Source organism: Pantoea sp. UBA6567 (genome assembly GCF_002434165.1).
Lineage (GTDB): Bacteria > Pseudomonadota > Gammaproteobacteria > Enterobacterales > Enterobacteriaceae > Pantoea > Pantoea eucrina.
The window spans coordinates 715,845-772,718 of record NZ_DJJN01000006.1 but is presented as its reverse complement, the minus strand read 5'-3'; the positions used below and the strand labels follow the sequence as shown (position 1 = coordinate 772,718).

Genomic DNA, 56,874 nt, shown 5'->3' with positions numbered 1-56,874 from the left:
TTCCAGCGACGCTTTCGCCAGACCCATAACGTTGTAGTTTGGAATAGCACGCTCTGCGCCCAGATAAGAGAGGGTCAGCAGGGCTGCATTCGGGTTCAGCATCGCGCGGCACTCTTTGGCCATCGCCACGAAGCTGTAAGCGCTGATGTCGTGCGCGATTTTAAAACCTTCGCGGGTCACGGCATTGACGTAGTCACCATCCAGCTGATCGCCCGGGGCAAAGCCGATAGAGTGCACGAAACCGTCAAATTTTGGCCAGGTTTTTGCCAGCTCAGTGAACAGGGCAGTGATGCTCTCATCTTCTGCCACATCGCAAGGCAGAACAATGTCTGAACCCAATTCTTTAGCGAACTCTTCCACACGACCTTTCAGTTTGTCGTTCTGGTAGGTGAAAGCCAGTTCTGCGCCCTGCTTATGCATCGCCTGCGCAATACCGTAGGCGATGGAGAGTTTACTGGCAACGCCAGTAATCAGAATGCGCTTACCGGAAAGAAAACCCATAGCTGTAATCCTTATGGTCATTGTTGTTGGCGGTCGTGATGATTAAAAAGTATACGACCGACGTTAATCGACGTGCGGATTCTAGCACGTCTGTGTCAAATACGGTAAACCGCACCGCGTTTTCCGCGAGACGGGCGGCATTCAGAGCGCGCGCCGCCAGGCTTCAGCGGTCAGCGCTTCACCAAAGTGGCTGGCGATGAGCCTTTTGGTCAGCTCATGCAGCGGCGAGGCTAAAACATCTGCGGTGCCGCCGCGCTCAACCACTTCACCCTGATGCATCACCAGCACCTGATCGCTGATATGTTTCATCATGCCAAGATGCTGCGTGACGTAGATATAGGCGATGCCATGTTTCTCCTGCAGCTCCAGCATCAGGTTAACCAGCTGAGAGCGCATGGTCATATCCAGCGAGGCGAGCGCCTCATCGGCCACGATCACCTTGGGCTGCAGAATCAGCGCCCGCGCCAGCGCCAGGCGCTGCTTCTGGCCCGGCGCCAGCATATGCGGATAGTATCCTGCATGGTCGCGCAGCAGCCCGACCTGACGCAGCGTGCTGATAATACGCTGCTCGCGCGCCTCATCATCCAGCTCCGTGTTCAGACGCAGCGGCAGGTCGAGGATCTGACTGACGCGCTGGCGCGGATTCAGCGAGGTCGACGGGTCCTGAAAAATCATCCGGATGCGCTGGCTGCGATAGCCGTAGTCGCCATAGCTCAGCGGATGATCGTCAATCAGCATTTCACCGGCACTGGGAGCCACCATGCCGCTCAGCATCTTGGCCAGCGTGGATTTGCCGGAGCCGTTCTCGCCAATGATTGCCAGCGTCTGCTTTTCACGCAGCGTAAAACTGACATTTTTTACCGCCTCGACGTGCTGGCGACGAAACAGCCCGGTGCGATAGCGATAGGTTTTGCTCAGGTTGCGTACTTCCAGCAGGGTTTCCATTACTGACGCTCCCGGTTAAGCGGAAAGTGACAGGCAAACAGATGCGATTTACTGCCGGTCAGGCGCGGCGTTTCAACGCATTTGCGCTGCGCGTAGGGGCAGCGCGGGCCGAGCCGGCAGCCAATCGGCAGATGCTCCAGCGACGGAATCGCGCCGGAGAGCGTGTTCAGACGGCTTTTGTGCGGTAGCGCGCTGCCAAAATCGGGCATCGCGCGGATCAGCGCCTGCGTGTAGGGGTGGTGCGGCGTGCTCATCAGCTCTTCGCTCTGCGCGGTCTCCACCGTCTGTCCGCAATACATCACGTTAATGCGGTCAGCCCATTTGCTCATGGTGCGCAGATCGTGGCTGATCAGCAGAATCGTGGTGTTGTTATTCTGGTTCAGGCGGCTCAGCAGGCGAAATATCTGCGCCTGGGTGGTAGGCTCCATGGCGTTAGTCGGCTCATCGGCAATCAGCAGGCGCGGCTGATTTGCCAGCGCAATCGCTATCATCACTTTCTGACACTCACCCTCGGTAAGTTCGTAGGGAAAGCTGCGCATAATATCTTTGTGATCGCGAATACCTACCCGGTGCAGTAATTCAATAGCGCGTGCTTTGCGCCAGAACCACAGGCGCTGATACCAGCGGCCCTTATGCGTCCAGCGTGGGATCGCCTGCATCAGCTGGCGGCCGACGCTCTCCGAGGGATCGAGACAGGATTGCGGCTCCTGAAAAATCATCGAGACATTGTGCCCCATGATTTTACGCCGTTCGCGCGGCGAAAGACGCTGCAGATCGATGTCGTCAAACACCATACGATCGGCGGTAACGCGCCAGTTATCTTTCGTTACGCCGCAGATCGCTTTAGCCACCAGGCTTTTTCCGGAGCCTGATTCCCCCACCAGCCCGCGGATCTCTCCCTCGCTCAGCGTCAGGTTAATGCGGTCCACCGCCTTGACCGGCCCTTCGGGCGTCATAAACTCAATCGTCAGATTGCGGATATCCAGTAGCGGCATTATTCAGCTCCCGCCTCAACCGCGCGACGGATACCGTCGCCCAGCAGGTTAACAATCAGGACGCTTATCATTAGCGCCGCACCCGGCAGCATCACCGTCCAGGGCGCAACATAGATCAGCTCCAGCGCATCTCCCAGCATCGCTCCCCATTCCGGCGAAGGAAGCTGTGCGCCCAGGTCCAGGAAGCCCAGCGCGGCGATATCCAGGATTGCCATCGACAGTGAGCGGGTAAACTCACCAATCAGCAGCGGCAGGATATTGGGCAGCACCGCGTTCCAGAGAATGCTGAGATTGCGGGCGCCGTCCAGACGCAGCGCCACAACATACTCTTTCTCCAGCTCATCGTGCACGGCGGTGTAGATCTCCCGTACCAGCCGCGGGATCAGCGCCAGCAGCACCGCCAGCATGGCGTGCGCCAGCTGCGGCCCGAGAAAAGCAACCACGATAATCGCCAGCAGCAGTGACGGAATTGACAGCAGCGTATCCAGAACGTGGTTCATCACGGCGGAACGCACGCCGCGCGTCATGCCCGCCAGAATACCCAGCAGCAGCGCGGCCAGCGCGGCCAGCAGCGTCACCACCAGCGCGGAACCCACCGTCGGCGCCACGCCGCTCAGCAGACGGCTCAGCACATCACGGCCCAGGTCGTCAGTGCCGAGGAAAAATGAGACGTCGCCGTAGCGTGACCAGGAGGGCGGCAGCAGCTGATAGCCCAGAAACTGCTGATCGATGCCATACGGCGCGATCAGCCGGCCAAACAGGCAGAGCAGCAGCAGCGTGCCAAAGCCATACAGGCCGATCATCGCGCCCGTATCGCGGTAGAAGTGATGCCAGCTGAGGCGCAGCGTGCTTGGCAGCCGCTTCTCGGCGTAAACGTTATCGATGGGCATACCACTCCTTGTGCTTTAGCGGGTTCAGGGCGGCGCCAAGAATATCAGAGAGAACGCTGACGATAATCACCAGCCCGCCCGCCACCATTACGCCGGCGGAAATGGCCGCATAATCCTGCTGGCGGATGGCGTTAATCAGCCAGCGTCCCAGACCCGGCCAGTTGAAAACGACTTCGGTGATCATCGCCAGCGTCAGCATGGTCGAAAATTGCAGTCCCAGCCGCGGGATCACCGGTGGCAGGGCGTTATGCAGCACGTGACGGCGGATTACGGTGAAGCGCGACAGGCCGCGGGTAGCCGCCGCTTTAACATAATTTTTATCCATCACTTCACTGGTACTGATGCGCAGCAGCCGGATCACTTCGGTGGTGGGTGCCACGGCGAGCACGATCACCGGCAGCACCATATGTGACAGCGCGCTCAGCAGCATCTCATGACGCCAGCGCGACGGACTCAGCCAGGCGTCGATCAGCGCAAACCCGGTGACATTCTGCACCGGATAAAGCAGGTCGAATCGACCCGATACCGGCAGCCAGCCGAGCGTTAGTGAAAAAAACAGGGTAAACAGCAGCGCCAGCCAGAATACCGGCATGGAAAAGCCCAGCAGCGCCAGCGCGCTGATCGCTCTGTCCGGCCATTTTTTACGCATCACGCCGGCACAGATACCGAGCGGGATCCCGGCCAGCAGCGCGAGCACAAACGCAAGAACGCACAGCTCCAGCGTGGCGGGGAAAACTTCACGCAGCTGCAGATCAACCGGCAGCCCGTTAATGCTGGAGACGCCAAAATCAAACTGCAGCAAACCCTGGGTCCAGAACCACCACGCATCGAGAAGCGACGCGCCTTCGAGCGGCGCGTTTGGGGTGAAATAGCTCAGGCTGAAGCTCACCAGCGACAGCAGAAACAGGGTGATCACCAGCAGCAGCAAACGGCGCAGTAAATAGATAATCATCGGTTACTCTCCGCTCTGCTCATCACGATGTACGCCGGCGAAAGAGGCGTTGCCAAACGGACTCAGTACCAGCCCCTGAATATCGTGCCGGTACGCCTGCACGCGCAGTGAAGAGGCGAGCGGCAATACCGGCAGCTCCTGAGCAAGCAGCTGCTGTGCACGGTCATAGCTTTCAATCCGCGCGGAGAGCTGCTGAGAGAGCAGGGCGCGCTGCAGAGACTCATCGAACGCCGGGGAACACCAGTGAGCATAGTTGGTCTGGGAACGGATCGCCGCACAGCTGAGCAGCGGACGGAAGAAGCTATCAGGATCGTTGCTGTCGGTGGCCCAGCCGCTCAGGGTTAAATCGTGGTTCATCGCCATCAGCTGCGCTTCCTGAAAGCGGCCCTCAACCGGGGTGATAATAACGTTAACGCCGACCTGCGCCAGATCCGCCTGCAGCAGCTCGGCGGTTTTAAGCGGGCTGGGGTTCCAGGACATGGAGGTGGTTGGCACCACCAGACGCAGCGTCAGGTTTTCGATGCCGAGGGCTTTCAGCGCCGCGCGCGATTTGTCCGGATTATATTCCGTTACGCGGGCGTCGCTGTCATAGGCCCACGAGGCGCGCGGCAGGATAGACGCTGCAGTTTCCGCCGTGCCGTAATAAATGGACTCCATCAGGCGCTCATTATTGATTGCCAGCGCCAGCGCGTGCCGCACTTCAGGCCGGTCCAGCGGCGCTTTACGGGTGTTAAACGCCAGATAAGCGATATTCATGCCGGGGCGCAGCGTCATGCGCAAACGCGGATCGTCGCGCAGGATCGAGAGCTGGCTCGCCGCCGGATAAGCCAGTACGTCACACTCGCCGGTCAGCAGTTTTGACAGACGGCCGGTGCCGCCAACGCCCAGGTCAATCACCACCTGCTGCAGGCGCGGTACGCCCTTCCAGTACCAGGGATTACGCGCCAGGCGCAGATACTGCCCGGTACGATACTCGCTCAGCTGATAGGGACCGGTGCCCACCGGTTCGCGATCCAGCTTCTCCTGCTGCCCTTTGGCATCCAGCTGCGCGGCATACTCCTGTGACAGTACCGGCGCGTAGTGGGTAGCGATATGCCATAAAAAAGAGGCGTCAGGCGCGTTCAGGCGGATCTCCACGGTATAGCGATCCAGCTTTTTGACGCTCTGGACGGAGTCGGAAAACTGCAGGCTGTCAAAATAGGGATAGCTGCCGCCGTTAACATTATGCCACGGATGATGCCGGTCAAACATCCGCGCAAAACTGAATACCACATCATCGGCGTTCAGCGTGCGGCGGGGCGTAAAGCTGGCGGTATGCTGGAAAGAGACATTCCGCCGCAGATGAAACCGGTAGGTTGCGCCGTTATCGCGCACTTCCCAGCTCTGCGCCAGATCGGGTATTAAACGATAAGTGTAAGGGTCAACGTCCAGCAGTCTGTCGTAGAGCTGCGCGGCCAGGGTATCAACCACCAGGCCGCTGCTGACCATCTGCGGGTTAAAAGTGTTAACGCTGCCGTTTACACAATAGACAAAGCCGGTCTGACGGATCGATTCCGCAGGCGCAGCAGACGCGCTCAAAGCGCTGAAACTCAGCAGCAGCGAGAAGAGAATTTTTAGCATAGAACTCAACGATTCTGAGGCAATAGCCAGAGTGTATCGCAAACCGGTAAGAGTTCCCAAACTCCCCCGCACGCCAGCAGCAATAACAGCCATATCGTCCAGAAAGCAGGCGCAGTAACTGTGTGGGAATGAGAAAAATTCTCAATAAAGCTTTACAGATGATAATAGGAATGATTATTATTCACTTGCGCTTCACCGGTGGCTCTGCCGGAGAAGAGCACGACATTGCTCACATTGCTTCCAGTATTATGTTGCCCGCCCTGTGCGGGCTTTTTTTTTTCTTCCTGACTGGCGCGGCAGCGGCGTTGGCTGCGTTCAGCAGAACCGGTCACATACTGATGTATGCTCCCGGTCGCGGCTTCACTTGCCGCCTTGCTGCCACACCAGTCAGTTTGAAAAAAGGCTGTCTGGTCTGCGGCAGCTGCACTGGCCGCGTTCAGCAGAACCGGTTACATACTGATGTATGCTCCCGGTCTCCGCTTCACTTGCCGCCTTGCTGCCACCTTACTACTCACTCTCATCCCGTACCTGAATATCATGCTTTTTCATCATTGCCCGCAGCTGATGATAGGTCACACCCAGCAGCCCGGCCGCGCGCCGCTGGTTAAACTTTGCCTGTTGCAGGCTCACTTCCAGCAGCGCGCGCTCCTGCTGATACTGCCACTGGCGCAAATCGAGCGGCAGCGCAGGCAGGACTGCAGATTCGGCAGGGCGCTGCGGCTCTGCTGAATCTGTGGCACGTGAAGCAAACGGATTGATGATGATCGTGTCCAGCGGCTCTTCGGTGCTGCGGTGACGATACACGGAACGCTCCACGACATTCTTCAGTTCGCGCACATTGCCGGGCCAGTGGTAATCCAGCAGCTCCCGCTGCGCACGTTCGCTGAAGCCGGGAAACAGCGGCAGACGCAGCTCGCGACACATCTGAATAGCAAAATGCTCCGCCATAAGCAGAATATCGCTGCGTCGCTGGCGCAGCGGCGGCAGCTGCACCACATCAAAGGCGAGACGATCCAGCAGGTCCGCCCGGAATTTTCCGGCAGCAGCGAGCGCAGGCAGATCTTCATTGGTGGCGCAGACCAGGCGTACATTAACCTGCAGCGCGTGATTACCGCCAACGCGCTCCAGCTGGCCATATTCGATTACGCGCAGTAGCTTCTCCTGAACCAGCATCGGTGCGGTCGCCAGCTCATCAAGAAACAGCGTGCCGCCGTCGGCGCGCTCAAAGCGGCCAAGATGACGCTTCTGCGCGCCGGTAAAAGCGCCCGCCTCATGCCCGAAAAGCTCAGAGTCGAGCAGGCTCTCATTAAGCGCTGCACAATTAAGCGAGATAAAAGGACCCTGCCAGCGTTCAGACAGATAGTGCAGCCGGCTGGCGATCAGCTCTTTACCGGTGCCGCGCTCACCAATGACCAGCACCGGTTTTTCCAGCGGTGCCAGCTGAGACACCTGCTCCAGCATCTCAAGAAAATTATTCGACTCGCCCAGCAGGTTATCGTTGCCATTAACCATGATGAATTTCACCAACAGTTGTGTAATTTACTCATCCTGGCCTTTCGCAGCAGGAATGTAAACCCAGCGCACTCAATAAAATCAGCTACTTAAAAGTTGGCACACATCTTGTAAGCACTACAGGCGTCCCGACCATATACATGACAATATTGAGGAACATCATTATGGGTATTTTTTCTCGTTTCGCTGACATCGTAAACGCTAACATTAACTCGCTGCTTGAGCGCGCAGAAGATCCGCAGAAACTGGTACGCCTGATGATTCAGGAAATGGAAGACACGCTGGTTGAGGTACGTTCAACTTCAGCGCGCGCGCTGGCTGAGAAAAAGCAGCTGCTGCGCCGTATTGAACAGGCTGAGGTCCAGCAGTCGGAGTGGCAGGAAAAAGCGGAGCTGGCTATCAGCAAAGAGAAAGAGGATCTGGCACGCTCTGCGCTGATTGAAAAACAGAAACTCACCGATCTGATTAGCCTGCTGCAGCAGGAATCAACGCAGGTGGATGAGACGCTGGAGCGAATGAAAGGCGAGATCGGCGAGCTGGAAAACAAGCTCGGCGAAACCCGCGCCCGCCAGCAGGCGCTGACGCTGCGCCATCAGGCGGCTTCCTCATCACGCGATGTTCGTCGTCAGCTCGACAGCGGCAAAATTGATGATGCGATGGCGCGCTTTGAGTCCTTTGAACGTCGTATCGACCATATGGAAGCTGAAGCGGAAAGCCAGCGCTTTGGTAAATCAAAAACGCTGGATCAGCAGTTTGCTGAGCTGAAAGCTGATGATGAAATCAGCCAGCAGCTTGCCGCACTGAAAGCCAGAATGAACCGCGGTGAGTGATCGCGTCCGGGCCCGTTTTCGGGCCCGGCTGAAACGGTGTAGATGATTAAGGAGAGTCAATGAGCGCACTTTTTCTTGCCATACCCCTGACGATTTTTGTGCTGTTTGTCGCACCCATCTGGTTATGGCTGCATTACAGCAACCGGCGCAGCGCAGGTGAACTGTCGAATAATGATATGCAGCGGCTGCAGCAGCTGACGCAGGAGGCGCAACGTATGCGCGAACGCGTTCAGGCGCTGGAAGCGATTCTTGATGCGGAGCATCCAAACTGGAGGCAGCCATGACAGGCGATCGCAAACTCTGGCGCATTCCGCAGCAGGGCAAAGTACGCGGCGTGTGTGCCGGTGTAGCGGAATATCTCGACATACCGGTGCGTCTGCTGCGCGTCATCGTCGTGCTGTCACTGTTCTTTGGCCTGTTTATGATCACCGTGACCGCCTATTTTATTCTCGGCTATGTGCTGGATGAGAAACCGGCCACGCTGCCGGATCAGAAGCAGCCAACGGCCCGTGAACTGCTGGATGAGCTGGCGCTGACCCTGAGCCAGGATGAGCGCAGCGTTCGCGATGTAGAGCGTTACGTGACCTCTGAAACCTTCAGCGTGCGCAGCCGTTTTCGTCAGCTCTGATCCCCGGACCCTCGCGGGTCCGCATCTCAACTCATAAGGGGCTTTATGCACACTCAGCGAATGACTGCTCTGCGCCGTCGCGCAACGCCTGCGTTGAAGTCGGCCGGAAAATTCATCATTATCAGTGCGGTAACATATGGTCCCGGCGGGCTCGCCGGCTGGGCTGTTAAATCGGTGGCGCGCCGTCCGCTGCGCCTGTTGCTGGCGGCCGCCCTGGAACCGCTGCTGAGCAGGGCGTTTCGCCGTCTGTCAGCGCGATTCATCAGGGAGAACGATGAAAAAACTGCAAAATGAACTTGTCGCGTTGATGAACCGCGGCGTGGATCGTCATCTGCGCCTGGCGGTCACCGGACTGAGCCGCAGCGGCAAGACCGCGTTTATTACCTCGCTGGTCAATCAGCTGCTGAACGTCCATCACGGCGCGCGCCTGCCGCTGTTTTCAGTGGTACGCGAAGAGCGTTTACTTGGCGTCAAGCGCGTGCCGCAGCGCGAGCTCGGTACGCCGCGCTTTACCTATGATGAAGGGCTGGCTCAGCTCTACGGCGCGCCACCCGCATGGCCCACCCCAACGCGCGGCGTCAGCGAAATGTGCCTCGCGCTGCGCTACCGGCCTGATAACTCACTGCTGCGTCACTTCAAAGATACCGCCACGCTCTATCTTGAGATCGTTGACTATCCCGGTGAATGGCTGCTCGATCTGCCCATGCTGGCGCAGGATTATGTCAGCTGGTCGCGGCAGATGCGCGGACTGCTGCAGGGCGACAGAGAGAAATGGTCAGCCCGCTGGCGTGAGCTCTGCCATAACCTCGATCCGCTGGCACCCGCTAATGAAAACCAGCTGGCAGAGATTGCCGCCGCCTGGACAGATTATCTGCACCACTGCAAAAGCCAGGGGCTGCACTTTATTCAGCCGGGCCGCTTTGTGCTGCCGGGCGAGATGGCGGGCGCACCGGCGCTGCAGTTTTTCCCGTGGCCCGATGCGGATGAGCAGGCTGTGAGCAAACTGGCACAGGCGCCGGCCGGCAGTAATTTTGCCGTACTGCAGCAGCGGTATAACTACTACTGTTCGCACGTGGTGAAAGGCTTCTATAAAAATTATTTTCTGCGTTTTGACCGGCAAATTGTGCTGGTGGACTGTCTGCAGCCGCTGAACAGCGGGCCGCAGGCGTTTAATGATATGCGTCTGGCGCTGACTCAGCTCATGCAGAGTTTTCATTACGGTCAGCGGACCCTGTTCCGGCGCCTCTTCTCCCCGGTGATAGACAAGCTGCTGTTTGCCGCGACGAAAGCCGATCACATCACCGCCGATCAGCACGCCAATATGGTGTCGCTGCTGCAGCAGCTGGTACAGGATGCCTGGCAGAACGCCGCATTTGAAGGTATCAGCATGGATTGCCTCGGACTGGCCGCTATACAGGCTACCGAAAGCGGCCTGGTGGATCACCGGGGCGAGAAGCTGCCGGCACTGCGCGGTGAGCGGCTGACAGATGGTGAGCCGCTCACCGTTTATCCGGGTGAGGTGCCGCCCCGTTTGCCGGGGAACAGCTTCTGGCAGCAGCAGGGGTTTCAGTTTGAGCAATTCCGGCCGCAATCGCTGGATATAGATCGGCCTCTGCCGCATATCCGCATGGATGCCGCGCTGGAATTTTTACTGGGAGATAAATTGCGATGAGTGATGAGACGCCGTTAAAAGCGCGAATCGATTTTGCCCGTCCGCTCAGCAGCGATGCGCAGCCACCGCTGCGTGCTGCGCAGACTTTTGACGTAAAAACCGCCGATTTTGTCGCAGCGACCGGGGCAGATCCGCTGCCTGAAGGCGCCGGTGAAAAGATGGTGGAGGCGGCGCTGCGACCTAAACGCAGCCTGTGGCGTAAAATAGCCGCTGCGGGCGTGGCGGTGTTCACCGTGAGCGTGCTGGCTCAGGGCGTACAGTTTATGCACGATGCGTGGCAGGCGCGCGACTGGTTTGCCCTGGGCAGCGGGGCGGCAGGCGGGCTGATTGTGCTGGCTGGCGCCGGCGCACTGATTGCGGAGTGGCGGCGTCTGTGGCGGCTGCGCCAGCGCGCAGAATCGCGCGATGTGGCGCGTGACCTGCTGCAGAGTCACGGCATCGGCAAAGCACGCGCCTTTTGTGAAAATCTCGCGCAGCAGGCGCGGCTCGATCAGGCGCATCCGGCGCTGCAGCGCTGGTATGCCGCGCTGCATGAGACGCATAACGATCGCGAGATTGTCACGCTCTACGCACAGCTGGTGCAGCCGGTACTCGATCGCCAGGCGCGCAGTGAAATCAGCCGCCACGCCGCGGAATCGACCCTGATGATTGCCGTCAGCCCGCTGGCGCTGGTGGATATGGCGTTTATCGCCTGGCGTAATCTGCGGCTGGTGAATCGTATCGCCGCGATTTACGGCATCGAACTGGGTTATTTCAGCCGTATCCGTCTGTTTCGTCTGGTGCTGCTCAATATGGCCTTTGCCGGCGCGTCCGAACTGGTGCGCGAAGTGGGGATGGACTGGATGTCGCAGGATATCGCGGCGCGTCTTTCAGCCCGTGCCGCACAGGGTATCGGTGCCGGGTTGCTGACCGCGCGGCTGGGCATAAAAGCGATGGAGCTGTGCCGTCCGCTGCCGTGGCTGGAAGAGGATAAACCCCGCCTTGGCGACTTCCGCCGCGACCTGGTGAGCCAGCTTAAAACCTCGCTGGCAAAAGGCAGCTCCGCCTCAGAGCAGAGTGCTAAATAATCAACGTTCCTGTCACTTTCATTCTGCTCCCATGCTAAAAGGCAACGTAAACGTTGCCTTTTTCGTTTCTTCCCGGCATAAGCAGCTCTGTCTGACCCGGCGAAAAGGGGAATCTGTGCTGCACTGTCAACTTTTCATGACACAGCCCTTCTGGGGTGCTGCAAGTTAGCGTATTATCTCTGAAATCAAAACCTGACTAAGGCTTACTGCCATGCGTTTGGAAGTTTTTTGTCATGACCGAATCGGTCTGGCGCGTGAACTGCTCGACCTGCTGGTCGCCCGCAATATCGATTTACGCGGCATCGAAATTGCCCCGCAGGGCCGCATCTATCTCAGCTTTTCTGCGCTGGAGTTTGACGCTTTCAGCAATTTGATGGCAGAGATCCGGCGCACGCCCGGCGTCACCGACGTGCGTACCGTGGCATATCTGCCCTCTGAGCGCGAACATCGCGCGCTCAGCGCGCTGCTGGTGGCGATGCCGGAGCCGGTCTTCTCTATCGATCTTAAAGGCAAAATTGAGCTGGCCAATCCGGCGGCGCAGCATCTGTTTGCGCTGGATGAGCAGAAAATCCGCAATCACAGCGTGGCGTCACTGATTGGCGGCGTTAATTTTCAGCGCTGGCTGGAGAGCGAACGGGTAGAGGCGCAGACCCAGCATGTGGTGATTCAGGGGCGTGACTTTCTGCTGGAAGCGCGACCCATCTACCTTGCAGACAGCGATGAGCAGGGCGATAACCCGGTGGGCGCAATGATCACGCTGAAGTCCACGGCGCGTATGGGACGTCAGCTGCAGAATCTCAGCGTCACGGATGAGTCCGAGTTTGACCATATCGTGGCGGTGACGCCTAAAATGCGTCAGGTCATTGAGCAGGCGCGTAAACTGGCGATGCACGATGCGCCGCTGCTGATTGTGGGCGATACCGGCACCGGCAAAGATATGCTGGCGCGCGCCTGCCACCTGCGCAGCGCACGCGGTAAAAAACCGTTTCTCGCGCTCAACTGCGGTTCGATTCCGGACGACGTGGCGGAGAGCGAGCTGTTTGGCCACGCGGCCGGCGCCTATCCCAACGCGCTGGAGGGGAAAAAGGGCTTTTTTGAGCAGGCCAGCGGCGGCTCGGTGCTGCTGGACGAAATCGGTGAGATGTCGCCGCGTATGCAGACCAAGCTGCTGCGTTTTCTCAACGATGGGACCTTTCGCCGCGTAGGCGAAGATCATGAAGTGCATGTTGATGTCCGGGTGATCTGCGCCACGCAAAAGAACCTGATTGAGATGGTACAGCGCGGGGAGTTCCGCGAGGATCTCTTTTACCGGCTCAACGTGCTGACGCTGAATCTGCCGCCGCTGCGCGAGCGTCCGCTTGATATTCTGCCGCTGACAGAGATGTTTGTGGCGCGTTTTGCCGATGAGCAGGGGCTGCCGCGCCCGCGCCTGTCACCGCAGCTGCTGCCGTTCCTGACGCGCTACAGCTGGCCGGGCAATGTCCGGCAGCTGAAAAACACGCTCTATCGGGCCATGACGCAGCTGGAAGGTTATGAGCTGCGTCCGCAGGATATCGTGCTGCCGGAGCAGGCGCTGGATGTGTCGCTGGGTGAAGAGGCGCTGGAGGGATCGCTGGATGAGATCACCGGCCGCTTTGAGCGTTCGGTACTGACCCGGCTCTATCTCTCCTATCCCAGCACGCGTAAGCTGGCCAAACGTCTGGGCGTATCGCACACGGCGATTGCCAATAAACTGCGTGAATATGGATTAGGGCAGAAGCGCGGAGAGAGCGAGTAGCTGCGCTGGCCTGTTCTGAACAGTAAAAACCGTCCCATAAGGACGGTTTTTTTATGAGCAACTTACTTCAGCGCGGCCAGCGCTGCATCGTAATCGGGCTCTTCGGTGATCTCATTGACCAGCTGGCTGTAAAGCACCTTGTCATTCTCATCAAGCACCACTACCGCACGGGCGGTCAGGCCTTTTAGCGGGCCGTCAGAGATAGCGACGCCATAATTCTCTTTGAACTCAGAGCCGCGCATAGCGGAAAGCGTGACCACATTGGCGACGTTCTCCGCGCCGCAGAAGCGTGACTGGGCAAACGGCAGGTCAGCTGAAATGCAGAGCACCACGGTGTTGCTGGTATCACCGGAGCGCTCGTTAAACTTGCGAACCGAGGCGGCGCAGACGCCGGTATCGATACTCGGGAAGATGTTCAGCACTTTGCGCTTTCCTGCATAGTCTGCCAGCGAAACATCAGCCAGATCTTTAGTGACCAGCGTAAAAGGCTGCGCCTGCTCGCCTGCCTGCGGGAAGTGGCCGGCAACCGGAACAGGATTACCCTGAAAGTGAACGTTCTGTGACATACAATCTCCTTTTTAAATGAAAAGTCAGCGCAGCGCGCGACTTTACGAAAACCGTTAAAGTTTATGCCATAATTTTTAGGGGTTTACGATTACCTTTCTTACAATAATCGCTCAGCTTCACATCAGGCGCACAATTTTAAGGTGTAAAAATGAGAACAGTGAAGAGTTATCCTGAAGCCTGGCCACTGCATTCGCCGTTCGTTATCTCGCGCGGCAGCCGGACGGAAGCGCAGGTTGTGGTGGTGGAAATTGAAGAGAATGGTATTAAAGGCACCGGAGAAGCGACCCCGTATGCCCGTTATGGTGAGAGCGAGGCCTCAGTGCTGGCGCAGATTGCCGCTCAGCTGCCCGCGCTGCAGCAGGGCTTAACCCGAAGCGCGCTGCAGCAGGCGATGCCGGCGGGTGCGGCGCGCAATGCCATTGATTGTGCGCTCTGGGATCTGGAACGCCAGCAGCATGGGCAGACGCTGGCCGCGCTGTGCGATCGCCCTCTGGCCGGGCAGGTAGCCACGGCGCGCACCATCAGTATCGATACGCCGGAAGCGATGGCCAGCAGCGCGCTGGCGCTGTGGCAGCATGGTGCAAAGCTGCTCAAAGTGAAAATGGATAATCATCTGATCAGTGAGCGGCTGGTAGCGATCCGCAGCGCGGTGCCGGAAGCGACCCTGATTATCGACGCAAATGAATCCTGGGAAGCGGAAGGGCTGGCGGCACGCTGTCAGCTGCTGGCGGATCTCAATATTGCGATGCTGGAGCAGCCGCTGCCCGCCGGGCAGGATGCTGCGCTGGCAAATTTTGTCCATCCGCTGCCGATCTGCGCAGATGAGAGTTGCCATACGCGCGACAGCCTGGCGGAACTGGCGGGGCGCTACGAGATGATCAATATCAAGCTGGATAAAACCGGCGGCCTGACAGAGGCGCTGGCGCTGGCCGCTACCGCGCGTGAGCAGGGATTTACGCTGATGCTGGGCTGTATGCTCTGTACCTCGCGCGCTATCCGGGCCGCGCTGCCGCTGGTTTCACAGGCCGCCTTCACCGATCTGGATGGCCCGACCTGGCTGGCAGCAGATGTCGATCCCGCGCTCTCATTCAGCTATGGCACACTTAATGCGGCGCCTGCCAGCGCAGCAGATTAATCATCGCCTCAAGATAGCGTTCGGTCGCCTCATCAACGGAAATCGGCGGCATTTCCGCCGTAATGCAGAGTAGCCCCAGATCGGCGCACCAGCTGCCAAAAGAACCCGGCGTGGCGTATCCCACGCTGCTTACCACCGGCAATGCGGTCTGCTCACCCAGCCAGCGCGCCAGCGCGCTGTGATGGGGATCGTCGATACAGGCCAGCGGTTCATGCCATGAGACCACCCAGCGCGGCTGCAGCTGATGGATCAGCTGGCACAGCGCGCTGGTTTCGGGTTCGGAGGCGGGCTTCTCACCAGTAGAGAGCACCACATCGCGTGCGTCAGCGGCGCTGTTCCAGCGGTAGTGCGTATCGCCCCGCTGCCAGTTAGCGGCGGGAAAGTTACGGTTGAGATCGACGCCGCGCGCGTTGGCGCGCAGCCCGAGCTGACAGCCGTCCGGATTCACGGCCAGAATGACATGATGGCGGCGCAGGGAGGCTGGCAGCGTCCGCAGCGCGGCGGAAAGCGTGGCGATTGCGGCGTTCTCATCGCCGTGAGTGCCGGCGATGATCAGTCCGCTCTCTTCATCAGCTGACTGCGCCGGAAACCAGAGCAGCGGGGCGCCGAGCGCCGAGCGACCATACTGCTGCCAGACCGCATCAAGCTGACCGCGCTGCGGTCGCGGGTGATGAAATGACATATCAGGCTCTCCTGTGAGCGGCTCTGCAAACGAGCGGGGCGCGCGCCTGTCCGGCACTACATTAACGGTAAACAGCAAACCGGGAAATAGCTACATACCAATCAGCAATTTGCGTTACAGTTGCCGGAGTTGCTGGCGACATTACGCACTTCAGGTCGCCCTTTTTTCTGTTAAGGAGTGATGATGAAGCCTCTGTTTTTCCCCACGGCGCTGGCGCTGATCGTCAGCAGCACGTTTTTTCCGGCTACTGCTGCTGAGATACCGGCGGGCGCGCAGCTCGCCAGCCAGCAGACAATTGTTCGCCACATCAAAGATGAACCCGCCTCGCTTGATCCCATGAAAGCCGTGGGATTGCCGGAAATTCAGGTCATGCGCGACCTGTTTGAAGGCCTCACCAGTCAGGATGCAAAAGGCCAGATTGTGCCCGGCGTCGCTGAGAGCTGGAGCAGTAATGACAATAAAATCTGGCTGTTTACGCTGCGCAAAGATGCGCGCTGGTCAGATGGCAGCCCGGTCACTGCGCAGGATTTTGTCTACAGCTGGCAGCGTCTGGTCGATCCGAAAAACAGTTCGCCTTTTGCCTGGTTTGCGGCGCTGAGCGGTATTGAAAATGCGGAAGCGATTACCAAAGGCAGCATGAGTCCGGAGAAACTGGGCGTAACGGCCACCGATGCCACCCATCTGAAAGTGACGCTGTCACGACCGGTGCCGTGGCTGCCAGCCATGATGGCTAATGCCGCGCTGTTTCCCGTGCCGCAAAAAGTTATCCAGGCTGAAGGTGACGCGTGGACCGCGCCGGGCAAGCTGGTGGGAAATGGCGCCTATCAGTTACAAACGCGGGTCGTAAACGAAAAGATTGTTCTGGTGCGCAATAAACATTACTGGGACGACAAACATTCAGTGCTGACGCAGGTGACCTTTCTGCCCATCAATGAGGAGTCCAGCGCCACCAAGCGCTATCGCGCCGGGGATATCGATATCACCGAATCATTCCCGAAAAATATGTTTGCGCTATTGAAAAAGAGTCTGCCGGGTGAGGTCTATACCCCTGACCAGCTCGGGACCTACTACTACGCCTTTAATACGCAGAAAGGACCGACGGCTGATGTGCGCGTGCGTAAAGCGCTTTCGTGGAGTATCGATCGCCGCATTATTGCGGAGAAGGTGCTGGGGACCGGCGAGAAGCCGGCGTGGCATTTCACTCCCGATGTGACGGCCGGTTTTACGTCACAGCAGAGCTATCTGCAGCAGCATAGCCAGCAGGAGCTGAATGCGCAGGCGAAAGCGCTGCTCGCGGCAGCGGGCTACGGTCCAGCTAAGCCGCTGCATCTGACGCTGCTCTATAACACCTCAGAAAGCCATCAGAAAATTGCTATCGCCGTCGCCTCGATGTGGAAAAAGACTCTGGGCGCAGAGGTTACGCTGCAAAACCAGGAGTGGAAAACCTATATCGACAGCCGCAACAGCGGAAATTTTGATGTGATCCGCGCCTCGTGGGTCGGTGATTATAACGAACCCTCTACCTTTCTCAGTCTGCTGACGGCCAGCCACAGCGGGAATATTGCGCGTTTCAACAGCGCGGAGTATGACGCGCTACTGGCGAAAGCGAGTACCGAAACCAGCGTGCAGGCGCGCAATGCAGATTACAACAAAGCGGAGCAGATCATTGCCGACCAGGCACCCATCGCACCGCTATATCAATATACAAACGGCCGCCTGATAAAACCGTGGGTAAAAGGCTATCCCATCACCAACCCGGAAGATGTGGCTTACAGCCGCGAGTTGTGGATTGAAAAGCACTGAGTACCTTGCGTCACGTTTGCATACACCGGCGCGATTGCAACTGAAAGGCGCGGCGCTAGACTGTAGCCTGTTGATTGAGAGCGTGGAGTGGGGACGTGAACGTTATTGAAGGGAAAGCATTACAGGTATCAGATGCCATTATTGCCTGTCAGTTTGATGGCAAAGGTGGCGTTATCGCGATTAAAGATGACGATATCATCCACTGCGAGCGCCACTGCTGGCTGCATCTGAATTACGCGCAGCGCCAGAGCGCGGAGTGGCTGCAGAATACGCCGCTGATCCCCGATGCCGTGCGCGATGCGCTGGCAGGCGACAGTATGCGGCCGCGCGTCACGCGGCTTGGCGACGGCTTTATGATTGTGCTGCGCAGCGTGAACCACAACGCCGACTCGCGTCCCGATCAGCTGGTGGCGATGCGCGTATTCATCAATGACAAACTGATCGTCTCTACGCGCCGCCGCAAAGTCAACGCGATAGATGAAGTGCTCAATGAGCTGCAGCATGGTAATGGCCCGGCAGACGGCGGCAGCTGGCTGGTGGATGTCTGCGACGCGCTGACCGATCACGCCAGCGAATTCATTGAAGATATGCATGACAAGATTATTGAGCTGGAAGATGCGCTGATGGATCAGCAGGTGCCGGCCAGAGGCGAGCTGGCGCTGCTGCGCAAGCAGCTGATCGTCATGCGCCGCTATATGGCACCGCAGCGTGATGTCTATGCGCGACTGGCCAGCGAGAAACTCCCGTGGATGAGTGACGACGACCGGCGACGCATGCAGGACGTGGCGGACCGTCTGGGCCGCGGCCTGGACGATCTCAACGCCGGCGTGGCGCGCACCGGCATCCTCGCTGACGAGGTCGCCTCGCTGCTGGCGGAGTCGATGAACCGCCGGACGTATACCATGTCACTGATGGCGATGATTTTTCTGCCTGCGACCTTTCTTACCGGACTGTTTGGCGTCAACCTCGGTGGCATTCCGGGCGGTAACTGGCAGCACGGTTTTCTGCTGTTTTGTCTGATCCTGCTGCTGATGGTCGGGGGCGTGGCGGTATGGCTGAAAAAACGCAAATGGCTGTAGCAAAAGCGGGAAAAGCTGATCGATATCAACTCACCCTGCGGAAAATCGCGGCACACTCTCTTTCGCAGGTGAATGCAACGTCAGGCGATGGGCGTTGTACTCCATATTGTCTTACTTCCTGTTTGCGAATTACTGCATAGCACAGTTAATTCCTCTGACACCGGCCCCAGGGCCGGTTTTTTTTATGCTGGCTTGTTCAGCAAAGCTTTCCTACGCTTAAAGTACGTTCCGCAACAGGAGAAAGCGATGCAAGCTATCCACGCCAGTGAACCGATCCCAACCGACCCGGTGCCGATTCCGGAGCCTGTTCCGCAGCCGCAGCCCATTCCGGAGCCGGAGCCGCCGCACGATCCCGATGTGCCACCCATCAGCGATCCGCCGCCGCATCAATAAAAAAAGGCGCGTTCCCGCCGGGATACGCGCCTTTGTAGTTCTCAGCAGAACTACTTTATCTCTAATACATCCAGCCGCAGCTCCGCGGTGGCTGCTGCATCCTCATCCGGCTGCCAGCCCGCGGGCTGCATCGGCAGCGTTTCGCGATCGAAGCCAATATCACCACCATCAACCACTTCATCGCCATGGCGGATGCCTTTGAAATCGAACAGGCTGATATCCGCCATATGTGAAGGCACAATGTTCTGCATGGCGCTGAACATGGTTTCAATGCGGCCCGGAAAACGTTTATCCCAGTCGCGCAGCATATCGGCCACCACCTGACGCTGCAGGTTGGGCTGCGAACCGCACAGGTTGCAGGGGATAATCGGGTACTGGCGCGCTTCAGCAAAGCGGATAATATCTTTTTCACGGCAGTAGGCGAGAGGGCGGATAACAATATGCTTGCCGTCATCACTCATCAGCTTGGGCGGCATGCCTTTCATTTTGCCGCCGTAGAACATATTAAGAAACAGCGTCTGCAGGATATCGTCGCGATGATGGCCGAGCGCAATTTTAGTACAGCCCAGTTCGCTGGCGGTGCGATAGAGAATACCGCGACGCAGACGCGAGCAGAGTGAGCAGGTGGTTTTGCCTTCCGGGATCTTCTCTTTAACAATAGAGTAAGTATCTTCGGTGACAATTTTATACTCCACGCCCAGCGTCTCAAGATAAGCGGGCAGAATATGCGCCGGGAAGCCGGGCTGCTTCTGATCGAGATTGACCGCCACCAGCGAAAAATTCACCGGCGCGCTCTGCTGCAGGCTGCGCAGGATCTCCAGCATGGTATAGCTGTCTTTACCGCCTGAGAGACAGACCATGATGCGGTCGCCTTCTTCAATCATGTTGAAGTCAGCAATCGCTTCGCCGACGTTGCGGCGCAGGCGCTTCTGCAGTTTATTGAAGTTGTATTGCTCTTTTTTTGTTACGTCTTGATTTTCTGACATTATTTTCACGCTTGAGAGTGCCGGCGAACAGAACAGGCGGCTGAAACCCGCATTGGCGGTCATAAACCTGTAGTTATGGATGCGTATGGTACGGATTGCGCGCGCGAATACCAGCCTCGCGTGAACGCTTTTAATCTGTTGCCGCATCCGTGGCTAATAATTTTGCTCTGTCTGCGCCTCTATACCATCTCCAGTGACTGCACCCCTTTAATATCCATGACCTTCTCATAAAGGCTGTGGCGCGGTGCCCGGCGGGAGAGTGTGACCTCTACGCTGAGTTCACACAGGCCGCTCTCTTCGTCACGGTTGACCACCGCGATATGCCCGTAGCGGATCCCTTCACGCTGCAGCACCAGTAACACCAGCGGGACGCTTTTGGCTTTCAGATGCACGATCAGCGTATGATGGCGGCCAATCAGCCAGTGGCTGAGGCGGCGAAAAACCTCCAGCACGACCAGCGCCAGCAGCGTGCCATAAATGCCAATTTCATACATGCCGCTACCGATAACCAGACCGATGGCGGCGGTAACCCAGAGGCCCGCTGCGGTAGTCAGGCCTTTCACGATCTGCTTCTGAATAATGATGGTACCGGCCCCGAGAAAGCCCATACCGCTGACGACCTGCGCCGCGATGCGGCTGGGATCAAGACCCACATGGTCGCTGCTGAGCATATCGGCAAAGCCATATTTCGAGACCAGCATAAACAGGGCGCTGCCGATCCCCACCAGAATATGGGTACGCAGACCCGCCTCTTTTGCCCGCATCTGACGCTCAAGTCCGATAAGCCCGCCGAGAACGCCGGCCAGCGCGATGCGTAACAGCATATCGGTTAACATAATTTCCCCTGAGCAATTGAAATAACGGATTATTTTAGAAGATAACCGGCAAAAATCTTCTCTTCAGGATAATTCTGCTTGCAATGAAAGGTCTGAAATTTTGTAAAAAGCTATGTCCGCACTCGATTCGCAGCAGAGGCTGTCATATGCTGTGAGCACTTTTCGTCCCCTGTCCCCGGAGTCCGACTAATGAAAGCTGCCTCTTTACTGCTGGCTGGTGCAGCACTGCTGCTCTCCGCCTGCAGCAGTACCCCTGATAACGAACCGCCGCAGCAGGCGACCGCGGCTCACGTCCAGCCGCACGTCGTGATGTCCGCGATGGCAGAAAGCAGCTGCAGCGGTGCCGGGGGCACGCTGGCATTTTCCCGCCAGCTGGATGGTTCACGTATCGGCATGTGTCAGCTGTCAAACGGCCGCCGCTGCGATGAACAGGCGCTGATGGGTGGCACGTGCGCCCGCTGATGCGGGCGCACCATTTCAGGGCTTAACCCGGTTCGGGCACGCTTCGCCTTTATCGAGCTGCTGCAGATTACCCAGCGTGGTTTCTGAGATGGCGGTCAGGGCTTCTGCGGTCAGAAACGCCTGATGTCCGGTAAACAGCACGTTGTGGCAGGCAGAGAGGCGGCGGAAAATGTCGTCCTGAATAACGTCGTTCGATTTGTCCTCAAAAAACAGATCGCGTTCATTTTCATAGACGTCCATTCCCAGCGACCCGATCTTCTGCTGTTTTAGCGCTTCAATAGCCGCCTGCGAATCGATCAGGCCGCCGCGGCTGGTATTGATGATCATCACGCCATCTTTCATTTCGCTGAACGCCTGCGCGTTAAGCATATGATGATTTTCCGGCGTCATCGGGCAGTGCAGCGTAATCACATCCGAGCGGGCAAACAGCGTTTTCAGATCGACATATTCTGCACCCAGCTCAAGCGCAGCGTCGCTCGGGTAGGGATCACAGGCCAGCAGCTTCATGCCAAATCCTTTCAGGATCCGCAGCGTAGCCACACCGATTTTCCCCGTACCGACCACGCCTGCGGTTTTATTGTGCATGTTGAAGCCGGTCAGGCCATCAAGCGAAAAGTTTGCGTCACGGGTGCGCTGATAAGCGCGATGAATGCGGCGATTCAGCGCCAACATCATACCCACCGTGTGTTCCGCCACCGCTTCCGGGGAGTAGGCGGGCACGCGTACGACCTCCATGCCCAGCTCAGCAGCCGCCTGCAGATCGACGTTATTGAATCCGGCACAGCGCAGGGCAATATACTTAATGCCCAATGCCGCCAGCTCTTCCAGTACCGCTCTGCCGCACTCGTCATTTACGAAAATACAGACCGCGTCACAGCCGGCGGCATTTTTTGCCGTATCCTCGCTGAGCAGGAAATCAAAGAACACCAGCTCAAATCCAAAACGGGCATTGACCTGTTCAAAATATTTCTGGTCATAGTGCTTGGTGCTGTAAACCGCAACTTTCATTGTTTCGCTCCTGAAAAATGCCATGTCGGTATCATTAAAGGATAACGGTTTCTGCGCGACTTTGCTTTTCTTCACGCAGCAGGCCAGGCTAACACCTTCATTTGCGAATGATTACGTGCCATCATTTCGGCAGGAAAATATAAACAACAGGATAGTTACCCGCCATGACGCGTGGCCTTCGCCGACTACTTGCCGCCTTGCTGGCGCTGATTCTGCTGCTGCTGGGCCTGCTGCTGACGCTGACGCAGTGGCTGCCACGGCTGGCCGGTATCTGGCTGCCGGATGAGACGCGCATCGAAATTGAGGGCAGGCCGGGCTGGCAGCAGGGCGCAGTGACGTTGCCGCAGCTGCGTTACCTGACGGGCAGCTGTACGCTGGCTAAGGTTGAGCAGGTGGCGCTGGGCCGCTCACAGCAGCGCTGGCAGCTTAGCGCACAGCGCGTCACGCTTAACAGCGCCTGCTGGCAGTCGCTGCCGCCGCAGCCAGCTTCTGCCGTACCGCGTACGCTGGCCGACTGGCAGCAGCGCCTGCCGGGGGCCGATGTGCATATCGGCAGGCTGGCCGTCCTGCCGTGGCAGCACTATGCCGGTGAACTCGATCTCACGCTTGCACCGGAACAGCAGCAGCTGCGCTATCGCGGCGATAATCTCAGCCTGAACGCACGCCTGCAGGGCCAGACGCTGACGGTCGACTCTCTTAAGTTACAACATCCTTTTCTGACACAACCGCTGGCGTTACATGGCAGCGTAGCGCTGCCCACATTTGCGGATGGCTTGCCAGTAACCGGCGCGCTGCAGAGTGAGCTAAGCGTGGCTCAGTGGCCGCAGCCGCTGACGCTGGATCTGCAGTGGCAGCAGCAGCAGGGTAAGCTGATCGTTCAGGAGCAGGGCGATGAGACACCGCTGCTTGAGCTGCCGTGGCAGAGCGACCGCGATACGTTTCAGATCGCCGACGGGCGCTGGCGCTGGCCTCTGGCCAGTCAGATGCTGTCAGGCGGCGTGGGGCTGACCCTGACCGGATGGCAGCAGGGGATGGACAACCTGCGCGTGCAGGGGCGGCTGAATCTGCTGACGCAGGGGCGCGGCGGTAAAGGCAATGTGGTACTGAGCGTCGGGCCGGGACCGCTGCGCGTAACGGATAACGCGCTGCCGCTGCGCATTACCGGCGAGAGTAAATTTGCCGGGCTGCAGCTCTATGGCAGCCTGCCCGGCGAGCTGCGCGGTGCACTCAGCGCGCCGACGCTGACGTTCCAGCCAGGCGCACTGCTGCGCCTGCGCGGCCAGCTGCTGGATCTCCCTGAAGTGGATGAAGCGCGCTGGCCCCTGGCGGGTGTTTCACTTTCAGCGCAGGGCATTAATGGCCGGCTGCAGGCGATTCTGACGGCGCATAAGCGCGACTATGGTCACTTTACGCTGCATCTGGATGGCCGCGCTGCCGCGTTCTGGCCAGACAGCGGCAGCTGGCGCTGGCGCTACTGGGGCGACGGCAAACTGCAGCCGTTTAACGCAGAGTGGGATGTTACAGGCACCGGCAGCTGGCTGGATCAGCGTATTACGCTGGATACGCTCAATACCGGCCTGAATCAGCTGGCGTGGGGGCCGGTGCAGATTGACCGGCCGCGTATCCGGCTCACTGCGCCGCTGCGCTGGCAGCGGGATAGCACGCAGCCCGGTTTTGCAGGCAGTTTTCGTCTTGATGCGGGGCAAACGCACTTCAGCTACGGCGGCTGGCTGCCGCCTGCAGAGCTGACATTTGATGTAAAAGGCCGCGATCCGGCACGGTTTTTATGGCGCGGTGAACTGCGCGCTGAAGATATCGGCCCGCTGCGCGTGCACGGGCGCTGGGATGGTGAGCGGCTACGCGGGGAGGCCTGGTGGCCGGCACAGTCGCTGCGCGTGTTCCAGCCGCTGCTCAGCAGCGACTTAAAAATGCGTATCCGCAGCGGTGAGCTGCGGGCGCAGGTCGCGTTTTCAGCCGGAGCCAGTCAGGCATTTCAGGCTGGCGGCTTCTTTGCGGTTCAGCAGGGTAGCCTGCAGCTGCCGGACAGTGACATCAACGGCATCGACTTTGCGCTGCCGTTTCGCTATCGCGCTCAGCAGTGGCAGCTGGGACGGCGCGGACCGGTTTCGCTGCGTATCCGCGAGGTTAACAATCAGTTTGCGCTGCAGAATATCACGGCCGATCTGCAGGGTTACTATCCCTGGCAGGAGAGACAGCCGCTTACCCTGAGTAACGTGACGCTCGATTTACTGGGCGGGCACGTCAGTATGCCGGCGCTGCGCATGCCGCAGCGCGAAGCGGCCAGGATTTCGCTGCGCCAGATCGATCTCAGCCGGCTGGTGACGGCACTCAAGCCCAAACAGTTTGCTATGTCGGGTAAGGTTAACGGTGAGCTGCCGCTCTGGCTCAGTAATCCGCAGTGGCTGATCAGAAATGGCTGGATCGCTAACAGCGGGCCGCTCACGTTTCGGCTGGATAAGGATACGGCAGACGCGATTGTAAAAGACAATGTCGCCGCCGGGGCAGCGCTGAGCTGGTTGCGTTATCTGGAGATTTCACGCTCCTGGGCCACACTCGATCTGGATAATACCGGTAATCTGGTGATGCAGTCGCAGGTCACCGGCGTCAGCCAGTTCAGCAACCGGCGCCAGACAATCAATCTCAACTATCGTCATCAGGAGAATCTGTTCCAGCTATGGCGCAGCCTGCGCTTTGGCGATAATTTACAATCCTGGGTGGAGCAGAACGCCACCCTGCCATCAAAGAGGGATCCCTGATGATGAGGTTAAGAGGTGCGCTGCTGGCAGGCAGCGTTGTGCTGGCAGGATGCGTACCGCGGATTGAAGTGGCCGCTCCTGATGCGCCGATTACGATAAATATGAACGTGAAAATTGAACATGAGATCCACATCAAGGTGGATAAAGATGTCGAGGCGCTGCTGCAGAATCAGAGCGGGCTGTTCTGATGGCCCGCAACCGAACAATACGCGCCGTTGCGCTGCTGCTGGTTTTGCTGGCCGGGTCTGCCCATGCGCTGACGCTTGATGAGGCGCGGCAGCAAGGGCGGGTCGGGGAAACGCTGAGCGGCTATGTTGCTGCACGGCAGCAGGATGAGGTCACGCTGGCGCTGGTGAGTCGTATCAATGAGGGCCGCCGGATGGCGTATCAGCGCATTGCCGGAGAAAACAAACTCACAACCAGCGACGTCGCGCGGATTGCCGGAGAGAAGCTGGTGAGCCGGGCCAGCGCAGGGGAATATGTGCGCGGCATCAACGGCCAGTGGCTGCAGAAGTAACCGGTGGCGGCAGAGCGATAACGCCTCCGTCACCGGTCCTGACGGCTGAAAAGAGCACTGCTGTCGGGCATCAGGCCGCACTGCGGATGTCGTAGCCCTTCAGTGCCGGCTGGCCTTCAAGCAGTGCGGCGCGCATTTCATTTTTGTCAAAATGGTGACGTGTACCATAGAGGTTTTTTTTGTCGCTCTGTACATCATTAAACAGCTTCGCATAGCTGGCATTAATCATTCTCTGAGCGATTGACTGCACCGAGTTTGCACGCTGGCGCCTGTTTAAATTCTGAGAAGAACGATGCAGGGTAGCAGAACTTTCCTCTATATTATTGATAACTTCCTGAAGCTGCCTCGTGCGTTGTTGCATAGAAGGTAAGCCGCAGATATTAGCGCGCCTGATGGTGTTATTTTCTGTTACTGTAAAGAGCAGGGAGTTAACACCGGAATTGAGCGCATAATGGTTAGCCTGTTCGCACAGCCTGTGTATATCGACGTCTGCATTTTCTCTTTTAGCTGTTTCGATAATGTCATTTATAGCATCAAATATTATATTTTGCTTTGCTGCGTTATATAAGGACAGGGCTCTAAGAGGATTTTGTTGATATGCATTATTTATTTCATTCATCGCGTCATGGGCTTGTGATTTATTCCTGGATAAATTTTCAAACTGCATTACATTTTCATTCTTTTGCAACCGATAGGTCTGTACCAGTGATGAAACAGAGCGCTTCAGCGATGACCAGATTTGCGTAAATTGATGCCTGATACGGGTCAGTAGTGAAGGCAAGTCTTTATGCCCGGCTCTGATTTTTGCCTCAGCGGTTTCAGGCTCAGGTTTTACTTCTGCCTGAGCAGGCGCCGTCGCAGCCGGCCGGGCGATAATAATATCCTGTGCTGCCGCAGCTGGCGCCACTACAATCGTTGCTATGCCCGGTGCAGCGGTGAAGTTTCTGGCTGAAGCAGTCGGCATATGATTGCCCGTGCTGTGAAGCTTTTCGAAGGTCGGCGTCAGCAGCGAAACTTTCCTGTTCGCTTTCATGGCAGTTATGTCACGCATGTATTCAGCGTTTAACTTTAACTGCGTGCCCTGATTGCCCGTCGCTTTAACAGGCATCTCAAACATTTTAATTTTGTCGATTACGGGCGGGAAGGAATTGATTGCTGCAGTTTTAGCGGGCAGGGTATTACTTACAGGGATATAGCATAACATTAAGGCCATATTATTCTCCTGAAAAAATATTTAGTAATTGAGGTAAGAGTTGAAACCAGTTCCAGCCTCTGTGGCTGAACTTTATTGCGGATTTATCGTGCCACATTGCTTATGAGAAAACTTTCTCATTTCGCTTTTTATTAAAAGGTTTGCGGCACTGTGCTTTGATCAAAAAGCCTTTGTGACTTGTCAGTAACAAAATCAAAACTGTAAAGCAGAATGAGAGAGCGATGTTAAAGTGTAAATTAAAAAGCAGGAAGCTGCCGGCAGGCATAGATATATTGACATTAAAATAAAAACCGGGCACTCAGGCCCGGTAAAAAATAACTCAGCAAATCATTTTTCTAATCAGGCAGAGACGCGCTGTTTAATCGCATCTTTCGCCTCAGCGGTCGCTTTGGTCGCCACTTCCGGACCGTAGGCGATCCCTTCGGCAAACACAAACTCAACGTCAGTGATGCCGATAAAGCCGAGGAACAGCTTCACATACGGCGTCAGCAGATCGGTTGGGGTATCTTTGTGGATACCGCCACGGCTGCTCAGGATCACCGCACGTTTGCCTTTAACCAGACCTTCCGGACCCGCTTCGGTGTAGCGGAAAGTCACGCCCGCGCGGGCAATCAGGTCAAAGTAGTTTTTCAGCTGCGTCGGGATGTTGAAATTGTACATCGGTGCCGCAATAACAATGGTGTCATGCGCCTGAAGCTCAGCGATCAGCGCATCGGAGAGTGCCAGCGCCTCCTGCTGACGCGGAGAAAGCGGCGCATCTGAAGGACGCAGAGCACCCACTAGTTCACCATCCAGTACCGGTACCGGATCGGCAGCCAGGTCGCGTACGGTTACGCTGTCGCCGTTAGCGCGCGCTTCTTCAGCGTAAAAATCAGCCAGCTGGCCTGACTGTGAATAGCCGGCAAGGATACTGGACTTCAGAATTAATACGTGGCTCATAATAGGTTCCTGTGGGTTATGCGGCGGGCTTCCCGCTCAATGCGCCATACTCTACGGCGTTCACCGGCAGCGTAAAAGCGTAATAATTCGAGGCCAATGTTCGAATTAATTGAATAAGCCAGCCGGAGCGGCTCAGCCAGCAGGCTGAGAATATGCTATTATGGCGTCCGGTAATCGATTGAATCTGCCGGGAAAGCGTCCCGGCGCCGCGCGTGTTTCCGCCGTGCTGCACTAACAGGTAATCCATCTCTATGTCATCATCCATTGAATCACCTTTAGCTCCATTCTGGGCCCGGCTTGATGCGCTGACGCTGCGCGATCGCCAGCGCCTGCAGCGACGTCTGCAGGGTGCGGCAAAGGTGAAAAACAGCGCCGCACAGCAGACCATTGCCGCAGAGCTGGCGGAGGAATTCAGCGTTGCCGAACAGCGCATCGTCCGGCGCGTGGCCGGCACCCCGCGCATCACCTTTCCTGAGAATCTGCCGGTCAGCCAGAAGCAGCAGGCGATATCAGACGCGATTCGCGATCATCAGGTAGTGATTGTTGCCGGTGAAACCGGATCGGGTAAAACTACTCAGCTGCCAAAAATCTGCCTGGCGCTGGGACGCGGCGTGAAAGGTCTGATCGGGCACACGCAGCCGCGTCGTCTGGCAGCCCGCACCGTGGCGAACCGCATCGCGGAAGAGCTGGAGACCGCGCCGGGAAGTACCATCGGCTATAAAGTCCGTTTTACCGATCAGGTCAGCGACAGCACGCAGGTCAAACTGATGACCGACGGTATCCTGCTGGCGGAGATCCAGCAGGACCGGCTGCTGCTGCAGTACGACACCATCATTATTGATGAGGCGCATGAACGCAGCCTCAACATCGATTTTCTGCTGGGATACCTGCGTGAGCTGCTGCCGCGCCGCCCCGATCTCAAAGTGATCATCACCTCCGCCACCATCGATCCGCAGCGCTTCTCGCGTCACTTTAATAATGCGCCGGTTATTGAAGTGTCAGGTCGTACCTACCCGGTAGAGGTGCGCTACCGGCCTATCGCGGAAGAAGCGGATGAGAGCGATCGCGATCAGCTGCAGGCCATTTTTGACGCCGTGGATGAGCTGGGGCAGGAGAGCCGTGGCGATATATTGATCTTCATGAGCGGAGAGCGTGAGATCCGCGACACGTCTGATGCGCTGATGAAGCGCGATTTACCGCATACCGAGATCCTGCCGCTCTATGCGCGTCTCTCCAATGCCGAGCAGAATCGCGTGTTTCAGTCCCACAGCGGGCGGCGCATTGTCCTGGCCACGAACGTGGCAGAGACCTCGCTCACCGTGCCGGGCATTAAATATGTCATCGATCCCGGTACCGCGCGAATCAGCCGCTACAGCTATCGCACCAAGGTGCAGCGCCTGCCGATTGAGCCGGTTTCACAGGCTTCGGCAAACCAGCGTAAAGGGCGCTGCGGCCGCGTTTCGGAAGGGATCTGTATCCGGCTCTACTCCGAGGCTGATTTCCTCAGCCGGCCCGCTTTTACCGATCCGGAGATCCTGCGGACCAATCTCGCGTCGGTGATCCTGCAGATGACCGCCCTGGGGCTGGGCGATATTGCGGCGTTCCCGTTTGTGGAAGCGCCTGACAAACGAAATATTCAGGATGGCGTGCGGCTGCTGGAAGAGCTGGGCGCCATTACTCTTAATGAAAATGAGCACTACCGGCTGACGCCGTCCGGTCGTACCCTGGCGCAGCTGCCGGTGGATCCGCGGCTGGCGCGGATGGTGCTGGAGGCGCAGCGCTTTGGCTGCGTGCGCGAGGTGATGATTATCGCGGCGGCGCTCTCGATTCAGGACCCGCGCGAGCGGCCGGTCGAGAAACAGCAGGCGTCCGATGAGAAACATCGCCGCTTTGCTGATAAAGAGTCTGACTTTCTCACCTTTGTTAATCTCTGGAACTATATCCAGGAGCAGCAGAAAGCGCTGTCGGGCAACCAGTTCCGCCGCCAGTGTAAAAGCGACTATCTCAACTATCTGCGCGTGCGCGAATGGCAGGATATCTATACGCAGCTGCGTCAGGTGGTGCGTGAACAGGGGATGCCCGTCAACAGCGAGCCGGCACCTTATCGTGAGGTGCACTGTGCGCTGCTGACCGGCCTGCTGTCGCATATCGGACAGAAAGATGCGGAGAAGCAGGAGTTTACCGGTGCGCGCAACGCCCGCTTTGCCATATTCCCTGGCTCCGGTTTGTTTAAAAAACCGCCGAAATGGACCGTGGTGGCAGAACTGGTAGAAACCAGCCGCCTGTGGGGCCGGGTGGCGGCACGCATCGATCCGGAGTGGATTGAGCCGCTGGCTCAGCACCTTATCAAGCGCAGCTACAGCGAACCGCACTGGGAGAAAGCACAGGGCGCGGTGATGGCTACGGAAAAGGTAACGCTCTACGGGCTGCCCATCGTGCAGGCGCGTAAAGTGAATTACAGCCGCATCGATCCGCAGCTGAGCCGCGAGCTGTTTATTCGCCATGCGCTGGTTGAGGGCGACTGGCAGACGCGCCACGCCTTTTTCCGCACCAACCTGAAGCTGCGCAGTGAAGTTGAGGATCTGGAGCATAAATCACGCCGCCGCGACATTCTGGTGGATGACGAAACGCTGTTTGCTTTTTACGATCGCCGTCTGGGCAAAGAGGTGGTCTCTGCCCGTCACTTTGACAGCTGGTGGAAGCAGGCCAGTAAAGAGAATCCGGACCTGCTCAACTTCGACAAGCAGATGCTGATCAAAGAGGGAGCAGATAAGGTCAGCCAGCTCGACTACCCTAATGTCTGGCAGCAGGGCAACCTGAAGCTGCGGCTCACCTATCAGTTTGAGCCAGGCGCCGATGCGGATGGCGTGACCGTTCATATCCCGCTGCCGCTGCTGAACCAGGTGGATGAAGCGGGTTTTGAGTGGCAGATCCCCGGCGTGCGGCGTGAGCTTATCATCGCGCTGATTAAATCGCTGCCCAAACCGCTGCGCCGCAATTTTGTGCCGGCCCCCAATTACGCGGAAGCGTTTCTCGGTCGCGTTCAGCCGCTGGCACAGCCGCTGCTGGATGCGCTGGAGCGTGAGTTCCGGCGCATGTCAGGCGTGACGATTGAGCGCGATGCCTGGCACTGGGATCAGGTGCCCGATCACCTTAAAATGACGTTCCGCATTGTGGATGAGCACAACCGCAAGCTGCAGGAAGGTAAAGATCTGCATCAGCTGAAACAGGCGCTGAAAGGCAAAGTGCAGGAGACGCTGTCGAAGGTTGCCGATGATGGTCTGGAGCAGAGCGGCCTGCACATCTGGAGTTTTGGCGACCTGCCACAGAGTTATGAGCAGAAGCGCGGCAGCTATCAGGTCAAAGCCTGGCCGGCGCTGGTAGATGAAAAAGATAGCGTGGCGATCCGCCTGTTTGACAGTGAAGAGGAGCAGCAGAAGATGATGTGGCGCGGTCAGCGTCGCCTGCTGCTGCTGAACATTCCGTCACCGGTTAAATATCTGCATGAAAAGCTGCCGAATAAAGCCAAGCTCGGGCTCTACTTTAATCCGTATGGCAAAGTGCTGGAGCTGATAGACGACTGTATTGCCTGCGGCGTGGATAAGCTAATGGCGGAGGCGGGCGGCCCCGCGTGGCAGCAGCAGAATTTTGAGCAGCTGCGCGATAAAGCGCGGGCGGAGCTGAACGACACCGTGGTGACGATTGCGCAGCAGGTTGAGCAGATCCTCACCTGCGTGTTCAATATCAACAAATTTCTGAAAGGCCGCGTGGATATGACGCTGGCGCTGGCGCTGGCAGATATCAAACAGCAGATGAGCGGTCTGGTCTATCGCGGATTTGTCACCGGCAACGGCTACGATCGGCTGGGAGATACGCTGCGCTATCTGCAGGGAATCGAGCGCCGTCTGGAGAAGCTGCCCGCCGATCCGCACAGCGATCGCGCCCGCATGCTGAAGGTACAGGCGGTGGAACAGGCGTGGAACGTCTGGCGCAGCAAGCTGCCGCCGCAGCGCCGGGATGATGCCGATGTAGTGGCGATCCGCTGGATGATTGAAGAGCTGCGCATCAGCTACTTTGCTCAGCAGCTGGGTACTCCCTATCCGGTTTCAGATAAGCGGGTGCTGCAGGCGATGGAGCAGCTGAGCTGAATGCATAATGCGCGCAGGTGTGCGTGATCGCGCGCCTGCCTGCTTATTCAGCCAGCTCTTCGAGTTTATCTTTAAACGAGGTCACGGCAATGGCCCGGTTGTCAGCGCGATAGCGATCGACCGGCGCCGGTGCCGAACTCTGTACGGCGATGAGCTGCCAGCCATCATCTTTTTTCAGCAGCAGCGGGGAGCCGCTGTCGCCAGGCAGCGTATCGCACTGGTGCGAAAGCACGGCGCGCTGCGCCCAGCCGGTGACTATACAGTCGCTATGCGAATAGAGTGAATCGAGGTGATCGGCCGGATAACCCGCCTGCGTGACTTTGCGTCCGCTCTCTTTGAGCGCGGCGGTGAGATCGCTGCGAGAGCCATCAAACAGCGGGATCGGCACAATACCTGAAGGGGGGTTGTGCAGGATTACCAGACCATAATCGTAAGGCGCGGCGGCAGAGGGCACAATCCAGCCCTCGCCATCGGCCTGCAGGCGCCGCGCCAGCGACGGCTCAACCCGGGCATCTATATCGTGAATTTCGTAACGCCAGCCTTTTTCACCCGCCATAAAGCGCAGCGCAACCGGCTTATCGAACCGGCCTGGCGGTGTCAGCAGGCAGTGGCCGGCGGTCAGGGCCAGATGAGCAGAGATCAGCGTGGCGGTGCAGAGGTTGCCGCTTTCCGTCTCCAGCTGACCAATGGCATCCCAGGGCGCAGCGGCCACGTCGCTTATTGCCTGGCGATGGTCTTTACCAAAAAACAGCGTCTTGATCTCTTCGGGACTCAGCCCGTCTTCATCATCGGCGTGTGCTGTGAGGGTAAAGCCGAAAATACCAATAAATAACAGAATTGCCAGGCGCATAGTTCTCTCGACAGGGAGAATAAAAGGGAGTTTTTGTTATCACGCTTAGGCGATAACTATAGTCGGTGAGCGGTAAAAAAGGGAGAAATATTGGAGTAATCAGCGCGCTACAGCCATCAAATAAAAAAACTGGCCGCGACAATGCCGCAGAGAATCATCACAATGAGAATAATTTCGAAGCGATAGCGACGCACCATTTTTCGCTACTCCAGTAAATAAACACCCGGCATAACCGGGTGTTTTAAACAACATCGTGGTGTTGGCGCGAACTTATTTCGCTGATTTTTTCATTTTGTGATGCTTTTTAGCTGCCTGCGCTTTCTGCGCAACTTTAGCGTGGTGCTTTTTAGCCGCCTGCGCTTTCTGTGCAGCAGGTTTAGCGGATTTCACGTGGTGCTTTTTGGCAGCCTGCGCTTTCTGTGCAGCGGGCTGAGTTGATTTTTTGTGATGCTTTTTAGCGGCCTGCGCTTTCTGTTCAGCAGGCTTGGTTGCTTTTTTATGATGCTTTTTCGCAGCCTGGGCTTTCTGCGCAGCAGCTTTATGTTTGTGATGCACCATTTTATGTTTAGCTGGCGCAGCGGTAGTGGAGCTGGTGGTGGCAGTTGCCGCCGGAGCAGCGGTTGTCTCAGCAGCAAAAGCAGCAGAAGAGAGACCCATAGCAGCGGCGATTACCAGTGCACATAATTTTTTCATCGCTTAATCCTCGGACTATTTTTTCATATGTAGCCCACTGCGGGGCCGGTGAAAACACTATATGAAAAAGCGATTTCGCTTTCCGTGAGGGATTGGTATCGGCGTGTAACGGATTGTACAAGGCGGGAAAGTGGCGGCCGTTGCGGCCGCCTGCGGGGTCAATCGGCGAGGTAGCGCTGCTCAAGGTGCTGACGGAAATAGTCCGGATTCAGCGCTTCACCGGTGGCGTTGCGCAGCAGCTGTTCAGTCGGGAAGCGACTGCCGTGCTGCCAGATATTCTGCTGCAGCCAGTCAAATACCGGCTGCAGCTCGCCGTTGAGGATCAGCGTCTCCAGCTGCGGGATCGCGCGCTTAACTGCCTGATAAAGCTGTGCCGCATACATCGCGCCCAGCGTATAGGTCGGGAAATAGCCGAACGCGCCGTCGGTCCAGTGGATATCCTGCATACAGCCATCGCGATAGTTGCCACGGGTATCAATGCCGAGCGACTGCTGCATTTTTTCATCCCACAGCGCCGGAATATCCTCTACCTCAATCTCACCTTCAATCAGCGCGCGCTCAATCTCATAGCGCAGAATAACGTGTGCCGGATAGCTCAGCTCATCGGCATCGACGCGGATAAAGCCAGGCTTGACGCGCTGCGCCAGACGAATAAAGTTAGGCGTCTCCAGCGCAGGCTGCTCACCCATCAGCGCGACGACCTGCGGCTGAATATGCTGCAAAAAGGCGCGGCTGCGGCCCAGCTGCATCTCCATAAACAGGCTCTGCGACTCATGAATCGCGGTAGAGCGCGCCAGGGCCACTGGCTGACCGCGCCACTGCTGTGGCAGATTCTGTTCGTAGCGCGCGTGCCCGGTCTCATGGATCACACCCATCATGGCGCTGAGAAACTCGCTTTCGTTGTAGCGCGTGGTGATGCGCACGTCGTCCGGCACACCGCCGCAAAAAGGGTGGGCGCTGACATCCAGACGACCATGATTGAAATCGAAGCCGAGCAGCTTCATTACGCTCAGCCCCAGCTGCTTCTGTGACTCAACGGCAAAGGGTCCCAGCGGCTGAAGCGGCGCCTGCGCCTGCTTTGCCACCGCCCGCTGCAGTAAATCAGGCAGCCAGCTTTTCAGCGCGCCAAAAGTGGCGTCAAGCCGGGCGCTGGTCATGCCTGGCTCATACAGATCCAGCAGCGCGTCATAGCGCGACGTGCTGGCCGCAGCGGCGCGCAGCTGCGCCTCTTCCCGGCTCAGCCGGACAACCTCTTTGAGGTTAGCGCTGAAGCCCTGCCAGTCATTCGCCGGGCGCTGCGATCGCCACGCATGCTCGCAGCGCGAGCCCGCCAGCGATTTTGCTTCGACCAGCGCGGCGGGAAGCAGCGTTGCCTGACGCCAGGCGCGCTGCATCTCCGCCACGTTTGCCTGCTCAACATCGTTCAGCGACTCCTGCTCAGCAGCAGAGAAAAGCCCTTCCAGCGCCGGCGCGGTCAGCAGCTCATGCATAAACACGCTGAGTTCGGCCAGCGCTTCGCCACGCGTCTGACTGCCGCCGGGCGGCATGGTAGTCTGCATATCAACCCCGGCAATCGCACCGAGGTGACCGAAACGGGAAAGGCGCTGAAACGTGCGGGTAAGTTCCTGATAAGCTGATGTCACAGCCAGATCTCCTTAAGCGGGTAAGCGGGGGGGTGTCTCACGCAAGGGTAAATCAACCGGCCAGCAAAAGCGAACGCTGGCGCCGCCGAGCGGCGAGCTCTCGATCACCACCTGACCCTGCAGCGCCTGGGCAATCGAATGGACGATAGCCAGCCCGAGGCCGCAGCCGCCGGTCGCGCGATCGCGGCTGGGATCGAGACGAACGAAAGGCTCAAAAACCCGCTGGCGCTCTTCGGCCGGAATGCCGGGACCATCATCCTCTACCTGCAAAATGCCGGTTGTGCCGTCAAACCAGAGGCTGACGCGCAGCCGCTCAGTAGCGTAGCGCAACGCATTATTGACGAGGTTATCCAGCACCCGCTCCATCAGCCGCATGTCGGCGCTGCCGGTATTCTGCAGCTGCGGAATATCCAGCGCGATCTGCGTGTGCGGCTGCATACTCTGTACATCAGCAATATAGAGCCGCAGCCACTGCGCCAGGTCGAACGACTGCAGATGCAGGTCGACCCGCGGACGGTCCAGCCGGGCATAGGTCAGCAGTTCTTCAATCAGGCTCTCCAGCTGGCCCACATCGCGATTCAGCGCGGCGGACTCCGCCTCTGTCAGGTTATCGCTCATCTCCAGCCGGTAGCGCAGGCGCACCAGCGGCGTGCGCAGCTCGTGGGCGATGCCATCAATCAGCTGTTTTTTGCTGGCCACCAGCGTATTGATGTTATCCGCCATCTGGTTAAACGCCACGCCGAGACTGTGAAGGCTGGAGGTGCTTTCAAAATGGGTGCGCACGTCCAGCTCACCGCGGCCAAAGCGCTCCGCGGCTTTCTCCAGCCGCTGCATCTCCTGCCAGTGCGGACGCAGCCAGATAAATACCGGCAGTGCCAGCGACATACCGATAAACGCCACCAGCGCAATATCCAGCAGCCGCATCTGATGCAGATAAAACAGATAGGGGATAGGCCCGACAGAGAGCACGTAGTGGCTGCGGGGAATATGCTGCAGAAAGGTGTATTGATCGTCGAGTGCGACAATTTCGCCGGCGCGCAGACGTTTCATATCCCTCTCATCCAGCTGGTATTTGCTCATAGGTTCGATATTGAGATCGAATGAGAGGTCAAGATCGAGACTGCGGATAGTTTTGTTCCAGTCGCGCGGCGGGATCTCGCGCAGCTCGCTGCGCATCAGAAACAGCGAGCTGGCCATCAGGTCATTCATCGACTGCCGGCCAGCCCGCTCGGCGGTAAACTTATACACCAGGCCCACCAGCAGGGTCATCACCAGAAAGCAGACAAACAGCAGCAGGTAAAACTGAATAAAGAGCTTTCTCATCAGCTGCGGGTATCCCAGGCCTGAGGCGCAAACAGGTAGCCTTTGTTGCGGATGGTTTTGATGCGAAACGGCTCAGTCGCGCTGTCATAGAGCTTTTTGCGCAGCCGCGAGATAGCCACATCAATACTGCGATCCATGCCGTCATAGCTCACGCCGCGCAGCGTCATCAGCAGCGCGTCGCGATCGAGGATCTCGCCGGCGTGGCTCGCCAGCTGCCACAGCAGATCGAAGTCGGCCGTTGAAAGCGTAATGTTCTCATCAAACAGCAGCACCTGACGGTTCAGCGCATCGATGGTCAGCGAACCAAACCGCAGCACTTTCTGCGACTGCTGCTGTGCCGGCGTGCTCTCCGGCTTGTTGACCACCGCCTGACGCAGATGCAGCCGCAGCCGCGCCAGCAGCACGGCAGGGGGCGTGGTCTTGAGAATGTAGTCATTGGCGCCCATTTCAAGCGCGAGAATATGGTTCATATCGCTGTCGAGTGAGGTCAGCAGGACAATGGGACCACTCCAGTGCGCCCGCAGGTCGCGGCAGAGCGTCATGCCATCTTTACCCGGCAGCATAATATCCAGCAGGACCAGATCCGGCTGGACGTTAAGAATCGTCGCCTCGGCGCGATCGCCGCGCGTTTCGACAACCACGTCAATATCATGGCGGCCCAGATAGGCGGCGATCAGCTCGCCGACTTCCGGCTCATCTTCAACATAGACAATTTTGTTCATAGGTAAGCGCGCTGAAAAAGAATGGCAGCAGCATAGCTTTTCCTGGTCCTGAGCACTACGCTACCGCACGAAATATCCCTGTCTTACTGGTATGTATACTGTGAAATGTGCCATTATTAGCGGCGCGTTAAGGCGCAAGGTTCGGAACCGCATTGAAAAACAGGAGGAGTGCGAGGGTGTCTGATAAAGAGCTGGCTTCAGCCGGATACAGTGATCGCATCTGCTTCAATTACAGTGACTTTCTCTCCGCTTCCTGCAAAAAACGCTGGAGCTTTGTTGACGCCATTTACGGTGTCATGCCCATTTTTGGCATGGTAACCCGCAAGTCCGCTCACAGCTTACAGGCCAGCGACGATCATCTGAAAGAATTAGCGTTGCAAATCATTTCAACGCAGGTCAGCGATGAGATCAATATCGCCCGGCTGATCACGCTGGCGGAGCAGCAGCATATCAGCCGGTTTGATATTCAGCTGCCTTATCCGCTCTCTGCGGAACAGCTTGATGGGATCCACCTCGAATACAGCAAACCCCTGAATCTTACACAGCAGAACGATCTGCTGTGCGTCTCCATTCCGGCACTCGCGCATTGATTACTGCGTAAGCTGCCACAGCGCGGGCAGCGATGCCGCCATCAACAGCACAATCGCCATGCGTTCCAGCTGCAGCAGCGGCTTGTCACCGCGTCCGCCGCGGCGCGCGTAGAGAAACAGCAGCAGTCCCGGCGCGTAAAGCACCACGGAGAGCAGCAGATGCAACGGGCCTGAGGCGTAGAGCAGCCAGAGGCCATACAGCGTGGCACCCAGCCCGATGCTCATCGCCAGCGGTTTCTGCTGGCCGCGCACCACCTTCATCAGATAGAGTCCCACCAGCAGGTAAGGCACCAGAATCATCTCTGAGGCGATTGTCAGCAGGGTATTGTAGTCAGCGCCGGTCAGCGCGATGGCGATCAGGCAAACCTGTACGCTGCCGTTGGTCAGCCACAGCGACGCCGCAGGCGAGTTATGACGGTTTTGTCGGGCGAGGCTGCGCGGAAATGCACCCTGCCGGGCAGCGATAAAGGGAACTTCAGCCGCCATAATGGTCCAGCTGAGATAGGCGCCGCAGACCGAGACAATCAGCCCCGCGGCTATCACCGCATCGCCCCAGTGACCCAGCAGATGCGTCATCAGCCCGGCCATTGACGGGTTGCGCAGCTGCGCCAGCTCAGCGCGCGGGATCACACCCAGCGAGAGCAACGTGACCAGCAGATAAACCAGCAGCGCCGCCAGCACCGCCAGCAGCGTGGCGCGCCCCACATCCTGTTTATTGCGCGCGCGCGCCGATACCACCACGGCACCCTCAACGCCGATAAAGACCCACAGCGTGATAAGCATGGTCTGCTTGATCTGCTGCCACAGCGGCTGACCCAGCTCAGCGCCGCTGAAATCGAAGCTGAACCGGTCATAATTAAATGCCAGCAGCGCCAGCACCACAAACAGCAGCAGCGGGACCAGCTTGCCAAGCGTGGCCAGCATATTAATGCTCGCTGCAGTCTGCACGCCACGCAGCACCAGCCAGTGTACCAGCCAGAGCAGCACCGAAGCGCCCAGCATCGCCTGCCAGGTGTTACCGTCGCCAAACACCACGTGCTGCGGCGTATCGGTAAAAAAGCTCAGCGCAGAGAACACAATCACCAGATAGGAGACGTTGGCGATCACGGCGCAGAGCCAGTAGCCCCACGCCGAGCAGAACCCCGTCAGCTCACCAAACCCGGCGCGGGCATAGGTAAAGATACCGCCGTCGAGCTCCGGTTTGAGCCGCGTCAGCAGCAGCATTGCGAGGGAGAGAAAAATGATACCCACCCCGGTGATGAGCCAGCCGATGAGCAGCGCCGCCGGACCCGCGACGGCCGCCATATTCTGCGGCAGGCTAAACACGCCCGCGCCAAGCATGGAGCTGAGCACCAGAGCCGTCAACGCGCTAAGACCTAATTTTTTATCCAAAATGCCTTTCCTGAACAGCAGAGTATGCTGGGTCGTGAACTTTCCGTAGAAGTGTAGTGCACCATCAGGCGCAGATTAAAACGGAATCCCCTGAAAACAGGCGGCAGATTTTACGAGGAGGAGAGAGGGATGGCAATGCAAGAGTATGCAGATTTGTGCAGGAACTATGCAAACAGCAGGGCAGTCTGGCTGCCCCGCTGCATCATTATTTAAACAGGTCGGCGGTAACGGTAAGGTTGCCACCGCTCTGGTTCTGCCACTGGCGCGTGATGTGGTAATACTTCGCGCCTTTGGCGATAGCCCGCTTGCCGACGGCCTCTGAAATCTCAGTCGGCGTGCCGAAATGATCGGAGAAGGTGATGGTATCAAACGGCTGCATCTGCGCGGCGGTAATCGCATTGACTTCCTGCACGCTGCGGCCGTCTGACTGCTTCACCGTATAGCGTTTGCCGGTTGAACTCTGCGTCTCAAAGAAGCGACCTACATTGGTGCTCGGCGTATCAGAAGAGGCTACACCCGGCAGCGCCACGCGCGACGCCGCTGCGCCGCCAGCGGCCAGCGCGGCTTTTCCGGCTTCAGAATCAGCAGGAATCGAGTTTGATGTATCCTGGACGATACGCGCTTTGGCATCAGCTTTATAGACATAGGCGGTGACGTACTGATTGCCGCCGTTATTGGCATCAACCTGGCGCACGATAAAGAATGAGGCGGCGCCTTTTTTCTGTGCGGCTCTGGAGATCGCATCATTTACCGCAGGCTGGCTGGAGAAGAAGCCACTGACTGAAACCGTGTCGAACGGTTCAAGGCGGTAGGCTTCCGCTTTCGGCAGCTCTTTAACGCCGTTGATCACGCGATACTGCGTATCGGTCGATGCTTTAGCGGCGTCCGCTTTGTATAAATCTGCGGTGACGCGCCAGTTGCCGCCGTTACCGTTGGTATCATTGATGCCCTGAACGTAAAACGAGTCAGCGCCTTTCTCATCTGCTGCTCTCGAGACTGCGCTGGTGGCATCACCGATTGCGTTGAAGCGGCCGTTGATATTAATACGTTCGAATGGTTTCAGGCCGGCCGCTTGTTCCGGCGTCAGCTCTTTGGCAGCAAACGCGTTAGCTGCCAGCAGCGATAACAGAGTAGACGCCAGAATGGTGTTCTTCAGCTTCATAAAAATGATCCTTCGCCTTACGCAAAATGAGTACGAAAACGTGCTGGACTCTTGATGTATAACAGATTAGCCGCTGATTATTGCATGTAATAATCAGCCTGTCTCAGCCAATTTAGCGTGAATGCCGTATGGATGCATGTCTCTTTTTGCGGCAATATTTTTTCTGAAATCGCGGACGCATCTGTCGGGCAGTTAAGCGCGTAGCCCGTTCAGGCTACGCGCTGCGGTATAGGATGTTGTTAAGCGGGGCAATGGATCAGGATGGGCGTAATCATGCAGGGGCGCCGCAGCGCCCGTGACGGTTAATCCTCTTCATCTTCCTCATCATCACGATCGACCGGCGATTTAAAATCATCCGGCTTGATGGCCAGTAAATCACAGCGCAGATGATCAATAACTTGTTCAGCGGTGTTGCCAAGAAAGGCCGCCGAGAGGCCGGTACGGCCAATCGTACCAAGCACGACAATACCGGCATCCAGCTGTGAAGCGATATCGGGGATCACCTCTTCCGGCAGGCCTTTAGCGACGTGAGTAAACTCTTCACCAATGGAAAATTTCTGTCGCAGCGCTTTCATCGCCACCAGATGCTGACCGCGGATAGCGTCGTTATAGACGCTGGGATCAAAATCGGGCAGCTCAATGGCGATATTAATCGGCGTAACCGGATAAGCGCCCACCAGATGGACTTCGGTGTGATTTACCATTTCCGCCAGACGCGCGGTTTCGCGGATCAGTTTCTGATTCAGCTCATCGTGATGCGGCTCTTCGCTGGCGAGGTTTACCGCCACTACCGCTTTACCGCCTTCCGGCCACGGCTGATCTTTTACCATCCACACCGGGCAGGGACATTTACGCAGCAGATGCCAGTCGGTGGGGGTAAAAATAACCGACTCCAGCCGGTCATGCTGGTGTGCCATTTTCAGCACCAGGTCATGATTGTGCGCCAGCACCTCCTGAATAATCGCTTCAAAAGGGCGGTTGTGCCAGACCACTTTGATTTCGATATCTACGCCGGCATCCAGATAGGCCTGCGCCTGCTCACGGATCCACTCGGTGCGCTGGCTAATCACCCCTTTGCGCATATTGGTGCGCTCATCAGGCGAAAGCAGGGTGGTCATTTCATAGGAGAAATCATAGATAGGCAGAAACGCTTTAATTTTTCCGCCGATGCGTTGATTCAGATAAACCGCGCGACGCAGCGCCGGCTGATCGTCCTGCTGAGGATCGATCGCGACCAGAACATGTTGGTAACGGGACATAGCGCACTCTCCTTAGACCCAGGCCATATGGAATAAAGATAGCCTAAGTTTCGGGCGTGCAGAAGCGGAAAAGGTGTAGCCGGATCAATAAAATAACAATTACTGACCCGGCATTGCCTCAGGCGGGTTGTTCCGCCTGACCCGCCAGCTCAGAGAGCAGGGCGTGATCTTCAATAGTGATATATTTGCCTTTAACAGCCAGCATGCCGCTTTTCTGAAAACGCCCCAGCAGGCGGCTGATGGTTTCAACCGTCAGTCCCAGATAATTGCCGATATCGCCGCGCGTCATGGTCAGCCGGAACTCGCGCTGCGAAAAACCGCGCTGGCCAAAGCGCCGCGAGAGATTCCAGATAAAGGCGGCCAGACGCTCTTCAGCATTTTTTCTGGAGAGCAGCATAATCATATCCTGATCGCCTTTAATCTCTCCGCTCATCAGACGCATCATCTGCTGACGCAGTGCGGGCATTTTGCCTGACAGATCGTCCAGCGTCTCAAAAGGGATTTCGCAGACCATGGCCGTCTCCAGCGCCTGTGCGAAGCCCGGGTGCTTAGCGTTAACGATGGCATCAAACCCGACCAGGTCGCCTGCCAGATGAAAGCCGGTGATCTGCTCGTCGCCCTGTTCGGTAATGGTATAACTCTTGATTGTGCCGGAGCGAATGGCATACAGCGACTTCAGTTCGTCACCCGCCTTGAATAATGTCTGGCCTTTCTGAATCGGCTTTTTACGTTCGATGATGTTGTCCAGCTGATCAAGCTCATGCTCATTCAGTGTGAAAGGAATACACAACTGGCTGATACTGCAATCCTGACAGTGGATCGCACATCCGCCAGACTGAATACGTCGAATGCTGCGTTTTTCCTGGATCATATCTGTACGCTCGATGATTATTGACTGCCGTCAATTTTACCATTTTTCTTCCTGCTGTGAATGCATGCAGGCTGGATCTGGCACAAAAACCTTACAAATAATGGGTATTCGCCCGATTGATCTCACCCGCGCGGCGTAACAGCATCCGGCCTCTGCGGTGCAGACCTTTTACCCCGTACGGCAACCTTTGCTATTCTTCAGTTTTATCAGTATGCCGTGCGCATATGCTTAATCGGGTATGGGGAAACATGATGAACCTTGATGATGAAGACCTGTTCCGCGATGCCATGGGGGATGTCACGCCCCTGAAAGATTGTGCTAATACGCAGTGGCTGCGTGCGCCCTCCACTAAAGCGCCACGGACTGTGCCGCCGGAGAGCGAAGAGAACTTTCTTACGCGCGGTTTTCTGGAGATTGTCCCGCTCACATCACCGCTGGAGTACCGGGCAGAAGGCATTCAGCAGGGCGTCGTGGATAAAGTGCGGCTGGGCAAATATCCGCTGGAGGCCAGCCTGAATCTGCTGCGTCAGCCGGTGGAGACCTGCCGCCAGTCGCTGTTCAGTTTTATGCAGGAAGCGCGCCGGCAGGGGCTGCGTAATTTGCTGATTATTCACGGCAAAGGACGTGATGACGAGTCGCATGCCAACATTGTGCGCAGCTATCTGGCGCGCTGGCTGCAGCAGTTTGATCAGGTGCAAAGCTTCTGTACCGCACAACCGCAGCACGGCGGTGCGGGCGCGCTTTATGTGAGTTTGCGTAAAACTGAGCAGGCGCGGCTCGACAACCGCGAGCGGCATGCAAAGCGCAGCCGCTAATGGTGAAACTTGCGGATCGTGGCGATCAGCACTTCGGCGCTGAGGCTGAGCGGATAGCCGCTGCGGGTGATGATCCCTACCGGTTCGCCCGGACCGGGTGAGGCGAGCGGCAGTGCATGCAGGGCATGGTGTTCAAGATCCTCCTTGACCGCGCCAGAAGGAACAAACCAGACGTAGTCGTAGCGCAGCGCCAGCTGGCGGGCAAGGGAGGTAGAGGAGGTTTCAACGCAGTCCGGAGGCAAACTGCAGCTCTGCTCATCCAGCATATGCTGCGCGATGCGCCGCGGCGCGGTGCCTTCCGGCGAGATCACCACCGGCCACTGCATGGCGCGGGACAGTGTGACGTTGTCACTTAAAAGCGGATGTTCCGGCCTGACGACCAGCTTCAGCGACTCCAGAAACAGCAACTCATAACTTAACCCCGCCATCATTTCACTGCTGGCCATGCGGCCAATGCCGACATCAAATTCACCGGCGCGCAGCCCGGCCAGCAGCACGTTGTTGTGCAGCGTGGCTACCTGCACCGTGGTGTTTGGCTGCTGCTCATGAAAGCGGTTCAGAATCTGCGGTAACATGCCCATTGCCGCCGTGGTCAGCGCCCCCAGCCGGATAATAACCGGCCGTCCCGGTGCCGGCGCGTTAAAGCTTTGCGCAGCATGATTCAGCGCGTCCAGCACTTTTACTGCGTAAACCAGAAACTGTTCGCCCGCCGTGGTCAGCTGCGCGCCTGAACGCCCGCGATCCAGCAGGCGCGCGCCTGCCAGCTCTTCAAGCTCATTCAGGGTCTTGGAGAGCGCAGGCTGGCTCAGGCTGAGCGTCTCTGCTGCACGCCCCAGCGTTCCCTGTTGCGCAACGGCGACGAAAGCGTGCAGATGGCGCAGGCGAATGCGCTGGCTGAAAACCGTGTTTTTATCCATAGGGTCAACGTAATCCGTAAGGGCTGGCGAGAGCAACCAGCAAAAATGCGTTCTGTTAACTTAATTGCAAAATGAATTTAACAAAAGTCTTTTCATACACGGCCTCCCTTAACCCCTTGTTTTTGCAACCTGGTCCCGACTGGCTGAAAAGCAGTTTTTGCAAAAGTATGTTTTATCAGAGGCTTAAATCGTTCTGTTTTTGAGTGAAACGGGCGTCATGTGAAAAAATTGTGCAGTGCAGGGTTAACGATGGGCTATCATATCCGCCGTTTTTTTTACCAAAACTGATGACCTTTTTGCTGAACAGCAGGAGTTAAACCGTGACCAGCGCCGAAGCCGTAGATGTTCGCCAGTTAATCAACCGTCATGCGCTGAGCCGCTGGCAGAAACGGCTTATCGCGCTCTGCTTTGTGATTGTGGCACTGGACGGTATGGATATCGCGCTGATGGGGTTCATTGCGCCCGCGCTAAAAGCAGGCTGGGGCGTAACAAACCATCAGCTGGGCATGGTGATCAGCGCCGCGCTGATTGGTCTGGCGCTGGGGGCGATGGTGGCCGGGCCGCTGGCCGACCGCTATGGGCGCCGCATCATGATCCTGCTCAGCGTGCTCTTTTTTGGGCTCTGGACGCTGGCCACCGCGCTGGCGCAGAACATCGAGCAGATGATACTGTTTCGCTTTCTGACCGGACTGGGGCTGGGCGCCGCCATGCCCAACGTGGGCACGCTGGTGGCGGAATATGCTCCTGAACGTCGCCGATCTTTTATTATCACCGTAGTCTTTTGCGGCTTCACCTTTGGCGCAGCGGCTGGCGGATTCGCAGCATCCTGGCTGCTACCGCGCTACAGCTGGCACGCGGTGTTACTCATGGGCGGCATTTTGCCGTTGCTGGTGCTGCCCTGGCTGATGTATGGCCTGCCGGAGTCGGTGCGTTTTCTGATTCACCAGCGCGCGCCGGCGGCGCGTATACACGCGATCCTTGAGCGTATGCTGCCAGGAGAGGTGGCGCCAGGCAGCCGCTATCACGCCAGTGAAACTCTGAACGTGCGGCGCGGCGCGATAGCTACCGTGGTATCAGAATCCTATCTGTTTGGCAGCCTGATGCTCTGGGGCGGCTATTTTATGGGACTGTTTCTGGTCTACCTTATTGGCAGCTGGCTGCCGTCGCTTATCAACACGCTGGGGATGTCGCTCACCGAGGCCGCGATTGTCACGGCCATGTATCAGGCGGGCGGCACGCTGGGCTCGCTGTTTGCCGGCTGGCTGATGGACCGCATGAACGCCAGTCTTGCGCTGGCGACCATCTACTTCTGCGGCGGCATTGCGATAGTTGCGCTTGGCTTCTCTCCGGCGCAGGTCGGATTGATGAGCGCAATCGCGTTCTGCAGCGGCTTCTGTTTTAACGGCGCCAATACCGGCATGAATGCGCTCTCCGCTCACTTCTATCCCACACACGCCCGCGCCACCGGCTCAAGCTGGATGCACGGCGTAGGCCGTATCGGTGCGATTCTCAGCGCGTTTGCCGGCGCAGAGTTGCTGACGCTGGGCTGGGCGTTTAGCCAGATTTTCCTGCTGCTGGCGATACCGGCCGTGCTGACAACCCTGATGCTGGTGCTCAAGTACCGCTTTGCCGATCCAAAACCGGGCGTGGAGTGACAGGGCGATCACACTTCAGGGAAAATTTTACCTGCGCTGCGTGCCTTGATTTAGAGTAACAGCACTGTTCCGGCTCAGGACCCCTGTTATGGAAAATTTTCTCAGCTCTGATGCGATCCGTACGCTATTTTCACAGGCCATGTCGGCCATGTATCAGCAGGAAGTGCCGCAGTATGGCGCGCTGACGCAGCTGGTCAGCGCGGTCAATGAACGCACGCTGGAAGCGAACTCCGCGCTGAAAGATCGGCTGGCAGCGGCGGATGAGCTGGCGCGGCTGAGCGTTGAACGCCATGGCGCTATCCGGGTCGGGACGGCCGCCGAGCTCTCTCTGCTGCGGGAGATGTTTGCAGTGATGGGCATGGAGCCGGTGGGCTATTACGACCTGTCGCAGGCGGGCGTACCGGTTCACTCCACGGCTTTCCGGCCCGTGAGCGAGGCCGCGCTGCGCCGCAATCCGTTTCGCGTTTTCACGTCGCTGCTGCGTCCTGAGCTGATTGACGATCCGGCGCTGCACGCCCGTGCGATGGCGATACTCGACGCGCGTGACATCTTTACGCCCGGCTGCCGCAGGCTTATCCGGCGTCATCAGGAGCAGGGCGGCCTCAATGCCAGAGACGCAGCCGCGTTTGTCAGCGAGGCGCTGGAAACGTTCCGCTGGCATGCGCAGACCACGGTGGATAGCAAAACCTATCATGCGCTGAGCCAGCAGCACCGGCTGATCGCTGACGTTGTCTGCTTCCGCGGCTGCCATATCAACCATCTGACGCCGCGTACGCTGGATATCGATCGCGTGCAGGCGCTGATGCCGTCGCGCGGTATCGAGCCAAAAGTGCTGATTGAAGGCCCGCCGCGGCGCCAGGTTCCGATCCTGCTGCGGCAGACCAGCTTTAAAGCGCTGGAAGAGGCGGTGCATTTCAGTGACGGTACGCCGGGCACGCACACGGCGCGCTTCGGCGAGATAGAGCAGCGCGGTGCGGCGCTGACCCCGGCCGGCCGGGCCCTCTATGACCGGCTGCTGGCTGCCGCGGGCTCCGGCAGCGATAATGCGCAGCATCAGCAGCGCCTCAGTGAGGTATTTCGTGATTTCCCCGATGATGAAGAGACGCTGCGCGAGCATCAGCTCGCCTGGTTCCGCTATCGTCTGACGGAGCGCGGCGAACAGCAGCCTCCGCGCGCCGGAGAGAGCGTGTCAGCCCTGCTGCAGGCCGGCCGGCTGCAGGCAGAACCTATCGTGTATGAAGATTTTCTGCCGGTCAGCGCGGCGGGCATATTTCAGTCTAATCTGGGTAATGCGGTAACAACGCGCGAGGCGGGTCACGCCAGTCAGGCAGCGTTTGAAGCGGCGCTGGGCGCGTCAGTACAGGATGAGATGGCGCTCTATGCGCAGATGCAGCAGCGCAGTCTGATTCGCTGCGGCATTCACGAGGGATAACAGAGAGCCGGTCAGCGAAATCAGCGATGATTTCAGCAGCCGGCGATTTTTTATCATTATAATGGCAGGCGCATATGCAAATACGCTTCTGCTCAGCGGCACCGTTCAAAACGGTTACGCTTTTTCCCCGATGTAAGCATGGTATTCGATCAAATCCGCCCGTTCAGGATGAAACTCATCTGACCTGCCGGATTCAGCCCCGCCACAATAGACTAAACAGCCTGCCGACAGTAAGCCAAAATATTTGATGATCTCATTCAGCGATCCGGGTCATGTTTCGGCATAATCTGCAAATGCTTTAAGAACATAGACATTTATCAGGTCGCTGCAAATAATGAGGCACGCTTTATCAGGGAACCCGATATGAAAAATGAACCGCGTCTGAGGATCAAGACAGCAGAAGGCGAGCTCAGCGGCCTGATGGATGATGACATCTATGTTTTCAAAGGGATACCTTATGCTGCGCCGCCGACGGGCGCGCTACGCTGGCGGCCGCCTCAGCCGGTTACCCCCTGGCAAACCGCACGCGACGCGACCGCGTGGGGAGCAGCGAGCTGGCAAAATCGCGAATACTGCATCGGCATCGGTGGTGGCGATCCGGGCACTTTCAGTGAAGATTGCTTATATCTCAATATCTGGACCCCCGATCCTGAGCCTGGCGCACCGCTGCCGGTGATGGTCTGGCTGCACGGTGGTGGTTTCACCCTCGGTGCCGGCAGCCTGGATCCTTATCAGGGTAAAGCGCTGGCCGCACAGGGCGTGGTAGTGGTCACCCTTAACTACCGGCTGGGCCATCTTGGTTTTTTCTCACATCCCGCGCTGGATGCGCAGTATAAGGCGGGCGCAACCGTCAATAACTTTGCGCTGCTCGACCAGATAGCCGCACTGCAGTGGATCCAGCGCAATATTCCCGCCTTTGGCGGCAACCGTCGCAATATCACGCTATTTGGTGAATCGTCTGGCGCCCGCAGCGTACTCTCTCTCTGCTGTTCACCGCTGGCAGAAGGGCTGTTTCACAAAGGCATCGTCCAGAGCAGCTACAGTCTGCCCGATCTGACGCAGCCGCAGGCGCGGCAGAAGGGAATAGAGGTCGCCGCCCATTTCGGACTGCCGGAGAACGCAACGGCAGAACAGCTGCGCGCGCTGCCCGGCGATGCATTCTGGTCGCTGGCGCAGCCGCTGGCACCGGGACCGGTGGCGATCAGCGGGGATGCCGTGCTGCCAAAGCCGATGCTCGACACCTTTATCGCCGGCCGGCAGCATCGCGTGCCGCTGATGATTGGCAGCAACAGCGATGAAGCCAGCGTACTCAACTATTTTGGGGTCGACGCGCGCGGCGTGCTGCTGCAGATGCGCGAGAAGAACCGCTTCACTTATCGCCTGCTGAAATGGTTATACGACATTCATGATGATGCGCTGCTGGGACGTGCGGTGGCACGCGATATGGCGTTTACCGTCATGCCGCTGCTGGTCGCGCAGTCGCAGTCCGGTACCGGCATGCCCGTCTGGCGCTACTGGTTTGACTATGTTTCTGAAAATGCGCGCGATCTCTACCCGCACGGCGCCTGGCACGGTAATGAAATCCCCTATGTGTTTAACGCGCTGGAGACGCTGCCGCCGCCCGATAACCGGCCTTATACTGCCGCGGACAAAACCCTGGCGGCAGAGGTAAGCGCATACTGGGTGGCGTTTGCCAGGGATGCCACTGAATTCAGCTATCGCCTGCGCGGTCGCAATGAAACGGAGTGGCCCGTCTGGCGCACCGGAGAGGATGTCACGCTCGCGTTTGGTGAACAGGGCCGTGCGGTTACCACTTTAAAAAAGCGCTTTATGCGTCGCCGTTTGCGCCTGTTCCGGCTGATGATGCGCAGCCACGTGCAGCTGTAATGCCGGTAGCAGACTGGCGCACGATTGCGTTGTTCCCCCCCGCTGCGCTGGCGCTTATTTAGCTTACAAAACGGTTACATTTTCCCTGCCTGCTGCCGATAACCGCAATATGCCCGATTTTATCGGGCGATAACGCGTATCAATCCAGGGGAACAGGTATGGGTATCTTTAAAAATTTTACGATTCGCGCGGTTTTACTGGCGCTGCTCGGGCTGTTTTGCCTGCTGTGGTGCGGCGTCGGTCTGTTCAGCGTTTATGCGCTGAATGCGCTGGGGAAAGGCAATGAGGTCGATCGCCAGCTGGTGAATCAGATGACGGTGCTGAGCAAAGGCAACGATCAATATTTTCGGGTAGTAACGCGTCTGTCGCGCGTGATGGAGAGCCGTACCGCCGGCGCGGCAATCAGCACAGAAGCCTTTGCCCCCGTTGAGCAGGCGCTCAGCAGCATGAAAGCGCAGCTGGATCAGTTTAAAGCGATGGCACCCGGTCCGATGGATCCGGCAACAGCGCAGAGCGTAATCAACAGCTGGCAGAAACTGCTGGATGAGGGCATTGCGCCGCAGGTCGCGCTGGCGCGCCAGGGCACGCCTGAAGCGTACAAAGCGCAGGCGACCGGCGTGACGCCGGCGCTGAGCCGCGCGTTTGGCGCCACTGCCGAAACCTTTAATCAGTCCGCGGGCAGCAAACTGGATGCAACACGGGTCACGGTAGACCGGCTGACAGGCATGACCAAAGTCATCATCGTGATGGCGGTGGCGGCAGGTCTGCTGATCCTGCTGTTTACGGACAGGTATCTGGTGAGCATGCTGGTCAGGCCGCTGGCGCGGATCCGCGAGCACTTTACGCTGATCGCGCAGGGCGATCTCAGCCAGCCAATGGAGGATGCAGGCCGCAACTGCGTGGGCAAACTGATACCGCTGCTGCGCGCCATGCAGGAGAGCCTGCGCGATGCCGTCAGCGCTATCCGCAGCGGGACAGATAATATCTACCGCGGCGCGTCGGAAATCTCCGCCGGCAACAATGACCTCTCTTCACGCACCGAAGAGCAGGCGGCCGCGCTGGAACAGACCGCGGCCAGCATGGAGCAACTCACCGCGACGGTGAAACTCAACGCCGATAACGCCCGTCAGGCCAGCGCGCTGGCTGATACCGCGACCGGCACCGCGCAGCAGGGTGGTCAGCTGGTAGGCGAAGTGGTTGCCACGATGCAGGGCATTTCCGGCAGCTCGAAGAAAATTGCTGAAATTACCAGCGTCATCAACAGCATCGCTTTCCAGACCAATATCCTGGCGCTCAATGCGGCAGTTGAAGCGGCGCGTGCCGGTGAGCAGGGGCGCGGCTTTGCCGTAGTGGCCAGCGAGGTGCGCAATCTGGCACAGCGCAGCGCCGGAGCCGCAAAAGAGATTGCCAGCCTGATTGCCGACTCGGTGGAGCGGGTGGACAAAGGCTCCGTGCTGGTAAGCAGCGCCGGCACCACGATGGATCAGATCCTGACGTCCGTGCAGGATGTCAGCGAAATTATGAAGCAGATCGCCGCGGCCTCCGAAGAGCAGAGTAAAGGGATCTCGCAGGTTGGCACCGCAGTCACGGAGATGGACAGCGTGACGCAGCAGAACGCCTCGCTGGTTGAGCAGGTCTCTGCGGCGGCGAGCGCGCTGGAGCGGCAGACGGAAGCGCTGCAGCTCTCCGTCGCGCGTTTCCGCCTCTCTGCCGCCGCGCCGGTTCATCATGCGCCGCCGGTTTCCGCTGCTCCGCTGCGTCGTCCGGCGCTGGCTGGCGCTACGCCGGCGGCGAAACCCGCAGCCAGTGAGGAGTGGGTCGCTTTTTAGGCACGGCTGAGCCACGACACCAGCTCAGCGAGCAGCGGCGGGGCGCGCTTATCCTGACGCTGCAGTAAACTGTACGCCGCCCCGGTTGCCACGCTGCCGGGGAACGGCGTCACCAGGCGCTGCGCCAGCAGATCGTTTTCAATCAGCGTGATATCCGCCACCGTAATACCAAACCCCTGTATTGCCGCACTGATAGCGAGATCCATCGTGGCAAAATGCTGATTACGCTGCATCACCAGCTCAATCCGCTGCTGCTGCAGCCAGTGCTGCCAGTCACGCCGGTCTGGCGTCGGATGCAGAAACGTCAGCGCGCTCATCTCTTCAATTCGCTGCGGGATCGCCATCCCGGCGGCCAGCACCGGCGTCAGACGCTCATCAAACAGCCGCAGCGCATCGGGTGGCGGCAGACCATAAACAATCGCCGCATCGAACTCCTCCAGCTGAGAGAGATGCTCCTGGGTCGTGGTCAGCGCGACATGCGTTGCCGGGTAGCGCTGTTCAAACGCAATCAGGCGCGGGAGCAGCCAGCGCATAATGCAGCTGGGCGCTTTCAGCCGCAGCGTCTGCGACGGCTGGCGCGCCCGTTCCGTTACCGCCAGCAGCTGCTGATAGCTCTGCTGCAGCTCCGGCAGCAGCGCCGCGCCGCGTTCAGTCAGCCGCAGGCCACGCGCATGGCGCTGAAACAGCGCAAAGCCCAGCCAGTTTTCCAGCGTGGCAACTTTGCGGCTTACCGCACTCTGCGTCAGGTACAGCTCGCGCGCCGCATGCGTCAGATTGAGACAGCGCGCCGTCACCAGAAACGCGTTAATCGCTGTCAGGGGAGGAGCAGAACAGGCCATAACATCCTCAGCTATGCAATTTTCTCATGGCTATTATGACGACAATTCGCTTGTCGTCTCAAGGCGCTATGCGTTGAATAACGATCTGATCTTTCAATCTTACTCTGTCAGTCAGCGAGGCCGCAGCAATGAGCATCACCACGCCAGTTTCTCTCTGTTCAAAACAGCCCGATGTGGGCACCACGATCTTTAGCGTGATCGGTCAGCTCTCGGCCCGCCATCAGGCGATTAACCTGTCGCAGGGCGCCCCCAATTTTCCCTGCGATCCGCTGCTGGTGGAGCTGGTGGCGCAGGCGATGCACGACGGCCAGAATCAGTACGCGCCGATGACAGGCCTGCCGGCGCTGAAAAACGCGCTGGCGGAAAAAGTGCGCACGCTTTATGGCCAGCATTATGATGCTGACAGCGAAGTGCTGATCACCGGCAGCGCCAGCCAGGGGCTCTATATGGCGATTTCAGCCCTGGTGCACGCAGGCGATGAAGTGATTTTTTTTGAGCCAGCCTTCGACAGCTATGCGCCGGTGGTGCGCCTGCAGGGCGCCACGCCGGTAGGGATCAAGCTGCAGCAGCCCGATTTTGCCACTAACTGGGATGAGGTACGCGCCCGTCTCTCACCGCGTACCCGCATGATCATTATTAATACGCCGCATAATCCGACCGGACAGGTGCTGACGCCGGCAGACCTGAGCGCGCTGGCGCAGCTGACGCGCAACACCGATATTATTGTGCTGTCAGATGAGGTGTATGAGCATATTCTGTTTGATGGCCGTCAGCATTGCGGTATGGCGACCCATCCGGAACTGGCGCAGCGCAGCGTTATCGTCTCGTCATTTGGCAAAACCTTTCACGTCACCGGCTGGCGGGTTGGCTACGCGCTGGCACCGGCTGCTATCATGGCAGAAATCGTCAAGATCCATCAGTTCATGATGTACGCGGCAGACACGCCGATGCAGGCGGGGTTTGCCTGCTATCTCGCGCAGCCGGAGCACTATCTGCAGCTCGCTGCGCTCTATCAGGCAAAGCGCGACCGGCTGGCCACGCTGCTGCAGGCGTCACCGTTCAGGCTGCTGCCCGCCAGCGGATCCTTTTTTATGCTGGCGAGCTTTCGCGATTTCAGTGACGAGAGCGACAGCGAAATGGTAAAACGTCTTATCGTTGATTACGGCGTGGCGACCATTCCGCTCTCAGCGTTTTATTCAGATGGCACCGATAACCGATTAATCCGTCTTTCGTTTGCTAAAGATGACGCCACACTTGAGGCGGGCGCAGCTGCGCTCTGCCGGGTTACAGGGTAAAAGAGGACATATAATGAAAAAACTGAACGCGCTGTTTATTGCACTGGGCATGATCGCATCGGCACAGACGCTGGCGCAGACCAGCCTGCGCTATGGCGTAGAGTCACAATACCCGCCGTTTGAGAGCCGCAACGCCCACGGCGAGCTGGAAGGCTTTGATATTGAGCTGGGTAACGCCATCTGTAAAACCGGCAACTTCAATTGCAGCTGGGTGGAGAGCAGCTTTGATGCGCTGATCCCGGCGCTGCAGGCGAAAAAGTTTGATGCGATTAACTCCGCGATGAACATCACCGAGGCGCGGGCAAAAAGCATCGATTTCACCAAACCGATTTACCGTATTCCCAGCATGCTGATTGTGAAAGCGGGCGAGAAGCTGCAGCCTTCAGCAGACGCGCTGAAAGGCAAATCGGTCGGCGTGCTGCAGGGCTCTATTCAGGAGACCTATGCGAAGAAACACTGGGAGCCTCAGGGCGTGACGGTAACGTCCTATCAGGATCAGAACCAGGTCTATAACGATATGGTCGCCGGTCGTCTGGACGGCACGCTGGTGATGTCGGCGGCCGGGCAGTCCGGCTTCCTGGATAAGCCGCAGGGGAAAGGTTTTGCCTTTGCCGGCGGACCGGTTGAGGATGACGCTATCCTGGGCACCGGCATCGGTTATGGACTGCGCAAAGGCGACAGCCAGCTGAAAACGGCGCTGGATGAAGCTATCAGCAAGGTTCAGGCGGACGGCACCGTGACCCGGCTGGCAGCCAAATATTTTCCGGGCATTGACGTGACCGCCAGCAAACAGCCCTGATAAAGAGCGGGCAGGCGCAACGCCTGCCCTCTGTCAGGCTGGCCTGGCAGCCAGCGCGCACAGCGCCTCCGCCACCTGATACGACTTCACAAACGAGGGGATCGGCAGAAACTCAAAGCGCGAATGAAAATTGTGCGCGCCGGTAAAAAAGTTAGGCGTCAGCAGACCTTTCGCTGACAGCGCAGAGCCATCGGTGCCACCGCGCATCGGGATCACTTTCGGCGTCACGCCAGCCTGCGCCAGCGCGGCAAACAGCAGATCGATGGCGCGGCGATCTTCACCAATCGCATTGCTGATATTGCTGTAAACGTCGCCGATCGTCAGCGCCACCTTGCCGGTGGGATAGCGGGCGGCAATCTGTTCGGCAACCGTTGCCAGCTGCTGTTTCTTCGCGGCAAAACCCTGCAGATCGAAATCACGAATGGAGGCTTTCAGCACCGCCTGGCTGGCGTTCGCCTGCATCTCATTAAACCAGATATAGCCTTCGCGGCCCTCGGTCTGTTCCGGCGTCGCCTGGCGATCAAAACAGCTGATAAAATCATGCGCCATCAGCAGCGGATTGACCAGCACCCCTTTCCCTGACATCGGATGCGCCGGCACGCCGCTAAACACCAGCTCAGCGCTGGCGCCGTTGAAGCATTCATAGACCACCTCTCCCAGCTCACAGCAGTCGATGGTCCAGGCGAAATCGACGTTAAAACGCCGCTCAAGGTCCAGCGCTTTGGCACCGCGCAGCCCAATCTCTTCGTCCGGCACAAACGCGACCACGACATCGCCGTGCGCGCCCTGCAGATTCGCCATGAGCGTCATCACCACGCTTACCGCAGCTTTGTTATCGGCACCCAGCACGCTGGTGCCGTCGCTGAAAATAATCTCCTGACCGCGGTAAGGCAGGATCTCCGGATGTTCCGCCACGCGCAGCCAGATTTGCTGCTCAGCATTAAGACAGAGGTCGTCGCCGGTAAAGGTCAGCTTTTGCGGATGGATATCGGGCGAGAGGCCAACGTCCACGGTATCGATATGGGTAATAAAACCGATACGGGGTGCGCCAGGCGTGTTGCCGGGCTTAACGGCGGTTACGGTGGCGTGCTGGTCAATCTCGACCTGCTGCAGCCCCAGGTCTCGCAGCTCCTGTGCCAGCAGCGCAGCCATCTCATGCTGAGAGGGCGTACTGGGCAGGGTGGTGGACTTTGCATCACTCTGGCTGGAGACCGCCAGATAACGATAAAACCGCCGGGTCAGTTCCCGGGCAAGCTGGTCTGTCATCACAATTCCTTATCAGTAAGGGTCCGCAGGTGATACGCCTGGCGGTGAAAACATGTTATCAATGAAATAAATAGCGATGCAGACCAACATAAGTCAATAAAAAGCGAGAAACAGTATGAAAATGATGATGAGCAAACTGGCGCTAAGCCTGCTGGGCGTGGCTGTGGCGGGCAGCGTATCCGCGAAGACGCTGGTTTACTGTTCTGAAGGCTCCCCGGAAAACTTTAACCCGCAGCTTTATACCTCCGGCACCAGTGTGGATGCCAGCGCCGTACCGCTGTTTGACCGGTTGGTGGACTTCCGTCCCGGCACGACCGATTTACAGCCTGCGCTGGCAGAACGCTGGGAGATCAGCCCCGATGGCAGGGTTTACACCTTCCATCTGCGCAAAGGCGTAAAATTCCACAGCAATAAACTCTTCACGCCGGGACGCGACTTCAATGCGGACGACGTGATTTTTTCTTTTATGCGGCAGATGGATGCAAAAAATCCCTATCACACCGTATCCGGCGGCAACTACGCGAACTTTGAGAGCCTGGAGCTGGCAAAACTCATCACCGCCATTGACCGCGTAGATGATCACACCGTGCGTATCACGCTGGCGCACCCGGAAGCGCCTTTTCTCGCCGATCTGGCGTGGTATTTCGCCTCCATTCATTCCGCCGAGTATGCGGACAAAATGCTGAAGGCGGGCACGCCGGAAAAGGTTGATATGCAGCCGATTGGCACCGGCCCGTTTGAGCTGGTGCAGTATCAGAAAGATTCACGCATTCTGTATAAGGCGTTCCCGGCTTACTGGCAGGGCAAAGCAAAACTGGATCGGCTGATATTTTCAATCACGCCGGACGCCTCGGTGCGACTGGCGAAGCTGGAGAAAAATGAGTGCCAGGTTATGCCGTTCCCGAATCCGGCCGATCTCGATAAGATGCGCAACAATCCCGATCTGACGCTGGAGCAGAAGTCGGGCCTGAACACCGGTTTTCTCTCGTTTAACACCACCAAAGCGCCGCTGGATAATGTGAAGGTGCGCCAGGCGCTCGCAATGGCCATCAATAAACAGGCGATTATCGACGCAATCTTCAAAGGCACCGGCACGGTAGCGAAAAACATTCTGCCGCCGGGCGTCTGGAGCGCGGATCAGCAGCTGAAAGATTACGCCTGGGATCCGCAACAGGCCAAAGCGCTGCTGCAGGAGGCGGGCATCAAACCCGGTACCGAAATCGCACTCTGGGCGATGCCGGTGCAGCGCCCCTATAATCCCAACGCGCGCCGGATGGCTGAGATGATTCAGGCGGACTGGGCGCAGGTGGGCATCAAAGCCAGCATCGTCAGCTATGAGTGGGGCGAATACCTTAAGCGGGTCAAGAGCGGCGAGCATCAGGCGGCGCTGATGGGCTGGACCACCGCCACCGGCGATCCGGATAACTTCTTTGGTCCGCTCTACAGCTGCACATCAGCGAATGGCGGCTCCAACTCGTCAAAGTGGTGCTATCAGCCGTTTGAGAAAATCATTACCGCCGCGCGCGCCGAGCAGGATCATGATCGGCGCGTTGCGCTCTATCAGGAAGCGCAGCAGATGATGCATGACCAGATGCCGGCGGTCATGATCGCACACTCCACTATTTTTGAACCGGTGCGCAAGTCGGTCAGCGGCTATCAGGTTGATCCGTTTGGCAAGCACAACTTCTATCCAGTCGATAT

At 57.9% G+C, this 56,874-nt stretch carries 53 protein-coding genes (3 of these 53 only partly in view); 25 read left to right on the top strand and 28 right to left on the bottom strand.

Annotated elements, in window-relative coordinates; translation table 11 throughout:
• The 7 genes from fabI to pspF form a co-directional block, all read right to left on the bottom strand.
• Positions 1-501, bottom strand: partial view of an enoyl-ACP reductase FabI gene (gene fabI / locus B4M48_RS09600; protein WP_039384517.1) — the 5' portion only. It extends 288 nt beyond the left edge of the window; 501 of the gene's 789 nt are visible here — the first part of the coding sequence; its start codon is at positions 499-501; its stop codon lies beyond the left edge, outside the window.
• 141 nt (positions 502-642) lie between these two features.
• A complete protein-coding gene (sapF, locus tag B4M48_RS09595) occupies positions 643-1,446 on the bottom strand; it encodes a putrescine export ABC transporter ATP-binding protein SapF (protein WP_039384515.1) in 804 nt (267 codons plus the stop codon).
• A complete protein-coding gene (gene sapD, locus B4M48_RS09590) occupies positions 1,446-2,441 on the bottom strand; it encodes a putrescine export ABC transporter ATP-binding protein SapD (RefSeq protein ID WP_039384513.1) in 996 nt (331 codons plus the stop codon). Before sapD ends, sapF begins: the two co-directional genes overlap by 1 nt.
• A complete protein-coding gene (gene sapC / locus B4M48_RS09585; RefSeq protein ID WP_039384510.1) occupies positions 2,441-3,331 on the bottom strand; it encodes a putrescine export ABC transporter permease SapC in 891 nt (296 codons plus the stop codon). The genes sapD and sapC overlap by 1 nt, the downstream gene beginning before the upstream one ends.
• The gene (gene sapB, locus B4M48_RS09580) at positions 3,318-4,283 is read right to left on the bottom strand and encodes a putrescine export ABC transporter permease SapB (RefSeq protein WP_071668853.1); all 966 of its coding nucleotides are present in this window, start codon (positions 4,281-4,283) and stop codon (positions 3,318-3,320) included. The genes sapC and sapB overlap by 14 nt, the downstream gene beginning before the upstream one ends.
• 3 nt (positions 4,284-4,286) lie before the next feature.
• Positions 4,287-5,903: an ABC transporter substrate-binding protein SapA gene (sapA, locus tag B4M48_RS09575; RefSeq protein ID WP_039384504.1), complete on the bottom strand. Its 1,617-nt coding sequence runs from the start codon at positions 5,901-5,903 to the stop codon at positions 4,287-4,289.
• A 507-nt stretch (positions 5,904-6,410) separates the two neighbouring features.
• Complete coding sequence (gene pspF, locus B4M48_RS09570) at positions 6,411-7,415, bottom strand: phage shock protein operon transcriptional activator (RefSeq protein WP_250340929.1); 1,005 nt, start codon at positions 7,413-7,415, stop codon at positions 6,411-6,413.
• Positions 7,416-7,579: 164 nt separating this feature from the next.
• Between pspF and pspA the strand changes: the two genes are divergently transcribed.
• The 7 genes from pspA to tyrR all read left to right on the top strand — a co-directional run bounded on the left by pspA (position 7,580) and on the right by tyrR (position 13,389).
• Positions 7,580-8,245 carry a phage shock protein PspA gene (pspA, locus tag B4M48_RS09565; protein WP_071668851.1) on the top strand — a complete coding sequence of 222 codons (666 nt, stop codon included), beginning with the start codon at positions 7,580-7,582 and terminating at the stop codon, positions 8,243-8,245.
• Positions 8,246-8,304: 59 nt separating this feature from the next.
• Positions 8,305-8,529: an envelope stress response membrane protein PspB gene (gene pspB, locus B4M48_RS09560; RefSeq protein ID WP_039384488.1), complete on the top strand. Its 225-nt coding sequence runs from the start codon at positions 8,305-8,307 to the stop codon at positions 8,527-8,529.
• On the top strand, positions 8,526-8,873 hold the full coding sequence (gene pspC, locus B4M48_RS09555; RefSeq protein ID WP_039384486.1) for an envelope stress response membrane protein PspC: 348 nt from the start codon (positions 8,526-8,528) through the stop codon (positions 8,871-8,873). The genes pspB and pspC overlap by 4 nt, the downstream gene beginning before the upstream one ends.
• Before the next feature lie 45 nt (positions 8,874-8,918).
• A complete protein-coding gene (pspD, locus tag B4M48_RS09550) occupies positions 8,919-9,167 on the top strand; it encodes a phage shock protein PspD (RefSeq protein ID WP_039384485.1) in 249 nt (82 codons plus the stop codon).
• The gene (locus B4M48_RS09545) at positions 9,148-10,545 is read left to right on the top strand and encodes a YcjX family protein (RefSeq protein ID WP_039384484.1); all 1,398 of its coding nucleotides are present in this window, start codon (positions 9,148-9,150) and stop codon (positions 10,543-10,545) included. The genes pspD and B4M48_RS09545 overlap by 20 nt, the downstream gene beginning before the upstream one ends.
• A complete protein-coding gene (locus B4M48_RS09540; RefSeq protein ID WP_039384483.1) occupies positions 10,542-11,612 on the top strand; it encodes a YcjF family protein in 1,071 nt (356 codons plus the stop codon). Before B4M48_RS09545 ends, B4M48_RS09540 begins: the two co-directional genes overlap by 4 nt.
• 211 nt (positions 11,613-11,823) lie before the next feature.
• Positions 11,824-13,389: a transcriptional regulator TyrR gene (gene tyrR / locus B4M48_RS09535; protein ID WP_104085005.1), complete on the top strand. Its 1,566-nt coding sequence runs from the start codon at positions 11,824-11,826 to the stop codon at positions 13,387-13,389.
• A gap of 62 nt (positions 13,390-13,451) precedes the next feature.
• Here the strand turns inward: tyrR and tpx are convergent, their stop codons facing one another.
• A complete protein-coding gene (tpx, locus tag B4M48_RS09530; RefSeq protein ID WP_039384481.1) occupies positions 13,452-13,955 on the bottom strand; it encodes a thiol peroxidase in 504 nt (167 codons plus the stop codon).
• Between the two features lie 149 nt (positions 13,956-14,104).
• Between tpx and ycjG the strand changes: the two genes are divergently transcribed.
• Positions 14,105-15,091, top strand: a complete 987-nt coding sequence (ycjG, locus tag B4M48_RS09525; RefSeq protein ID WP_039384480.1) for an L-Ala-D/L-Glu epimerase — start codon at positions 14,105-14,107, stop codon at positions 15,089-15,091.
• On the opposite strand, the gene mpaA is transcribed toward ycjG, so the two are convergent.
• Positions 15,060-15,773 (bottom strand): murein tripeptide amidase MpaA, encoded by a 714-nt coding sequence (gene mpaA, locus B4M48_RS09520; protein WP_039384479.1) that lies wholly within the window; start codon positions 15,771-15,773, stop codon positions 15,060-15,062. The genes ycjG and mpaA overlap by 32 nt on opposite strands.
• A 183-nt stretch (positions 15,774-15,956) precedes the next feature.
• Here mpaA and B4M48_RS09515 point away from each other — a divergent pair, with 183 nt between their 5' ends.
• The 3 genes from B4M48_RS09515 to B4M48_RS09505 all read left to right on the top strand — a co-directional run bounded on the left by B4M48_RS09515 (position 15,957) and on the right by B4M48_RS09505 (position 19,048).
• Positions 15,957-17,576: a peptide ABC transporter substrate-binding protein gene (locus B4M48_RS09515; protein ID WP_145339327.1), complete on the top strand. Its 1,620-nt coding sequence runs from the start codon at positions 15,957-15,959 to the stop codon at positions 17,574-17,576.
• Positions 17,577-17,671: 95 nt separating this feature from the next.
• Positions 17,672-18,655, top strand: coding sequence for a zinc transporter ZntB (zntB, locus tag B4M48_RS09510; protein WP_039384477.1), 984 nt, complete (start codon positions 17,672-17,674; stop codon positions 18,653-18,655).
• A 246-nt stretch (positions 18,656-18,901) separates the two neighbouring features.
• Positions 18,902-19,048: a hypothetical protein gene (locus B4M48_RS09505; RefSeq protein ID WP_166713867.1), complete on the top strand. Its 147-nt coding sequence runs from the start codon at positions 18,902-18,904 to the stop codon at positions 19,046-19,048.
• 50 nt (positions 19,049-19,098) lie between these two features.
• On the opposite strand, the gene ttcA is transcribed toward B4M48_RS09505, so the two are convergent.
• Positions 19,099-20,034 (bottom strand): tRNA 2-thiocytidine(32) synthetase TtcA, encoded by a 936-nt coding sequence (gene ttcA / locus B4M48_RS09500; protein WP_039385949.1) that lies wholly within the window; start codon positions 20,032-20,034, stop codon positions 19,099-19,101.
• 179 nt (positions 20,035-20,213) lie between these two features.
• On the bottom strand, positions 20,214-20,870 hold the full coding sequence (locus B4M48_RS09495) for an MgtC/SapB family protein (RefSeq protein WP_039384476.1): 657 nt from the start codon (positions 20,868-20,870) through the stop codon (positions 20,214-20,216).
• Between the two features lie 189 nt (positions 20,871-21,059).
• Between B4M48_RS09495 and B4M48_RS09490 the strand changes: the two genes are divergently transcribed.
• A complete protein-coding gene (locus B4M48_RS09490) occupies positions 21,060-21,332 on the top strand; it encodes a DUF333 domain-containing protein (protein WP_039384475.1) in 273 nt (90 codons plus the stop codon).
• A 15-nt stretch (positions 21,333-21,347) separates the two neighbouring features.
• Here B4M48_RS09490 and B4M48_RS09485 read toward each other — a convergent pair whose 3' ends face one another.
• Positions 21,348-22,340 (bottom strand): 2-hydroxyacid dehydrogenase, encoded by a 993-nt coding sequence (locus B4M48_RS09485; protein WP_039384474.1) that lies wholly within the window; start codon positions 22,338-22,340, stop codon positions 21,348-21,350.
• Between the two features lie 164 nt (positions 22,341-22,504).
• On the opposite strand from B4M48_RS09485, the gene B4M48_RS09480 reads away from it, so the two are divergent.
• From B4M48_RS09480 to B4M48_RS09470, 3 genes are read left to right on the top strand one after another with little or no spacing between them, the layout of a single operon-like run.
• Positions 22,505-25,117: a YdbH family protein gene (locus tag B4M48_RS09480; protein WP_203025440.1), complete on the top strand. Its 2,613-nt coding sequence runs from the start codon at positions 22,505-22,507 to the stop codon at positions 25,115-25,117.
• 2 nt (positions 25,118-25,119) lie between these two features.
• A complete protein-coding gene (locus B4M48_RS09475; protein ID WP_039385947.1) occupies positions 25,120-25,305 on the top strand; it encodes a YnbE family lipoprotein in 186 nt (61 codons plus the stop codon).
• Positions 25,305-25,634 carry a YdbL family protein gene (locus tag B4M48_RS09470; protein WP_039384472.1) on the top strand — a complete coding sequence of 110 codons (330 nt, stop codon included), beginning with the start codon at positions 25,305-25,307 and terminating at the stop codon, positions 25,632-25,634. Before B4M48_RS09475 ends, B4M48_RS09470 begins: the two co-directional genes overlap by 1 nt.
• Positions 25,635-25,704: 70 nt before the next feature.
• On the opposite strand, the gene B4M48_RS09465 is transcribed toward B4M48_RS09470, so the two are convergent.
• From B4M48_RS09465 to B4M48_RS09455, 3 genes are all read right to left on the bottom strand, one after another.
• Positions 25,705-26,847, bottom strand: a complete 1,143-nt coding sequence (locus tag B4M48_RS09465) for a hypothetical protein (protein WP_288656485.1) — start codon at positions 26,845-26,847, stop codon at positions 25,705-25,707.
• 339 nt (positions 26,848-27,186) lie between these two features.
• The gene (gene azoR, locus B4M48_RS09460; RefSeq protein ID WP_071668845.1) at positions 27,187-27,786 is read right to left on the bottom strand and encodes an FMN-dependent NADH-azoreductase; all 600 of its coding nucleotides are present in this window, start codon (positions 27,784-27,786) and stop codon (positions 27,187-27,189) included.
• Between the two features lie 16 nt (positions 27,787-27,802).
• Positions 27,803-28,051, bottom strand: coding sequence for a hypothetical protein (locus tag B4M48_RS09455; RefSeq protein ID WP_139239672.1), 249 nt, complete (start codon positions 28,049-28,051; stop codon positions 27,803-27,805).
• Between B4M48_RS09455 and hrpA the strand changes: the two genes are divergently transcribed.
• On the top strand, positions 28,038-31,934 hold the full coding sequence (gene hrpA / locus B4M48_RS09450) for an ATP-dependent RNA helicase HrpA (RefSeq protein ID WP_288656482.1): 3,897 nt from the start codon (positions 28,038-28,040) through the stop codon (positions 31,932-31,934). The genes B4M48_RS09455 and hrpA overlap by 14 nt on opposite strands.
• Positions 31,935-31,977: 43 nt before the next feature.
• On the opposite strand, the gene B4M48_RS09445 is transcribed toward hrpA, so the two are convergent.
• The 5 genes from B4M48_RS09445 to rstA form a co-directional block, all read right to left on the bottom strand.
• Complete coding sequence (locus tag B4M48_RS09445) at positions 31,978-32,784, bottom strand: trypsin-like serine peptidase (protein WP_039384464.1); 807 nt, start codon at positions 32,782-32,784, stop codon at positions 31,978-31,980.
• 270 nt (positions 32,785-33,054) lie between these two features.
• Entirely contained in the window at positions 33,055-33,477 is a 423-nt protein-coding gene (gene asr, locus B4M48_RS09440) for an acid resistance repetitive basic protein Asr (RefSeq protein ID WP_039384462.1), read from the bottom strand.
• A 158-nt stretch (positions 33,478-33,635) separates the two neighbouring features.
• Positions 33,636-35,120 carry a carboxypeptidase M32 gene (locus B4M48_RS09435; RefSeq protein ID WP_288656479.1) on the bottom strand — a complete coding sequence of 495 codons (1,485 nt, stop codon included), beginning with the start codon at positions 35,118-35,120 and terminating at the stop codon, positions 33,636-33,638.
• Between the two features lie 12 nt (positions 35,121-35,132).
• Positions 35,133-36,443: a two-component system sensor histidine kinase RstB gene (rstB, locus tag B4M48_RS09430; protein ID WP_039384456.1), complete on the bottom strand. Its 1,311-nt coding sequence runs from the start codon at positions 36,441-36,443 to the stop codon at positions 35,133-35,135.
• Positions 36,443-37,165, bottom strand: coding sequence for a two-component system response regulator RstA (gene rstA / locus B4M48_RS09425; RefSeq protein ID WP_039384454.1), 723 nt, complete (start codon positions 37,163-37,165; stop codon positions 36,443-36,445). Before rstA ends, rstB begins: the two co-directional genes overlap by 1 nt.
• A gap of 176 nt (positions 37,166-37,341) precedes the next feature.
• Here rstA and B4M48_RS09420 point away from each other — a divergent pair, with 176 nt between their 5' ends.
• Positions 37,342-37,755, top strand: a complete 414-nt coding sequence (locus B4M48_RS09420; protein WP_039384453.1) for a hypothetical protein — start codon at positions 37,342-37,344, stop codon at positions 37,753-37,755.
• On the opposite strand, the gene B4M48_RS09415 is transcribed toward B4M48_RS09420, so the two are convergent.
• From B4M48_RS09415 to B4M48_RS09400, 4 genes are all read right to left on the bottom strand, one after another.
• Entirely contained in the window at positions 37,756-39,147 is a 1,392-nt protein-coding gene (locus B4M48_RS09415) for a basic amino acid/polyamine antiporter (protein ID WP_039384450.1), read from the bottom strand.
• A gap of 205 nt (positions 39,148-39,352) precedes the next feature.
• Positions 39,353-40,309: a DUF1471 family protein YdgH gene (gene ydgH / locus B4M48_RS09410; RefSeq protein ID WP_039384446.1), complete on the bottom strand. Its 957-nt coding sequence runs from the start codon at positions 40,307-40,309 to the stop codon at positions 39,353-39,355.
• Positions 40,310-40,611: 302 nt separating this feature from the next.
• Positions 40,612-41,568 (bottom strand): universal stress protein UspE, encoded by a 957-nt coding sequence (gene uspE / locus B4M48_RS09405; protein WP_071668843.1) that lies wholly within the window; start codon positions 41,566-41,568, stop codon positions 40,612-40,614.
• A 118-nt stretch (positions 41,569-41,686) separates the two neighbouring features.
• A complete protein-coding gene (locus B4M48_RS09400) occupies positions 41,687-42,439 on the bottom strand; it encodes an FNR family transcription factor (RefSeq protein ID WP_039384441.1) in 753 nt (250 codons plus the stop codon).
• Between the two features lie 251 nt (positions 42,440-42,690).
• Here B4M48_RS09400 and smrA point away from each other — a divergent pair, with 251 nt between their 5' ends.
• Complete coding sequence (gene smrA / locus B4M48_RS09395) at positions 42,691-43,254, top strand: DNA endonuclease SmrA (RefSeq protein ID WP_071668842.1); 564 nt, start codon at positions 42,691-42,693, stop codon at positions 43,252-43,254.
• On the opposite strand, the gene B4M48_RS09390 is transcribed toward smrA, so the two are convergent.
• Entirely contained in the window at positions 43,251-44,171 is a 921-nt protein-coding gene (locus B4M48_RS09390) for a LysR substrate-binding domain-containing protein (RefSeq protein WP_071668841.1), read from the bottom strand. The genes smrA and B4M48_RS09390 overlap by 4 nt on opposite strands.
• 320 nt (positions 44,172-44,491) lie before the next feature.
• Between B4M48_RS09390 and B4M48_RS09385 the strand changes: the two genes are divergently transcribed.
• The 4 genes from B4M48_RS09385 to B4M48_RS09370 all read left to right on the top strand — a co-directional run bounded on the left by B4M48_RS09385 (position 44,492) and on the right by B4M48_RS09370 (position 50,974).
• Positions 44,492-45,826, top strand: a complete 1,335-nt coding sequence (locus tag B4M48_RS09385) for an MFS transporter (RefSeq protein ID WP_071668840.1) — start codon at positions 44,492-44,494, stop codon at positions 45,824-45,826.
• Between the two features lie 88 nt (positions 45,827-45,914).
• A complete protein-coding gene (gene hglS, locus B4M48_RS09380; protein WP_071668839.1) occupies positions 45,915-47,258 on the top strand; it encodes a 2-oxoadipate dioxygenase/decarboxylase HglS in 1,344 nt (447 codons plus the stop codon).
• A gap of 363 nt (positions 47,259-47,621) precedes the next feature.
• Positions 47,622-49,145, top strand: a complete 1,524-nt coding sequence (locus B4M48_RS09375; RefSeq protein WP_039384429.1) for a carboxylesterase/lipase family protein — start codon at positions 47,622-47,624, stop codon at positions 49,143-49,145.
• A gap of 158 nt (positions 49,146-49,303) precedes the next feature.
• Positions 49,304-50,974 carry a methyl-accepting chemotaxis protein gene (locus B4M48_RS09370; protein WP_039384427.1) on the top strand — a complete coding sequence of 557 codons (1,671 nt, stop codon included), beginning with the start codon at positions 49,304-49,306 and terminating at the stop codon, positions 50,972-50,974.
• On the opposite strand, the gene B4M48_RS09365 is transcribed toward B4M48_RS09370, so the two are convergent.
• A complete protein-coding gene (locus B4M48_RS09365; RefSeq protein ID WP_039384425.1) occupies positions 50,971-51,813 on the bottom strand; it encodes a LysR substrate-binding domain-containing protein in 843 nt (280 codons plus the stop codon). The two genes, B4M48_RS09370 and B4M48_RS09365, sit on opposite strands and share 4 nt — an antisense overlap.
• A 128-nt stretch (positions 51,814-51,941) precedes the next feature.
• Between B4M48_RS09365 and B4M48_RS09360 the strand changes: the two genes are divergently transcribed.
• A complete protein-coding gene (locus B4M48_RS09360) occupies positions 51,942-53,108 on the top strand; it encodes a methionine aminotransferase (protein WP_288656476.1) in 1,167 nt (388 codons plus the stop codon).
• Between the two features lie 13 nt (positions 53,109-53,121).
• Positions 53,122-53,907: a transporter substrate-binding domain-containing protein gene (locus B4M48_RS09355; RefSeq protein ID WP_039384421.1), complete on the top strand. Its 786-nt coding sequence runs from the start codon at positions 53,122-53,124 to the stop codon at positions 53,905-53,907.
• A 33-nt stretch (positions 53,908-53,940) separates the two neighbouring features.
• Here B4M48_RS09355 and pepT read toward each other — a convergent pair whose 3' ends face one another.
• Positions 53,941-55,173: a peptidase T gene (gene pepT / locus B4M48_RS09350; protein ID WP_071668838.1), complete on the bottom strand. Its 1,233-nt coding sequence runs from the start codon at positions 55,171-55,173 to the stop codon at positions 53,941-53,943.
• Positions 55,174-55,297: 124 nt separating this feature from the next.
• Between pepT and B4M48_RS09345 the strand changes: the two genes are divergently transcribed.
• On the top strand, positions 55,298-56,874 hold the 5' portion of the coding sequence (locus B4M48_RS09345) for an ABC transporter substrate-binding protein (protein WP_175540471.1). The gene runs 10 nt beyond the window's last position; only the first 1,577 of its 1,587 coding nucleotides appear in the window; the start codon lies at positions 55,298-55,300; its stop codon lies off the right edge, out of view.
• Position 56,874, bottom strand: partial view of a LysR family transcriptional regulator gene (locus B4M48_RS09340; RefSeq protein ID WP_071668836.1) — a 1-nt sliver only. 914 nt of this gene lie beyond the right edge of the window; just 1 of its 915 coding nucleotides falls inside the window; its start codon lies beyond the right edge, outside the window; the stop codon is cut by the window's right edge — 1 of its three bases falls inside, at position 56,874. The two genes, B4M48_RS09345 and B4M48_RS09340, sit on opposite strands and share 11 nt — an antisense overlap.

Bases quoted from the DNA above. Each gene is read 5' to 3' on its own strand.
- azoR (WP_071668845.1), bottom strand. From the start codon at position 27,786: ATGAGCCACGTATTAATTCTGAAGTCCAGTATCCTTGCCGGCTATTCA.
- sapD (WP_039384513.1), bottom strand. From the start codon at position 2,441: ATGCCGCTACTGGATATCCGCAATCTGACGATTGAGTTTATGACGCCC.
- pspD (WP_039384485.1), top strand. From the start codon at position 8,919: ATGCACACTCAGCGAATGACTGCTCTGCGCCGTCGCGCAACGCCTGCG.
- B4M48_RS09490 (WP_039384475.1), top strand. From the start codon at position 21,060: ATGAAAGCTGCCTCTTTACTGCTGGCTGGTGCAGCACTGCTGCTCTCC.
- asr (WP_039384462.1), bottom strand. From the start codon at position 33,477: ATGAAAAAATTATGTGCACTGGTAATCGCCGCTGCTATGGGTCTCTCT.
- B4M48_RS09545 (WP_039384484.1), top strand. From the start codon at position 9,148: ATGAAAAAACTGCAAAATGAACTTGTCGCGTTGATGAACCGCGGCGTG.
- B4M48_RS09370 (WP_039384427.1), top strand. From the start codon at position 49,304: ATGGGTATCTTTAAAAATTTTACGATTCGCGCGGTTTTACTGGCGCTG.
- B4M48_RS09475 (WP_039385947.1), top strand. From the start codon at position 25,120: ATGAGGTTAAGAGGTGCGCTGCTGGCAGGCAGCGTTGTGCTGGCAGGA.
- ydgH (WP_039384446.1), bottom strand. From the start codon at position 40,309: ATGAAGCTGAAGAACACCATTCTGGCGTCTACTCTGTTATCGCTGCTG.
- sapB (WP_071668853.1), bottom strand. From the start codon at position 4,283: ATGATTATCTATTTACTGCGCCGTTTGCTGCTGCTGGTGATCACCCTG.
- B4M48_RS09515 (WP_145339327.1), top strand. From the start codon at position 15,957: ATGAAGCCTCTGTTTTTCCCCACGGCGCTGGCGCTGATCGTCAGCAGC.
- sapF (WP_039384515.1), bottom strand. From the start codon at position 1,446: ATGGAAACCCTGCTGGAAGTACGCAACCTGAGCAAAACCTATCGCTAT.
- uspE (WP_071668843.1), bottom strand. From the start codon at position 41,568: ATGTCCCGTTACCAACATGTTCTGGTCGCGATCGATCCTCAGCAGGAC.
- pspF (WP_250340929.1), bottom strand. From the start codon at position 7,415: ATGGTTAATGGCAACGATAACCTGCTGGGCGAGTCGAATAATTTTCTT.
- B4M48_RS09455 (WP_139239672.1), bottom strand. From the start codon at position 28,051: ATGGATGATGACATAGAGATGGATTACCTGTTAGTGCAGCACGGCGGA.
- B4M48_RS09480 (WP_203025440.1), top strand. From the start codon at position 22,505: ATGACGCGTGGCCTTCGCCGACTACTTGCCGCCTTGCTGGCGCTGATT.
- B4M48_RS09400 (WP_039384441.1), bottom strand. From the start codon at position 42,439: ATGATCCAGGAAAAACGCAGCATTCGACGTATTCAGTCTGGCGGATGT.
- smrA (WP_071668842.1), top strand. From the start codon at position 42,691: ATGAACCTTGATGATGAAGACCTGTTCCGCGATGCCATGGGGGATGTC.
- pepT (WP_071668838.1), bottom strand. From the start codon at position 55,173: ATGACAGACCAGCTTGCCCGGGAACTGACCCGGCGGTTTTATCGTTAT.
- B4M48_RS09470 (WP_039384472.1), top strand. From the start codon at position 25,305: ATGGCCCGCAACCGAACAATACGCGCCGTTGCGCTGCTGCTGGTTTTG.
- B4M48_RS09505 (WP_166713867.1), top strand. From the start codon at position 18,902: ATGCAAGCTATCCACGCCAGTGAACCGATCCCAACCGACCCGGTGCCG.
- rstA (WP_039384454.1), bottom strand. From the start codon at position 37,165: ATGAACAAAATTGTCTATGTTGAAGATGAGCCGGAAGTCGGCGAGCTG.
- B4M48_RS09495 (WP_039384476.1), bottom strand. From the start codon at position 20,870: ATGTTAACCGATATGCTGTTACGCATCGCGCTGGCCGGCGTTCTCGGC.
- B4M48_RS09540 (WP_039384483.1), top strand. From the start codon at position 10,542: ATGAGTGATGAGACGCCGTTAAAAGCGCGAATCGATTTTGCCCGTCCG.
- B4M48_RS09390 (WP_071668841.1), bottom strand. From the start codon at position 44,171: ATGGATAAAAACACGGTTTTCAGCCAGCGCATTCGCCTGCGCCATCTG.
- B4M48_RS09485 (WP_039384474.1), bottom strand. From the start codon at position 22,340: ATGAAAGTTGCGGTTTACAGCACCAAGCACTATGACCAGAAATATTTT.
- sapA (WP_039384504.1), bottom strand. From the start codon at position 5,903: ATGCTAAAAATTCTCTTCTCGCTGCTGCTGAGTTTCAGCGCTTTGAGC.
- pspA (WP_071668851.1), top strand. From the start codon at position 7,580: ATGGGTATTTTTTCTCGTTTCGCTGACATCGTAAACGCTAACATTAAC.
- B4M48_RS09360 (WP_288656476.1), top strand. From the start codon at position 51,942: ATGAGCATCACCACGCCAGTTTCTCTCTGTTCAAAACAGCCCGATGTG.
- B4M48_RS09355 (WP_039384421.1), top strand. From the start codon at position 53,122: ATGAAAAAACTGAACGCGCTGTTTATTGCACTGGGCATGATCGCATCG.
- pspC (WP_039384486.1), top strand. From the start codon at position 8,526: ATGACAGGCGATCGCAAACTCTGGCGCATTCCGCAGCAGGGCAAAGTA.
- hrpA (WP_288656482.1), top strand. From the start codon at position 28,038: ATGTCATCATCCATTGAATCACCTTTAGCTCCATTCTGGGCCCGGCTT.
- hglS (WP_071668839.1), top strand. From the start codon at position 45,915: ATGGAAAATTTTCTCAGCTCTGATGCGATCCGTACGCTATTTTCACAG.
- ttcA (WP_039385949.1), bottom strand. From the start codon at position 20,034: ATGTCAGAAAATCAAGACGTAACAAAAAAAGAGCAATACAACTTCAAT.
- rstB (WP_039384456.1), bottom strand. From the start codon at position 36,443: ATGAGAAAGCTCTTTATTCAGTTTTACCTGCTGCTGTTTGTCTGCTTT.
- B4M48_RS09375 (WP_039384429.1), top strand. From the start codon at position 47,622: ATGAAAAATGAACCGCGTCTGAGGATCAAGACAGCAGAAGGCGAGCTC.
- B4M48_RS09445 (WP_039384464.1), bottom strand. From the start codon at position 32,784: ATGCGCCTGGCAATTCTGTTATTTATTGGTATTTTCGGCTTTACCCTC.
- B4M48_RS09365 (WP_039384425.1), bottom strand. From the start codon at position 51,813: ATGGCCTGTTCTGCTCCTCCCCTGACAGCGATTAACGCGTTTCTGGTG.
- ycjG (WP_039384480.1), top strand. From the start codon at position 14,105: ATGAGAACAGTGAAGAGTTATCCTGAAGCCTGGCCACTGCATTCGCCG.
- sapC (WP_039384510.1), bottom strand. From the start codon at position 3,331: ATGCCCATCGATAACGTTTACGCCGAGAAGCGGCTGCCAAGCACGCTG.
- tpx (WP_039384481.1), bottom strand. From the start codon at position 13,955: ATGTCACAGAACGTTCACTTTCAGGGTAATCCTGTTCCGGTTGCCGGC.
- mpaA (WP_039384479.1), bottom strand. From the start codon at position 15,773: ATGTCATTTCATCACCCGCGACCGCAGCGCGGTCAGCTTGATGCGGTC.
- B4M48_RS09465 (WP_288656485.1), bottom strand. From the start codon at position 26,847: ATGGCCTTAATGTTATGCTATATCCCTGTAAGTAATACCCTGCCCGCT.
- tyrR (WP_104085005.1), top strand. From the start codon at position 11,824: ATGCGTTTGGAAGTTTTTTGTCATGACCGAATCGGTCTGGCGCGTGAA.
- pspB (WP_039384488.1), top strand. From the start codon at position 8,305: ATGAGCGCACTTTTTCTTGCCATACCCCTGACGATTTTTGTGCTGTTT.